The sequence below is a fragment of the Bradyrhizobium sp. NAS96.2 genome, assembly GCF_001908235.1.
Taxonomy (GTDB): Bacteria; Pseudomonadota; Alphaproteobacteria; order Rhizobiales; family Xanthobacteraceae; genus Bradyrhizobium.
This window is the reverse complement of sequence record NZ_LGHK01000068.1, coordinates 1-49,844: the sequence shown is the minus strand read 5'-3', so window position 1 is coordinate 49,844 and position 49,844 is coordinate 1. Positions and strand designations below refer to the sequence as shown.

Below are 49,844 nucleotides of genomic sequence, written 5' to 3'. Positions count from 1 at the left end.
GCTGGGAAAGGACAGATCGCGCGACACCAGCGCGATCTCGGCCTCGGCCACCACGCAGCGCGCCCGCGCGATCGCCTCGCGCGGACCGAAAGCGCGGCCCCGCGCGCCGCAGCAGCTCCTTGGCGCGAGTGAAATCGCCGAGCCGGGCCATCGCGATGCCGCGCAGCGCCAGCGCCGGCGCATCGTCGCGCAGGGCCACCCGTTTCAGTGCGCCGAGGGGATCACCCACCGCGAGCGCGCGCGCCGCAGCCGTAATCAGCGAGTCCATTCGAATCCCGACACACTTGTCACTCTCGCCCTCCGAGGCCTGGTCCTAACCTAGCACATGACGACATGGATCATCTCCAGCGAGATCGAATGATGACCGGACTAGAAACACATGAAGATTGGTTGAAGGGCCGGTTTGGCGGCCGTGGTGCCATGGTCGCGCGCTGGCTGTCGCTGGCGGCGGCGCCGACCTTCGCTGTGATGGCGCTCGTTGCCGCGCTGGCGCCCGCCGACATGATGTGCGGCGCCATGCAGGGACCGCTGTCATTGCAGGGGATGGTCCCGATGTACGCGCTGATGAGCGCATTTCACCTGGCGCCGTGGTTGCGCCTGTTCCGATGACCGGCTCATCCCTCCGGCAGGGTAAAGACCGCGCAGGGCCTTGCGATGCCGCGCAGCTCATGGGTGCCGAGTGCGACCAGCGGTGTCTCGGTCTCGGCGGCGACAGCGCCCGAGACCAGCACGGTCTGTTCCAATGGCTTGCACAGGCCTTCCAGTCGGCTGACCAGGTTGACCGCGGCGCCGATCGCGGTGAAGTCGAGGCGATCGGCGGCGCCGATATTGCCCCAATGCACCTCGCCGAGATGCAGCGCCGCGCCGAACGCCAGCGGCGGCAAACCGCGGCTGCGCCGCTCGGCATCGAGATGCGCCATGCCGACGCGCGCCGCCGACACCGCGCGCAAGGCCGCCTCGCATGCGCTGCGCGCGCTCGTCGTGACCGGAAAGATCGCGAGCAGTCCGTCGCCGATGAACTTCAGCACCTCGCCGCCGAACGCGTGGATCGCACCGGCGATGCGGTCGAACCAGGCATCGAGTGCTGCGATCACCTCGGCGGGCGGATGGCTTTCGGAGAGCGCGGTGAAGCCGCGCAGATCGGCAAACAGCAGCGCCGCCCGGATGGTTTCGCCGGTATTCCGCCGCAATGGCGCTGCCAGGACACGCGCCGCGCTGCGCCGGCCGAGATAGGCCTCCAGCGCCGCGGTCAATGTCGCGCGCGCGGCAAGCGCGGCGAGCGGCGCGGCCATGAAGCGCGCCGCTTCGCGCAATCGATCCGCGTCGGCAGCTGTGAAGGTGCGTATCCCGATCCAGCCAAGGGTCGGGCCGTCAGGCCGCGTTCCGATCGTGTCCTCGTGGATCGCGCCGGGCGCGAGGCCATTGAGCCAGCGCCGGCCGGCATCGCCGGATCCGACCATGTCAGGCATTGCAAAGGGTTGCTCCGGCGCGAAGCCCAGCGCTTCGATGACCTCGCCATTCTCGGCGCGCCACAGCCAGGTGCGCCTTGCGATCAGCGGATGCGGAACTTCCAGCGTCAGGGCGCCACCGGCAAGCGGCAGGCCATCTGTGATAAGGTGGCTTCCGAGGTCCGCCAGCAACCGGTTGGCGCCCGCGGTCTCAGCCGCGGCGTCGACCAGCCAGCTCAGTGTCGAGGACAATTGCATCACCCCATCATGGGGTTGATGCGCCACCCTTGTCACGAATTATCCCTGAACACCCACCGGCAATGGAGAATGGATCGATGACTGAAGCCTTCATCGTTCAACGCGAGATCCAGATCGCAGCCCCGCCCGCCACCGTGTTTGCATTCCTGACCGATCCACAGAAAATCGTGAGCTGGATGGGGCTCGAGGCCGAAACCGAGCTGCATCCCGGCGGGCTCTATCTGCTCAAGGGCCTCGGTGACGATCGCGGCCGCGCCGCGCGCGGTGCGTTCCGCGAGGTCGTGCCAGTGCATCGCCTTGCCTACAGCTTCGGTTGGGAAGGCGGCGCGGAAGTGCCACCGGGGTCGAGCCTGATCGAGATCGACCTGATCGACAAGGACAGCGGTACGCTGCTGCGCATGACCCACAGCGGCCTGCCGAATGCCGAGCAGTGCGCCAGCCATGCCAGGGGGTGGGCGCACTATATGGACCGGCTCTCGCTCGCGGCTGCCGGCCGGGATCCCGGGCCGGACCACGGTCCGGCCAACCGCAAGTGACATCGCGTCAGGTCGGCCATTTCGAGCCGAGGATGATCGAGCAGAAGTTCATCCTGGTGTAGTTCGTGTCCTTCAGCGCCAGCACGTCGGCCTTGACGTTGCCGAAGGTGGTCAGCGGCTTCCTGATGGTGCCGCTGGCGAAGTGATCGATGATGTTCTCCTTGAAGTTCGCCTCGCGCGGATGGTGCGCGCAGACATGGTCGCGGTGCTCGTGCGAGAAATCGTCATAGGCGATGCCGAGCACGTCCATCTCGACGCCGGCGGTGACCAGCGCGATGGTCGGACGCATATGCTCGGGGACGCCGGGCGTGGTGTGTAGCGCGATCGCAGTCCAGACGTCCTCGATGTCGCGCTCCGGCACGCCGTAGCCTTTGAGGAAGTCGCGCGCGGCGTTGGCGCCGTCGACCTCGAAGCGCAAATCGGGGCTCGCATGTTGAGCGGTGAGGCCCATGTCGTGGAACATGGCGCCGATATAGAGCAGCTCGGCATCGAATTGCAGCTTGCGGCGGTTGCCGGTCAGCGCGCCCCAGAAGAACACGCGGCGGCTGTGGTTGTAGAGCAGATCGTCCTCGGTATCGCGCACCAGCTGGGTCGCGGCGCGGGCCATGGCGCTGTCGGGTACGCGGATGCCGGCGATGATCTCGGTCATTTCAAGATGCTCCTCGATATGGCAAGACGATGCCGTGGCGTGCGAACACGCGCGGTCGGCGCTCGTCTCTGCGATGTGTTCGGATCGCCTGGTGGCGTGATCCTTAGGCCCCTTGTCGCCCGGTTTGGCTTGATCTCGCAACGATCACGCGCCGCCGGATCGGGCCAACGAGACATCGTTTCGCGCCAGCGGGGCGGGGAGAAGGTATGGCGGTTCAGAAGGTCGCGATCGCGATTCACGAAGGGGTTCAGGCGCTCGACGTCGCAGGCCCGGTCGACGTGTTCGCGGAGACCAACGGCTTTGTCGCTGATGGCGATGGTTATGAGACCGTGCTGGTCGGCGCCAGCCGCGAACCGCTGCGCGCATCGAGCGGCATGAAGATCGCGGCCGACCTCAGCTTCGACGAAGCAACGGAGAGGTTCGACATTCTGCTCGTCGCCGGCGGGCCCGAATTGCCCGACGCCGCGCCTGATCCCGATCTCACGCGGTGGCTGCGCGGGGCGCCCGAGCGCGCAGAACTCTACGGTTCGATCTGCACCGGCGCGTTTGCGCTCGGCCATGCCGGGCTGCTCGACGGTCATAAGGTGACGACGCATTGGCAGAACGCGCAGCTTCTGGCGGCGCGCTTTCCGGCCGCCGAGGTGATCTTCGACCGGATCTACATTCGGGACGGCAGACTGATGACCTCCGCCGGCGTGACCGCGGGCATCGATCTCGGGCTCGCGCTGGTCGTCGAGCGTCATGGGCCGCAGGTCGCGGTCGCGGTGGCCAAGCGGCTGGTCGTGGTGGCGCAGCGCCAGGGCGGGCAGTCGCAGTTCAGCCCCTATCTCACCGCGCCGGTCGACGAGGATTCGCCGATTGCGCGCGCACAGGCGCATGTCATGCAGCATGTCGGCGAGCGCCACACGCTGCAATCGCTGGCCGATGCGATCGGCATGAGCGTGCGCAATTTCGGCCGCGCCTTTGCCCAGGAGACCGGCATCACGCCGCACGAATTCGTCGAGCGGGCGCGGGTCGACGCCGCACGCCGGCTGCTCGAGGGCTCAGACCGCCCGCTGAAGGCGGTTGCCTTCGACTGCGGCTTCGGTTCGGCGGACCGGATGCGCATCGTGTTCACCGAGCGGCTCGGCGTGTCGCCCGCGCAGTACCGGTCGAGTTTTCGCAAATTGTGACGCCGTTCATGAAGCAGACGCCTGATCGGGGATAGGATCAACCTGCCCGAATTGTACTAAAAAATCATGCAACTTTTCCGCGAGGCTGCCATGGACGCGCTCACGCTCTTCATCATTCGTCATGCCGAGAAGCCGGGCGAGTCCTGGCCTGGACCCGGCTTCACCGCGGACGGTGTGTCCGATACCGAGTCGCTGGTGCTGCGCGGCTGGCAGCGCGCCGGCGCGTGGACGGCGTTGTTCGGCACCGATCTCACCGGCGGCGACTATGCCAAGCCTGATGCGATCTATGCCGCGACACCAGGAACCGAGCCCAATCAGCCGCCGTCGAGCCGTCCCGCCGAGACGATCTCGGCGCTGTCCGTGCGTCGCGGCCTGACGCCGAACGAAGGGTTCGGCAAGGGTGACGAGCCGGCGCTGATGAAAGAGGTGCTGGCGTCGAAGGGCGTCGTGCTCTTGTGCTGGGAGCACAAGGCGATCATCTCCGACATCCTGCCGCTGATCCCGGTCAGCAAGGGCACGCCGCCCACCAAATGGGAGGGCAGCCGGTTCGACGTCGTGCTGCGCTTCGAGCGCGCCAAGGGCGACGACAAGTTCGCCTTCAAGGAGCTGTTTCCAAAATTGTTGTCGGGCGATTCCGACAAGCCGCTGGGCGGCTGAGCCGCGCTGCAACTGTGCCGATCAATCCAGCCCGAGCGCCTTGCGCGATTTGCGCGTCAGCTTCGCGGCGATCAGCGCATGGGCCTGATCGAGATAGGCCTTGAGCTCCGCGTCGGGCAGGGCGTCGTTGTCAACCAGCTGCACCCATGTGGCGCGCGCCAGATAGGGTGCGGGCCGCGCCAGACCCTGCTCAATCAAGAGCTGATAGGCCATGTTCGAGGTCTTGAACATGAAGCCGCCGGTGCTCTCGATGTAGCCGCCGGCCAGCGCGAACATCTTGCCGCCGACCTTGAACACCGACGTGCCCTCCCATTGCACCACCTTGATGGCGGCGGGCAGGCGCAGGCAATGGGCTTCGAAGGATTTGGGGCGCATGAGTCGGAGGGGCCGGGAGGCTCAAAGCCATAATCCAGCCGCGTGACGGTCGACAAGCCCGGTGAGGCCGGCGATCCCCGGCTCGTTCCGGTCCCCGCTGAGTCCTCACGACCTCACGAAAACGTGGGTTGTCGTCATTCCATCTGTAGATATATCGTAAGATATGTTTTTAGTAAGGAACAAGAGAATGAGACGATCGATGTTCCGCGACCTGGACCATGAGGGTTTTGGATTTGGCTTCTTCGCGGGCCGGCACGGCAGGGGCGGCCATCGCTTCGGACGCGGCGGCCATGGCTTCTTCGGACGGGGTGGCGGGGGCGACTTTCCGGGATCGCGGCGGCTCTCGTCGCAGGATCTGCAACTCGTGATCCTGGCGCTGCTCGGCGAGCAGCCGGCGCACGGCTACGAACTGATCAAGAAGATCGAGGAGCGGTCGGACGGCTTCTACAGCCCGAGCCCGGGCGTGATCTATCCGGCGCTGACTTTCCTCGAGGAGATCGGCCATGCCAGCGTCACCCAGGACGCCGCGCGCAAGCTGTACAGCATCACCGAGCAGGGCAAGGCGTATCTCGCCGAGAACCGCGCCACCGCGGATACTATTCTCGAGGCGCTGTCGCGGATCGGCCGCCGCATGGAGGAGGTGCGTGAAGCCTTCGCCGGTGTCAGCGATCTCGATGGCGGAGCGTCCGACGATTTGCATCGCGCCCGTCACGCGCTGAAGAGCGCGCTGCGCCAGAAGCGCGGCTGCGATACCGCCGAGGCCCGGCGTATCGCAAAGATCCTGGACCGCGCTGCCGCTGAAATCCTGCAGCAATGACCCAACCGCAAGCAAGGAGTAACGCTGCCGCTTAGAGGCGGCACCGAGCTCTGCCTGAAGGTGGCGCGAGGATCTGTTCCGCACGCAGGCAGGAAATCCCGTTGGCGTGATTGTGAGCGGACACGGCCTCACAGCCTGCTGGATTTTGCCGGCGCTTCTTGCTCTGCTCCGAAAAAATCAGGAGCGAAGCGCCGCATGTCCGATGTCCCGCCTCATCATCCACTCGATCGCCCGATCTGGAGCGCGCTGACCACAAGACAGCGCGACCTTGCCGAAGTCAGTACCGACGCGCGGCGCTTTCCGGTCGCGATCGCACCCTTCGCGGACATGGCCGACATGTCGCCAGAGAGCTTTGCTGCGCTCGGCGCGCTGCTGTCGGGACCTGACATCGCGGTGCTGTTCACGCCCGATCCGGTCATCGTGCCGCCGGAGTTCAAGATGCTGCTGGCCGAGACCGGCGAGCAGATGATCGGCACGCCGGCGGACTTTTCTCTGCCCGGCGTCGAGATCGTCAGGCTCGGCGTAGCCGACGTTCCCGCGATGATGACATTGACAGCGCTGACGAAGCCCGGACCGTTTAGCGCGCGGACGCATGAGCTCGGCAACTTTTTCGGCATTCGCGCTGGCGGCGAACTGATCGCGATGACCGGGGAACGGATGAAGCCGGGGAACTATACCGAGATGACCGCTGTGTGTGTGCATCCGGATCACCGCGGTCGCGGCTATGCGCAGGCGCTGCTGTCGGCGGTCGGCCGCCAGATCGCGGCGCGTGGCGAAATTCCGTTCCTGCACGTCTTCACCAGCAACGTCTCGGCGATCGCGCTGTACCGGCGTCAGGGCATGGAGATCCGCCGCCGTCTGCACATCACGGTGTTGCAGAAGCAGGGTGAGGGCGGATAAGCGGATGGTTCAGGTGAGCCTGTTGCTCGCCTGATGCACCGTGCGCTTGTCGCAGCTCGGATCGATCGCGACGGCAGTGGTTGCGATCCGGCCGTGTGCGACGACGTTGTTGCTGATCTCGATATTCCTGGCGCGGCCGACGAAGATCGCGCTGTCCGGCTTGATGTGGAACAGTTCGCCAGCCCCGAACGCATTACCGCGTAAAAATGTCTGGCCGATCACATTGCCGGCGATCTTGGCGCCGTCGGCATTGCTGACGAAGATCGCATAGATGTAAGAATCGTCGATGTGATTGCCTTCGATGATGACGCGCCGGTTCTGGAAATTGTCCTGGAATCCCTTGGCCCCTTCCGGCGGCACCATGCCGACATAGATCGCGCCGAGCGTGCCGCTGCCGCTGGTCAGCTCATTGGCGCCGTTGACGCAGTGGCTGAAGCGGTTGTTGCGGAACACGAGGTTGTCCGCAAACCCGGACTCGGACCAGAAGCCGATGTCGCTGCCCGCCTGCAGCGCGACGCCGGTCGAGAACGTGAACTGGCAATTCTCGACGACGGCGTTCGGCGCCTTCATCAGTACGCGGCCGCAGGCGTGGAAACTGCAGCGCAGCACGGTGGCGCCGGATCCGATATGCGTCAGCGAGGTGACGGCATCGCCGACCTTGAGCGGCAGGTCCTGCTGCAGAACCACGTCGTAGATCAAATCCGGCTGGGTGGTCGGGCTCCGGTTCTTCCACAGCTGGGCGATCTTCGCCTTCAGCTCCGGCGCGTGACGCTTGGTCAATTGCGCGACCTTGCCGCGTCCGAGCGAGCGAAACGTCGCGTGGTCGCAGCTCTCGATGTCGTCGCCGGCCGCAAGCCCGATGTCCCATTTCGGGCTGAGCAGGAACCGGCGCGGCGCGGGCTTCGCCACGACGTAGTAATAGAAGCCGTGCACGTTGACGGCATCGTCGGAGGTGTTGGCGAAGCTGCAATCCTCCATGGTTGGACCGTGTGCGACCGCGGTGAAGTGCGAGCCGTCGGAATTGGTCGAGATCAGGCGGTCGGCCGTTGCGCCCTTCGGCCGAGGTCCCGGAACGACCGAGACCTTTTGCAGCATCATCGAGCCTTCGCCGCCGTTCTCGATGATGCCCATCCCCGGCGAGGCGAGAAGCTTGAGGTCGATCAGGCTGGTGGCGAAGCTGGAGTCGATGGCGATGGCATGCGCGCCGCTATTTGCGATGGTGACGACGTCACCGGCCGCAATCGGCAGCTGGCTCGGAAAGCGATCGTTCGCGCTCCACCGCAGATGCACCTTGATCAGCCCATCGCTGATGCGCGTGGCATGGGCCGGCGACAGGAAATCTCTGGCGCCGGTCTTCAGCGCCCGGTTGTGACGGTCCATCACCTTGAAGAAACCGTCGGTGAAGGTGGCCAGCAGCGCGGCATCATCGGGATAGCCAGGGTCGACCTTGACCGTGATATCGACCGCCTGTTTGTCGAAGGCGGTGATCGTACCTTGCGTGAAGGGCAGCGGGTCGTAGTCGATGGTGAGATCGCGGACGGTGAGGCGGTTGCAGCCGGAGATCGTCAACGTCCCGCTGCGCGTGGTGTTGATCAGCTGTGCGCCATTGCCGTTGAGCTCGAAGCCGTGGAATTGCCGGAACGCCAGCGGCCGCTTGATCCGGTAGCTGGCGTTCTTCTCCAAATTGAGGACGATGTGAACCGGCCCCGCCTTGCTGGCGTCAGCCGCTGCCTTGGCAGCGGCGGCCAGCGCCTTGGCAAAGGCCGCGTCGGCGTCGCCGCCGGAAGTGGCGGAGAAGGTCGCCATGTCAAAGCTGGCCGCGCCGGGGACCGACGCCGCCGGTTCGGCGCGGCTTTCGGTGTCGAGCAACGGGCTCGCCACAAAAAGCGAGGCAAGCGTCAGCGCCCGCCGGCGGCTGATCGACATGGAGCGCGTCTCCTTGCGAGACCGGGATCGGTCGCGCGCATCGTCGGTTCGCGAAGATGAATTGGAGCCAAACGGCGTGGAGCTGGCGCAGCCGCTCGCGACATCGTGAATGACGTTGCCGCCGGTCGTGCGCTGTGCTGGCGGTGCGGTCGTCCATCGCACCAAAATGCATTGAGCCCGGGCGCGCTTGGCGCGTCCGGGCTCGTTGTTGTTGATACAGGCGTCAGTGCATCGTCTGTTCCGACGCTGCGATCCAGGCGATGACGGCCTCGGAGAAGCCGTCGACCCGCGTCCACGGGCCGTGTCCGACGCCGTGCTGGTAGGACGCCACGTTGACCATGTAGCCGCGCCCCTTGGGAGCCGGCACCTGGTCGTGGCTCTGCTCGTCGGTGAAGACGATCAGGCGATCGGCCTTGCGGTCGATCTCCGTCACCGCCTTGCCGAGATACGTCCCGCCATGCGGCTGCGAGCCGATGATCGCATCGCGCAGTGCGAAGCCGCGGCGCGGCGGCAGCTTCACGACCTCATTGCTGAACGTGAAGATCTCCACCTCGTCGCAGACTTCGCGGGCGAGGATCGCAAGCCCGCAGGCCGCTTCCGCCCGCGTCATCTCGGACTGGGCCGAGAGCGGCGAGAACATCGATCCCGACACGTCGATCAGGAGCCGCGTGCGGCCATCGAGCCGCGCGTAGTCCTTGACCGACTTCAGCATCGCTGCCTCGAGCTCCGGCTCGAAGTCCGGCGCATAGCGCGCCGCCGTGATGAAGCGGTAGGGCAGGATGCGGTCGGTTCGCATCGCGTCGATCGCCTCCGCGATGGTCCGGCGCGGCACCTCCGCCTTCTGCATCAGGCGCAGGTTGCGGAGCAGCGCCAGCCCGCCGAGCCGGTTCTCGGCGATCAGCCGCTCGAAGGTCTCACGCTTGTCCTTGCCGGACGACAGCGAAACCTCCCAGGTGTCGGGCGAGGCCAGCTCGCCGTCGACGAGCTGCTTCCACACCTTCTCCTGTGCGGCATCCTTCGGCTTGGCGTGGACAAGGAACAGCACGTCCTTGATCCGCACCGCGCCATCGCGATCGTACTTCGCGAGCTGGTAGGCGTCGAACTTGGTCAGCGCCCGCGCCAGGCCCTTCTTGACCTGCGCCGAGACGGGCTGACGCTTGCGCTGCTGCTGAGGGCCGAGCGCATCCGCCCAGTAGATCGCAAGCAACTCGGTCATCTCGTCGGGCCGCTGGATCACGCGGGCGAGCGTATCGGCGACGAGGGCGCGATGGGTCGGATGCCGCGCCATCTCGCGGACCACGAGCAGCGGCGCGTGCCGCAGCTTCATGGTCTCGCGCGCAGCGATGGCGAGTTCGGCCGTCCGCTCGGGCGCGACCAGCGGCACCAGCGCCTTGATGCGATCCGCGATCGCAACCCCGTCCTCGTAGAACTGGCTCTCCCACAGGAGGCAGTTCAGCAGCGCGCGCCGCAGCTCCATCTCGGGCGTAAAGCGCTTGCCGCGCGCACCCTCACGGGTGAAGGCGCGCATGATCTTGTTGATCGTGGCCATGATGGCCTCCTTTCTGGGTGAGTATGGATTGGAGTGTGGTGCCGGGGAACAGGCGAGCCTGGACCGCCCATCGAAGGGCTTTACGTGCTCTAAACTGAGCTACGAACTTTCGTTCGGGAGGATTCGAACCTCCGACAGCGAAGTATCAGCGCCCTTCACCACCGGCATTGACGAACCACGACCCGGGAACCGGCGATTGCTGAGACCCCGGTCGGCAGTACCGGCCGGGAAGTGCTCTACCGTTGAGCTACCGGCGAAAACGAGGCCGGGCGGGAGTCGAACCCGCGTCTCTTGCGAGTAAGGCGATGTAACAGCGATCTTCACCACGGGACGTGGAAGGGGTCGGCGGGGAACAGGTGATGCTGTCTTGCCCTTGCGGACATCGTGGTTCAGACGAAGTAACAGACATCTTCACCACCGCCGCGCCGATGCTTGCGCATCGGCGAATTGGTCCGCTGGGGAACGGGCGATATCGGCTTGAGCAGTGACGCAACACGGCATCCATCCTTGCGGAGAGAAACCGTGCCGGGCCGCGCGCGGATCCCCTCGCGAGGGCCGCATCCCGGTGCGTGCGCCAAAGGCGGGGATCGAACCCGCTTTCACCAGACGAAGTATCCGACATCTTCACCACCAGCGGCGGTCGGACCGCAGCGATGCGGCCGACCGTTTCGTGAATAGTTGATGGCGGCGCTGTCGACGCGCCGCCCGTTGCGAACCCCTCGGAGTTCGCTCTGCCATCGGTATCCGGCTCATCGCCTCGTTCCCTCCGGCAGGCCCCGCGCGCTTGGGCACGCGCGTGTCCGCGCGAGCCCCGGGATCCGGGTCTCCCGTTCCGGCTTGCGCCGGGTAGTTCAGATGAGCCGTGCTGCGGACAACAAAAAACCCTCCGGAGCAGCTGGCTCGGGAGGGTCCACATTGATTGCGGACTGTCGACCTCGCGCTATGCGAGGTCGCTCCCATGAGCCGGGCACAGGCTATCGATCGGCCGGAGGCCGTTCGACAGTTGGCGGAATCTTTCAAATCCGTAGTGCATCATCTGGCTCATGTTTGATCGCGAGCGATGGTGCTCGCGAAGGTTGCGGGAGATACGCCTCGTCGATGTCGATGTCAACAACGGAAATCTAGCGACAGAAAAATTCAGCGTCGCTTGTGCGTCTTCGCTTTGCTCGCAGGCTTGCTGCCGCGCGCAGCGATCCGCGTCAGCGCATCTGCAAACGCGTGTGCAGCGGGGCCGAGCGGCTCGTCGAGCCGGTGCGCGAGATAGGCCTCCATCGCAAGCGCGGCGTTGCGACCAAGTGCGCCGGTCTCGATCCGCACCAAACGGCGTTCGTTCAAGTCGCGCGCCACTTGCCACAGCGGCAGCCGGCCCCAGCCGAGCCCGGCCAGGATCATGGCGTGCTTGGTGTCCTGATTGCTGACCCGGCAAATCTGCGGCGAGAGCACGCCGAAGTTGCGGCCTTCCGACAGCGGCGTCGGGTCCGACAGCACGATCTGCAGATGATCGGCGAGGTCGGCGACGCTCTTGCGGCCACGGCGCGCGAGCGGATGGCTTGCGGAGGCGACGGCGATGATCTGCACGGAGCAGATCGCGTCGAGCGCGAGGCGGGGATCGCGAAAGTCCTCGCCGACGGTGACGGCGAGCGCGCTGCGCCGCTCGGTCAGGGCCGCGATCGGACCTCCCATCGGTTCGACCGCGAGCCGCACGCTGACGGACGGATAGGCCGCGCGCATCTCCGTCAGCGCCGCGCCGACGGCGGCGATCGGGAACAGCGTGTCGACGACGAGTGCGAGTTCCGACTCCACCCCGTCGCCAAGGCCGTGGGCCCGCGCCCGCATCGCATCGACGCGGAGCAGGAGGTCGCGCGCATTGCCGAGCAGCGCCTTGCCTTCGGCGGTCAGCGCCGGGCGATGGCTGGAGCGGTCGAACAGCGCGAGGCCGAGTTCGGCCTCGAGATTGGCGATGGCATGGCTGACCGCGGATTGCACCCGCGCCAGCCTGGTCGCGGCGGCGCGAAAGCTGCCGCTGTCGGCGATGGCGACAAAGACGCGGATCTGATCGAGCGTAAGGTTATCGAGCATGATCTAAGAAATCGATCAAATGGATGCAAAACTTATCACTCCTGTCGATGGCCCGGAAGCGCTATTTGTGGTGGCTTAAGCTTGGGGTGGAGTGCACGCATGACGATCGAGACGGCCGTGGCGCAGCAGAGCGAGGCCAAGCGATGGGCGACGGTCGCCATCGTGATGGGCTGCGGGATCGGCGCCGCATTGCAGGTCGGCAAGGTGCCGATCGCCGCGGCGATGCTGCAGCAAAATCTCGGCATCGACCTCGCTGCGGTCGGAACGGTCGCCGGCATCTTCGCGGTGCTCGGGCTGGTCGGCAGCGTGCCGGCCGGCGTCGTGATTGCCGCGGTCGGTGCCCGCAGGGTGTTGCTGTGCGGCCTTGCGGCCATCACGCTCGGCGCGGTGTCGGGCGCACTCGCGCCGTCACTCGCGGTGTTGCTGGCATCGCGGCTGCTGGAAGGGCTCGGCTTCCTGCTAGTGATGGTGGCAGCGCCCGCATTGCTGGATCGTGTCGTCGATGTCAGCGCGCGCAACGTCACCATGGCGGTGTGGAGCTGCGTGATGCCGTTCGGCATCGCGTTGGCGCTGGTGGCCGGCCCGATGTTCGATGGCTGGCGCGCGATCTGGTGGGCCAGCGCCGGCTTTGCCGCCGTGCTGTTCGTCCTCGCCGGCGTCACCGTACCCGGGGTGGCATCGCGGGCCGGCCCGGCGCGTAGCGGGCTGATGCAGGAAGCCGCCGCGCTGGCGCAGCGGCGCACTCCGGCGCTTCTGATGGTGCTGTTTGCGCTCTACAGCCTGATGTTCTTTGCGCTGTTCAGCTTCCTGCCGATCCTGCTCACCGCGCGGCTCGGAGTCTCCAGCCAGAGCGCCGGCGGGCTCAGTGCGTTGGCGGCGGCGGTCAACGTGGTCGGCAATCTCGCTGCGGGCAATCTGCTGGCGCGCGGTGTCAACCGCAATGTGTTGATTGCAGTGGCGGCATTGGTCATGGGCGCGTCCGCTTTCGGAATCTTCCTGACGGTGCTCGGCGGGTGGGGTGCATTCTGGCTGTGCCTGCTGTTCTCGGCTGTCGGCGGCCTGATCCCGGCGACATTGCTTGCAACCGCGCCCGCGGCGGCGCGTTCGGCGGCGATGGTGCCGGTCATGATGGGGCTGTTGATGACGGGCAGCAATTTCGGCCAGGTGACCGGACCGATCGCGGTCGGCGCCGTCGTCTCGGCCTGGGGTTGGGGCGCGGCCAGCGTCATGGTGGCTGCGGCGGCGATCCTTGCCGGTCTTGCGGCATGGCTGCTCGCGCGCGGCGATCACAACGCCGTAAGCGAGGCCAGGGACCCGGCTTGACGGCGCGGACGCAGAGGGCGAAGGAGTGATCAGTCTCTCACGCCAACGACAACAGGAAAGTTTCATGACACGCGTGCGCTGTATCACCGAAATGGGCATGGGCGTCGACGTTCACGGCCGCGACGCCACCAAGGCCGCCAAGCGGGCGGTGTCGGATGCGATCCGTCATTCCAGCCTCGGCTTCTTCCGCATGCTCGGCAAGACCGCGAACGACATGTTTGTCGACGTCACGATCGCCGTGCCGAATCCGGAAGCGGTCGATACCGAAGCCGTCGCCAAGGAGCTGCCCTATGGCACCAAGACCGTGAAGGCGATCGCGGGCGGGCTCGAGATCCCGTCCGATCTCGGCAACGACCCGATCCTGATCGCGAACGCCGCCGTCATCGTTAGCTTCGACGACGGGAAATGAAAGAGGAGGGGGCGGCGACCGGTATGCGTGCGTTAATCGCCGCCTTTGAAATAGTCCGGCTTGCCGGTGGTCCAGGTCTCGCCCCAATGCTGGCCGCCGCCGTCGACGGTCAGCGTCTCGCCGGTGATGAACTTGCCGGAGGGCGCGGCGAGATAGACGGCGGCTTCCGCGATGTCCCAGGGCGTGCCCGGGCGCATCATCGGGTTGGAGCGCGGATAGGCGGCGCGCGCCGCCTCGCTGTAGACGTTCCAGCCCTCGGTCTCGATCGCGCCGGGCGCGATGCAGTTGATGCGGATGTTCAGCGGCGCCCATTCGACCGCGAGCGCGCGCGACAGGCCGATCACGCCGGAGCGGGCCGCGATCGTGTGCGCGATGCCGTAGAGGCCGTGCGTCGTGACCACGACGACATTGACGATGCTGCCCTGATGTTTGCGGTCGCGCCAGCGTTGTGCCGCGGCCTGCATCATGTACCAGGTGCCGTTGAGGTTGGTGTTGATGACCGCGTTCCAGCCCTTGATCGAGAAATCGATCGCGGCCTGCGGGAACTGGCCGCCGGCGCTGTTGACGAGATGGTCGACGCGGCCATGCGCAGCCCACAATGCATCGAACATCGCATTGACCGCGTCGGCATCCTTGATGTCGGCGACGTGCGTGGATGCCTTGACGCCGCGATGGCCGAGTTGATCGACCAGCGCATCGAGCTTGTCGGCATTGCGTCCCACGACGACGACATGCGCGCCGAGCCGGGCGAACAGCCAGGCGATGGCGCGGCCGATGCCGCCGGCGCCGCCGGACACCACGACCACCTGACCGGCCAGCGCGTCGGCCGCGAACACGGTCGGATGTGTCGCGAGTTCGTCGTCGGAAAGGCCGAGCGTTGCGCTTGTCTGTTGATCGTGCTGTTGATCGTCCATGGCCGGTTGCAGACCTTGCGGCTTTCAATGAGCTCCGTACATTAGCCGTCCAACAACAACCATGCAAAGAATGCCGACATGACCGACCTCACAGCCTTTCCGATCACGAAGCGCTGGCCCGCCCAGCATCCGGATCGCCTGCAACTCTATTCGCTGCCGACGCCGAACGGCGTGAAGGTCTCGATCATGCTCGAGGAGATCGGGCTGCCCTACGAGGTCCATCTCGTCGACTTCAACAAGGACGATCAGAAGACGCCGGAGTTCCTGTCGCTGAACCCGAACGGCAAGATCCCGGCGATCCTCGATCCCAACGGTCCCGGCGGCAAGCCGCTGCCGCTGTTCGAGTCCGGCGCCATCCTGCAATATCTGGCCGAGAAGACCGGCAAGCTATTGCCGGCGGATGCCGCGCGCCGCTACCAGGCGATCCAGTGGGTGCATTTCCAGATGGGCGGCATCGGGCCGATGTTCGGCCAGGTCGGCTTCTTCCACAAATTCGCCGGCAAGGATTATGAGGACAAGCGGCCCTTGCAGCGCTATGTCGCGGAGTCCGCGCGCCTGCTCGGCGTGATGGAGACGCATCTCGCCGGACGGCAATGGTTCATGGACGATGAATACACCGTCGCCGACATCTCGATGCTCGGCTGGGTGCGCAATCTGATCGGCTTCTATGGCGCGCGCGAGCTCGTCGAATTTGATCAATTCAAGAACGTCGCCGCCTGGCTCGAGCGCGGTCTCAAGCGGCCGGCCGTCGAACGCGGGCTGAATATTCCGAAGCGTCCCTGAGCAGGCTACTTCAGCAACTCATAGACGACGGGATTGTCGGCACAGGCGGCAAAGCCGCATTCGAGCAGGGTGGAGATCACGTTCAGCGCCGTCAGCCCGATCACCAGCCACACCGCTCCTTGCGCGAACTTGCCGGGCGCGGTGACTTGCGCTGTGCGGTGATCGAACTGGCGGTCGAACAGCAGCATGGCCGCGAGCAGGACGATCGCCGCGATGAATCCGATCAGCGCCCACGTATAATAATGATAGCCGAGCAGCGCCGAGCCGTAGCCGGCATCGCCGGGCAGGATGTGCAGCAGCACCTGCCGGGTCGAGACCGAGGCGCCGAGGACAGCCGTCAGCAGCGACAAGGCATAATGGCTCGGCCGAGGTCCGAAGCGGATGTTCAGGATCGGTCCGATCGCCAGCAGGGCGAAAAGGATGCGCTGCAACAAACACAGCGGGCAGGGCAGCTCGTGCAGCAGCAGCTGCGCGGCAAAAGCTGCGGCCAGCAGCAGCGCAAGGCCATAAAGCGCGAGTGCATTCAGGGTCACGGCCCGGGTGTCGGTCATCGCTGGCCTCAGAACGACAGAGTGAGGCGGTCGGTGGCGTGGTGCAGCAAGGTCGCGACGCAGGCGACCAGGATCACCGCGAACAAGCCGATCGCCAGGGGACGCGGACCACGCCAGGCCACCAGCATGGCGATGGTGATGGCGAGAAACAGTGCGGTGAATTCCATCCTCAGCCTCCGGGTGCGAGCCGGCCGCAGTCTATGACAGATTCGTGTGTGCCCGCGGCGACGCGAATGGGCATTGTCGCTTGCGCGCGGCTCCGCCAAGATGGCATCACCGATTGAGTTCACTTCCAGCCCGGGGCACCTCATGACCACAGACGCGATCAAGCCCGCCGTCCATCACAAGCACCAGCCCTGGTACAAGATCCTCTACATTCAGGTGTTGATCGCGATTGTCGCGGGCGTCTTGATCGGACATTTCTATCCCGGCCTCGGCAAGCAGTTGAAGCCGCTCGGCGACGGCTTCATCGCGCTGATCAAGATGATGATCGCGCCGGTGATCTTCTGCACCGTGGTGCACGGCATCTCCTCGATGGGCGACCTCAAGCGCGTCGGCCGGGTCGGGCTGAAGGCGCTGATCTATTTCGAGGCGGTGTCGACGGTCGCGCTCGCGGTTGGCCTCTTGATCGGTGAGCTGCTGCAGCCCGGCCGCGGCTTCAACATCGATCCCGCGTCGATCGATCCGAAATCGGTCTCCACTTACGTCACCCAGGCGAAGGAGCAGGGCATCGTCGCCCATCTGATGGCGATCATCCCCGACTCGTTCTTCGGCGCGCTCGCGCGCGGCGACCTCTTGCAGGTGCTATTGATCTCGATCCTGTCGGGGTTTGCCATCGCCTTGATGGGCAAGCCCGGCGAGCCGATCGCCGAGGCGATCGACAAGGCATCGAAGATGTTCTTCGGCATCATCCGCATGATCGTCCGTGTCGCGCCGCTCGGCGCGTTCGGCGCGATGGCCTTCACGGTCGGTGCCTACGGCCTCGGCTCGCTGGTGAACCTGGCGGCGCTGATCGCCACCTTCTACCTGACCAGCATCCTGTTCGTGCTGATCGTGCTGGGCGCGATCGCGCGGCTGGCGGGCTTTTCCATCATCCGCTTCATCGCCTACATCAAGGACGAGCTCCTGATCGTGCTCGGCACCTCGTCGTCGGAGACGGTGCTGCCGCAGATGATCCAGAAGATGGAGCATCTCGGCGCCTCGCGCTCGGTGGTCGGCCTCGTGGTGCCGACCGGCTACAGCTTCAATCTCGACGGCACCAACATCTACATGACGCTGGCGACGCTGTTCCTGGCGCAGGCCACCAACACGCATCTGACGATCTGGCAGGAGCTCGGCATTCTCGGCATCGCCATGATCACCTCGAAGGGCGCCTCCGGCGTCACCGGCGCCGGCTTCATCACGCTCGCCGCGACGCTGTCGATCGTGCCCGATATTCCGATCCAGTCGATCGCGATCCTGGTCGGCATCGACAAGTTCATGAGCGAGTGCCGCGCGCTGACCAACTTGATCGGCAACGGCGTCGCCTGCGTCGTGATCAGCCTCTCCGAAGGCGAGCTCGACAAGGACGCGCTGCACGAGACCATGGCGCATCCGCTCGAGCTCGGCGAGGCGCTGGAGCCGGGCGGGACCGGGTAGGGTAGGATGACGTCGTGGGGCCGTCGCAGGGGGCGCTGCCAAAATATCGAAAACAACCCCATGCAAAGGAGCCGGCGGCGGCCAGTGTTCGGCCAGGCAACTTGACATGTCGGGCAATTCAGGGGTATTTTCTAATATTCAGAAATTGCGCCGATGTTCCTTCGCCCCGCCGCGCCCACATCGCGGGCGGGAGAGGGAACGCGCCTTATCCCGATTTTCGGGAAGCCAAGGTCGAAGTTGAGGGTAGACCGGACCTGACTGCCAATGGCGAGAACCGGCGCTTTTGACGCGGAATCGGCATGGCACGGCCGCATCCGCCTGTTAGCTTCCACTCGCGGTCAGTCAATCGGAATCATCACGGATCGCCGCATTTGCCCGACAGCCTGAGAAAGGTGTCCCTTTCCGTGCATGTCCTCAATGAGAATAATTTCGCCGACGCCAATGATGCGTGTCTCACCGTCGCTCGCTGTTATCTGATTGGGTGCATCAAGATTGATGACGTATTGCCGTCGCGTAGCAGGGTGCCAGTCGAAGAACCAATCGGCCGGGGTTGTCCGAAAATAAATCCCAGTAGCGGGTAGCCGTCCCGAAGTTGAGCCGTCCGGGCCATGTTCTGTCATCTCTAAGTCGATGTCTCGGAAGTGCGATTCTCCATCTTCGTCAGCATAGAGGTTATGGATACGCATGGCCGTGCTCCTTGTGACGTGCGAGGTTGCGAAACTTTCCGCCACAGAGCGTCGGTGGGCAAGGGCCGCTTCTGGGCCCCTAGCGGAAGGTCTCGGCACGTCAACTCTTTGGCCTTGAGCGGACGTGGCCGAGTCCGGCCGCGATAGCCTGTTTTGCCTCGACTCGGACGTCAGCACCTATGCAATCCCAATCATCGGCTGATAGAGTTCCGCTCCTTGCTCCTTTCGAGAGAGACGCGCATGGCACGGCTTCTTCTATCGATTGCTGCATTGTTAGTGGGATTGTCCGACGCAGCGTTCGGGCAGACATCCGCCGAGATCGCGCCTGGTGGAAAGCTGCGGGTTGGCATGATTGCCATTACGGTGCTCGGAGGCGTGGCCGAACCCGTCGCGAGGTTCGTCGGACAGAAGCTGGGCGCGGCTGTTGAACCGGTGATGTATCCGAACCCGGAATCTTACCTACAAAGTTTCGGCAAGAGTGAATGGGACATCGCCATCGGGCCACGCGTCCTTGCCCCGGCTGACAAGGCGGATTCAACGGCGAACCTTTGGGCCATAAGTCTCGTCTACGTGGCCGCGCCCGGAATAGAGTTTCCCGACATCGCCTCCGTGGACAAGGCAGGTGTGAAGATTGGCACTATCCTCGGTGCTCCCTCCGACCGTGTGCTGACGCGGGAGATCAAGGCCGCCGAGATCGTCCGTATCCCGTTGAGCCCGACCATTGCGGCTGACGCGGCCGACTTCCTGCGCTCCGGCAAAGCAAACGTCTTTGGCGCGGACTCCGGCGTCGGCTATCCTGCCGCCGAGTTGCTGACCGGTGCCAAGATCGTGCCGGGCGCCTTTGGGACGGTTCTCGTGGCGGCTGCGCTGCCGAAAGGCCGCTCTCCCGCTGCGCAGGCTCTACTCGCGACACTGGTCGACGAAGCAAGACAGACCGGCGTAGTGCAGAAAGCCATCGACGCGAAGAACCTCAAGGGCGTGAACGTCGTCACAAAATAGCAGGACACGAACGAAGGCCCGGTCAAGGCCGCCGGTCACCAAATCGCAGGTTGTGAAAGCAAGTCGCAGGTTGCCAAAGATAGTCTGCGTCCGCGCAGGTTCAACCGTTTTGGGAGATTTCCGTGCGAATGAATGCGTTCTGCAAACTACTTGGTGCAGCGTCAGCGTGTCTGTTCGTCTCATCAGCCGCCTTGGCCGAGGAACAAGAATTCGCTGGCAATTACCAACTAATCAGCGCCACGCGAAAAATTCTCGATACCGGACAGATCGAGGACACCTTTGGCAAGAAGCCAAAGGGGTTGGCCATGTATGGGAAGGATGGTCATTTCGTCATTCTTATCACCTATGACGGCCGGCCCAAGCCTGAATCGATTGATAAGATGACTGATCAGCAACGCGCCGATCTTCATCGGATGATGACGGCCTACGGCGGTACTTACACCTACGACGGTAGCAAGGTTGTGCATCATCTCGATCTCGCGTGGAACGAAGTTTGGGCCGGTACGACGAACATCCGAGACGTACAACGCGATGGAGATCGGATTATCTACGTCGCCCGCCCGGCACCCTTTGCAAGCGACGGCAAGATCAGCGTCGTGACTTTGGTTTGGGAAAAAATGAAATAGCCGCACCGAGTGTTTGAATAGCCAAGCTATTGCTGCGATGCATGAGTCCGCGTCTGGCCCATCGCGACATTTTGCGCTGGCGCACAATTCCGGCCGCTATAGGGTCAAAGCGGACATTGCCTTCGCAACACATCGCTAGGTTTGGGTACACGGTCTTCCGATGCGCCAGCACGGACGTTTGAGGCGGTGACGAGTTCTCCAACCGGCGAGGGTTCGATCGTGCCGATGCCTGACAACCGGCCCTCAATCTAATCCAGGTCCTCAAGCATCAAATTGCCATCGACCCTAGCGGGCCCGTGGATCATAGTTCGAGCCTGTCGACGAGTTTGGTGAAGAAATGCTCCTGGATATAGGTCTTCGCGGTGGGGCCCTCGCTTTGCTGGTGCTGCTCGCGCTCGACGCCCTGCTGCAGTTGCGCAACAGTCGGCTCGGCCGCATAACTCTTGTTTTCGACCTGTGCGGAATTGCGTTTCTCATTGAGACGGCTCCGCAATTTCGCGACAGCCAGGCAGTGTGGATCCTCTTCCTGCGGCTGGCGAGCAACATGGCGGCGGCTGTCTTCGTTCTCTGGAGCGAGGAGGTATTCGACGACACGGCGAGGCCACCATGGATTGGCTGGACCGCGGTGGGTGTGATGGCCTTGCTTGCCGTCTGGTCCGTGGTCACGGACTCCTCATGGGCCTGGCTCGCGACCCATGTCTCCGCTGTGATGCTTGTGGTGATCGCGATCGGTCGCGTTCTGCTGGGCCGGGCCAACGACCTGGTCGAGATGCGCCGCCGGGATCGGGTCGTGTTCGCATGGGGTTTGGGTCTCGCGATCGTGGGCTGCACGCTGATTGGGTCAAGCAATCTCGCGATGACACCCGCGCTTCCCGGTGTGCTGGGCATCGCGCTTGCTGCCGCCTTGTTCCGCTTGCACAGGGCAAGCCCGGTCTCCGCGGTCGCCGCAGCGCCACCGGCATCGGAACCGGCCCCATCAATATCTGAAATGACCGAGGCGGAAGCGGCCCTCTATCGGCGTTTGCAGACAGTGATGGAGGTGGAGCGGGCCTACCGTGACGGCAGCATGACCATCGGCAGCCTGGCCAAGCGGCTCGACGCGCCGGAATACCGCGTGCGCCAGCTCATCAATCAGCGGCTCGGCTACGGCAACTTCGCCCGCTTCGTCAACTCCTACCGGCTGGCGGAAGCGCGCTCGGCCCTGGCCGATGCCGGCCAGGCGCGTGTCCCGATCCTGACGATTGCACTGGATGCCGGCTTCGAGTCGATCGGCCCGTTCAATCGGGCGTTCAAGGCGGTGACCGGGGAAACGCCGAGCACATTCCGCAAACGGACCCTGGCCGGGCGGGTGTGACGCACCGATTGTCGCAAACGGCCAAGCTTTGCGGGTTTCGGCGACCCAAAGTGCGAGTTTCGGCGCGACCGGCTCGGACTTGGCCACCATGTTCGGCGTCCAGCATTGGAGACGCACATGGTACCGCCCGTTCGACCGACCACCCACAGACTCCTCTATATCGACAACCTGCGCTGGTCGGCGATCAGCATGGTGGTGGTCATGCATGCCGCCGTCACCTACTCGCCGTTTGGAAGCTGGTACTATCGCGAACATCCACCGTTGGGCCTGGGCAGCCGGGTGGCCTTTGCGGCCTATCAGGCGCTTCAGCACGCAGTCTCGATGGGGCTGCTGTTCGGCATCGCCGGATACTTTGCCGCCGGCATGGTCGCTCGCCGCGGCGTCGTCGGCTTCTTGAAGGAACGGCTGTATCGGCTCGGCGTACCCCTGCTTCTTTATATCGGGCTTATCGGACCGCTGACAGAGTACTACGTGGCGGGATCATGGTGGTCGCAGCCGCGCCGGAGTTTCACTGAGGACTGGTTGCACCACGTCTCCAACGGCCAGCTTCTTGACGGCTCCGGCCCGCTCTGGTTCTGCCTTGTGCTGTTGCTGTTTTCCGGCTGCTTTGCGCTGCTTTGCAGATTCCGGCCGATCGGCCAGCCCTCCGCCCGGCCGGTACCGAGCCTCGCCGCCGTGCTCGGCTTTGTCCTGGCGATGAGCGTCGTGACGTTCGCGGTGGGGCTGCTGGTGCCGGAAGGCCGCACCATCCTCAACATCGCCATTCACGACGCGCCGCAGTACCCCTTCATGTTCGCCGCTGGGGTTGCGGCGTGGCGGGGCGATTGGCTGCGACAGATTTCGAGCGGCGCAGGACGGCGCTGGCTGGTCTGCGGACTGGTGGGGAGCATCGCGCTGTGGGCCGCGATCGTCGTCTTCGGGGGAGCCCTCGAAGGTCGGTTGGCCGACTATGGCGGCGGTTGGCATTGGCAGGCGGCAGGCATGGACTTTTGGCGGTCGGCGACGTGCGCCTCGCTCAGCCTGGGCTTGGTGGTGCTGTATCGTGATCTGTTCGACTGGCAGGGGCCGGTGACGGGGTTCCTCAGCCGGAATGCCTTCGGCGTTTACGTTCTGCACGCCCCTGTGCTCATCGCGGTGACCCGCGTCATGCACGATTGGTCCGTTGCCCCGCAATGGAAGTTCCTGTTGGCAAGCCTGGTCGGCGTGGTCGCCAGCTTTCTGGTGGTCGGATTGCTGGCTCGGCGCGTTCCGGGGCTGCGCGCAGTGCTGTAACGTTGGAGCGCCCGGCCTATAAGCTGCCCATGGCCGCGCTTGGCATGAGGCGCGTTCGGTCTGCGTGGGGGGCGCCCGGCGGCTCGGCCGTTCAGCTCATAGCGGAGCATTCGTTGTGTGGTATTAAGGCATGATCCGGGTCATCATAAATGCCCCCGATGGCTCGCCGATGGATATTGCCGATCCCTAGTGAAGGCGAAGGGCCGGGATGCGCGTAACCGATCTAATGAAGAGAGGGGTGGTGTTCGTCGGCCATGCTGGTCTTGACGGCAAATTTATTGCCGACGGGACTGGCTTCGTCGTGCTCATGGAGGCGCATGGTTTTGCGTTTCCCTATATCGTGACCGCGAAGCATGTGATTGACCAAGCTGCTGGGTACGATGAAGCACGCCGAAGAGAAATTCTGATCAGATTTAACAGGAAGGGAGGCGGTGTCGATTATCGAAAGACAGCCTTTGTCTCTTGGCATACGCATCCCGATCACGTTGAGACCGGTAGGAAGCAGAAATATATCGACGTCGCGGCATTCCCGCTTGTGAATTACGACACTTGGGAAGACCCAAAGATCGACGCCTATGATTTCATTATCATTCTAGAAGCTGACGTATGCACCGATGATATCATCAAGCAATACGCGATAGGTCATGGAGACGAAGTTGTAATCCCTGGTCTCTTTCATTCGTACTTGGGAGAGCAACGAAACATTCCAATCCTTCGGACAGGCAATATCGCGGCAATGCGTGATGAACCTTTCCCGAGTGATCGCGGACCGATGGACGGCTACCTCGTAGAAATGCGGTCCGTTGGAGGGATCAGCGGTTCGCCAGTCCTTACTCACATGGCCATCCGGCCTGAAAAGATCGACGCTGGGAGCGATATCGCGGCCCTGCTCGAAAAGTCGAAGAAGACCCACTTCCTCTTAGGGCTGATTCACGGGCACTACACAATCAATTCTAGAGATGATTGGGTCTTCAAGACAGAACAGGAAGTCGGCGACATCAACGCCGGTATCGCCCTTGTCGTCCCGGCATCGAAAATCATGGAGACAATTTGCCAGCCATCCGCTTTCGTAAGGGCGCAGGAACTGGCAAGGCAAGCTCAAGAACATGATGACGCGATCTCTCGCATGTTGAAGCGCGTCAACGGCGCGCTGAAAGAGTGACCGACAAAGGAAGCCCGCTGCGGAGCGGGCTCTGTCGATCTGCAAAAATTTGCTCAAGATTAGGGCCAGCAGCGGGGGCGTGGATGAGCGAGACTCCGCTATCGATCAGAATTTGCCGCGCGAGGCGCTATCGTATAGTTCCATAGCGGACACACCTCATCTGTAGACAAAGCAAGCGCGGCCAATTGTGCTTTCGTAACTTTCCTGCCTTTTCTGTAGATGGCCTGGTCCAGTCGCGCCTCAACTGTGAGCCCCGCTTGCGTGGTAGTCCCTCTGATGAACGCGAGCATTGCGTCCAAGCTGCGCAATGGTTGGCCTGCCCAGTTCATGCTGATGTGACTGAACAACCGGTATTCTATTGGATTCCACCTGGAACACCCCGTTGGATAGTGACTTATGGTGACGGTCAAACCCATGACGTCGCATAGCCTATCCTGAAGATCCTTTTTCCAGCTGCGGTGGTTGTAACCGTTGCCTCCGCCTCCATCCGCAAGGATCAGAACGCGATTGGCCTGGCCGTATGCAAGCTGGCCATAGTTCTGCCACCACTGCTCTAAGCAGCTGACAGCAAACTCCGATGTGTTCCCAGAAATTCCGACCGTAACGTAGCCGGCATTCTTGGCTAGGTCGTAAATGCCGAACGGGACGGCGACGCATTTCGCATAGCCCGCAAAATGAGCATCAACCTGGATCGGCTCGCGGCGCCAATTTTTTCCTTCGCGTCGATAATTTCCGATCAGCTCCTTTTTCTTGGTATCAATGCTGATGACCGGCAATCCCTCACGAAGGAATTTTTCCTTCAGCTCGGCGATATATTTAAACTGCTGGTCACGATCTGGGTGTGCTGCTCCAACCCGTTGCTTCTGAGCAACCTGTAGTGAGTACCCCATCTTGCGCAACAAGCGCGCAACGGTATGGGTGCATGCCTTATGGCCTTGCTCGTCGAGACGTTTGCTTAGATTGCGGAGGCTGCTGCGTACCCACTTCTGGCGCCCCATTGGATCTCCTGCAGCTTCTTCGCAGAGCATACTTTGAAGAGCGGCCTCGATACCTGGATCCTTGATTTCGATAGGCTTTCTTCTTGTTAGTTTCAGCCTGTAACCCAGCCTACGCATCAAGACAGAGATGGTTTTGGGTTCAACGTAAACGCCGCGATCCTCAAGTCGCCTGCGCAGCATTCCAAGGCTGGTCCGCACGCATTTTTTGCGACCAGTCGGATTGCGGACAGCTTCCTCTCTCAATAGCACTTCGAGCTCAGAAGCTACTTTGAGGTCTTTTGTACCGCTTTCGCGAGGTCGCCTGGGCTGAAGGTGCGAGACTGGAAGAAGGCTGCCGGCCGACATGCCTTCGGTCTGCTCAAGTATGCGGGCTCGACGCGAGATGGTTTGCGACGCGAGGCCGGTGATACCTGCCAACACCGATACGCCACCGCGACCGATGACCTCAGCTTCTGTAGCCGCCCATAGAGACCATTGTTGTCGATTCAAATAGGGACTGAGAAGCTGCCACCGTCTTACAACTTCTGCCTTGTTTTTCATGATCGATACTCCGCCGCGGCCCGCCAATCCTTGTAAGTGGTCCCTCAATGAAGACTTGCCCCAGATGTTCTCTCAAACAAGAGGGCACGTCCGCTTCGGGGTCAAACTCGACAAATCTCAAGGTGAGCATGATGCGTCCGCTTTCGGGCACATCGCGACCGCTCCCGTCGGCACGGGCTCATTGATGCTCACTGCCGAGCCGTGATTCAAATCTTGAATCGAAGGGGCCGGATCATGCGCTGCGGAATCTCCGACGAGGGATGACCCCCCCATCAGGCCGATGCTGCCAGGCAGGCCGCGCGGCGTACCACCGGGTGAATGATCGTCGCGCCCTCAGAGCGGCATCAATCCGGGACGCCGGCCGCCTTGAGGGTTTCGCGATAGGTCGCGGACATCGCTTCCACCGGGAACGGAATCCGCGACAGGAAGCCGGAGATCGTGAACGCCGGATCGACCTTGAGCAACTCGCGCGCGATCTGGGTCGCGCGCTCGTTCTCGCCGGTCTTGACCAGCGCCACGATCAGCACGCGCAGCGCCACCGCGAAGCGGCGGTTCTGTGCCAGTGCCTTGTCGGCCCACATCACCGCCTCAGTAAAGTTCTGGTCGAGCACCGCGCAGATCGCCAGTGCCGCGGAGGCGAACCAGCCGCGTGGGTCGCGCGGGTTGAGCCGCTGCGCGCGCTCGATCATGGCACGGCCCGCTTTCTGGTTGCCGCGCATCGCCTCGACCCAGCCGCCGAGCACCAGCGCCATCGCCGAGTTCGGGTTGATCGCAAGCGAACGCTCGAACAATTCGCGCGCCGGTTCGATCTCGTCGGCCATGTTCCAGATCGCGAACGCCGCCATCCACAGCACCTGCGGATCACCGGGCGTGAGCTCCACCGCGCGCCAGGCCTGCGCGACCGCACGCTCCAGGTAGGAGTCATCAGGTTTCAGCCAGCCCTGGACATGGCGCATCGCGTGGCAATAGGCCGATGCAGCAAGCGCCGGCGCGTAATTCGGATCGAGCGTCAACGCCTGGTCGAGGCAGTCGAGCGCGGCTTCCATGCTCTCGGGCGTGAACTCGTAGCGCAGACTGTAGGCGCGCAGCAGCAGATCGTAGGCGTCGAGCTTGTCGGGCGGCGCTGCGCGCACCCGCTCGGCCTCTGCGACCAGCATCGTCGGCTCGATCGCGCCGACCACATTCTCGGTGATGCGGTCCTGCAGGTCGAACACGTCGGTCGCTGCGCCGTCGAACCGGTCGGCCCACAGATGCGCGCCGTTGGTCGCGTCGATCAGCTGTCCGGTGATGCGCAGGCGGTCGCCGCCGCGGCGGACGCTGCCCTCGAGCACATAGCCGACGCCGAGCTCGCGCCCGACCTGGCGGATATCGACCGCCTTGCCCTTGTAGGTGAAGGCGGAGTTGCGCGCGATTACGGTGAGGCGGCTGCAACGTGCCAGCGCGGTGGTGATGTCCTCGGCGATCCCGTCGGCGAAGTAGTCCTGCTCGGGATCGCCGCTCATATTGGTGAAGGGCAGCACCGCGATCGACGGGCCCTCGCTCGGCCGCGGCGGGGTGGCGTTATCGGCAACCGGACGAGCGGGTACGGTGTCCTCCCTGACATCGCCGACGAAGCGGAGGCCTTTGCGGGGCAGGGTGCGGATCAGCAGCTGCTGCTCGCCATTGTCGCCGATCGCGGTCCGCGCGGCGTTGACCCGGCTGCTCAGCGTCGCCTCCGAGACGATCCGGCCGTGCCAGACGGCGGCCAGCACCTCGTCGCGGCTGACGACGCGGTCGCGGGCGCGGATCAGGAATTCGAGGAGGTCGAAGACCTGCGGCTCGACGGCCACCAGGGCGTCGCCGCGGCGCAGCTCCCGGCGCTCGGAGTCGAGGGTCAAGTCGTTGAAATGGTAGGTCAAATCGAAGAGTCCGGCGGCCGGCGGCTGAGTCCGCGGCGGAACCTAGCACAGGCGGGGCGGAGCCAAAATCACGACGGTCTGAAGGACAAATCCACGCCCTCTCAAAGCGGACGGGGTCGGTCTCTGCAATATTGATTTCGACACCAGAGTTAAGGAGATCGCCATGTCCCAATCGATCAATCAGCACCGCCGCCGCTTCCTCGGCATCGCCGGCGGGATCCTCGCCGCTTCCAGGCTCGGCTTCATTGGATCGGCTCACGCTCAATCCAAGGCGGCGCTGCCCGTGGTCAAGGCTGGTGGCCACACCACGATCGGTCCGGTCAAGCAGATCAATGCCGGCGTGCTCGATACCGGATATGTCGAAATGGGACCGGCCTCGGGTCCCGCCGTCATCCTGCTGCACGGCTGGCCCTATGACATCCACAGCTATGCCGACGTCGCGCCGGCGCTGGCGGAGGCCGGTTATCGTGTGATCGTGCCGCATCTGCGCGGCTACGGCACCACGCGTTTCCTTTCCAGCGACACCAAGCGCAGCGGCCAGCCGGTTGCGGTCGCCGCCGATATCATTGCCTTGATGGATGCGCTGAAGATCGAGAAGGCCGTGCTCGGCGGCTATGATTGGGGCGCGCGCACCGCCAACATCATGGCGGTGCTCTGGCCGGAGCGCTGCAAGGCGATGGTGTCGGTCAGCGGCTACCTGATCGGCAGCCAGGCGGCCGGCAAGGTGCCGCTGCCGCCGAAGGCCGAACTGCAATGGTGGTACCAGTTCTATTTCGCGACCGAGCGCGGCCGCGAGGGCTATGCCAAGAATCGGCACGACTTCAACAAGCTGATCTGGCAGCTCGCCTCGCCGCAGTGGAAGTTCGACGACGCCACCTACGGCCGCAGCGCGGCCGCGTTCGAGAACCCCGACCATGTCGATATCGTGATCCACAATTACCGCTGGCGGCTCGGTCTCGCCGAAGGCGAGGCGAAGTACGACGCGTTCGAGAAGACGCTGGCGCAGGCGCCCGTGATTGCGATCCCGACCATCACGATGGAGGGCGACGCCAATGGCGCGCCGCATCCGGAGCCGGCGGCCTATGCCAAGAAGTTTTCCGGGCATTATGAGCATCGCCAGCTGACCGGCGGCATCGGCCATAATCTGCCGCAGGAAGCGCCGCAGGCGTTCGTCCAGGCCATCATCGACGTCAGCAAGGTCTAGCGCGTTTTCGAGCGAAGTGGATACCGGTTCGCGTGAAGAAAACGCGTCAAAGAAGAATCGAGAGCGGACTACCGATCATGAATCAAGTTTTGAAATGGGCAGCTGCCGCGATTGCGGCAGCCTGCATCAGCGCCTCATTGCCGTTTGCCGTCGGGCGTGCCGATGACAATGCACTGGCATCGCCGATCTTCGGCGTGACAATTCCGGGCGGCTATCGCGACTGGAAGCTGATCGCGGTCGGCGAGGAGACCGGGCTCGACGAACTGCGCAGCGTGCTCGGCAACGCGACCGCCGTGAAAGCCTATCAAGACGGCGCCGCGCGCTTCCCCGACGGCACCGTGCTGGTCAAGCTCGCCTGGAAGCGCAAGCCGGTTGCAGGCCTCAACGGCGCCTTCATCACGGGACCGGCGACCACGGTCCAGGTCATGGTCAAGGACAGCGCCAAATATGCCGCGACCGGCGGCTGGGGCTTTGGCCGCTTCATCGACGGCAAGCCGGTCGATGCCGCCCAGCACGAGACGTGTTTCGCCTGCCACGAGGCCCACGCCAGCGATCACGATTTCGTCTTCACGCACTACGCGCGCTGAACGCCGGCAATATCGGTGTGGAGACCTGATAGCTCCGATCTGGCGCTGTGATGGCAGCAGGGCTAGTTTCCCCGCTGCAATCGCATGCGGGGAACGGCTTTGACCATCACCATCTACGGCATCAAGAACTGCGACACCATGAAGAAGGCGCGCAGCTGGCTCGACGATCACGGCGTCGCCTACGACTTCCACGACTACAAGACCGCCGGGATCGCCAAGGACAAGCTCAAGCAGTGGAGCGAGGAGGTCGGCTGGGAGACGCTGCTCAACCGCGCCGGCACCACCTTCAAGAAGCTGCCCGATGCCGACAAGGAAGGCTTGAACGAGCGCAAGGCGCTGGCGCTGATGGCCGAGCAGCCGTCGATGATCAAGCGCCCGGTGCTCGATCTCGGACCGAAGCGCGTCGTCGGCTTCAAGCCGGACATCTATGCCAAGGAAGTGCCGGCCAAGGCGCGCAAGAAGGGCTGACGCGTTCGGCGCGAGCTAGGGCGTACTCATAAGCGCCAGCGGTCCGATGTCCGCTGCGCAGAATAAGCTGATATCGCGATCCCCGTTGAAATCGGTCGAAAATGACCCATAGCGGCTGCTTGATTTAAAGACCAGTTGGTCTATATTTCTTTGATGAGCAACCGAACCTCTGTGCCGTTGCCCCGCGGTCGCCCGCGGAGTTTCGATGAGGACGCTGCCGTCGAACGGGCGATGGGCGTGTTCTGGTCGCGCGGCTATCATGCCACGGCGCTGCCAGACCTTCTTCGTGCGACGAAGCTCTCGCGTGGCAGCCTTTACGCTGCTTTCGGCGACAAGCATTCGCTCTTCCTGCGCGCGCTCGATCGTTACATCGATGACGCCGTGACACGGTTGAATATCGAGCTTGACCCTCGCAAGGACCCGGTAGATGGCCTGCGGGCCTACCTTGCTGGATATGTTCACCGCACGAGCGGTGCTCATGGTCGACGCGGATGTCTGGTGATCGCAACAGCCATGGAACTGGCCGGGCGTGACGCTGACGTTAATCGTCGCATCGCGAGCTTCTTCAAAGTCATGGAGGCGCGGGTGGCGGATGCGCTTTCCCGTGCGAAGGCAGCGGGCAAGTTAGCCGATGGTGTCGACCCTGCAAATGCTGCCCGCATTCTCGTCTGTTTCGTTGAGGGGCTGCGAGTCATCAGCAAAACGGCGTCCACGGGAGCCATAACGCACGCCGCCGCCGACGCTCTGCTCGATCGTTTCATCAGGTAACCAAGTCCAGGGCCGGTTCTCACAATCGGCTCGCCGATATCTGGACCGATCGGTCGTTAAAGGAGAATACGATGTCTGCGATCCAGATGGTTTGCGCGGTGGCCGTTCCCTTGCTCTGGGGTTATCAGTTCGTGATCATCAAAATGGGCATTACGGAGTTTCCGCCGTTCTTTTTCCTGGCGCTGCGTTTCTTGGCCACTGCGCTTCTGCTTATTCCATTGGTCAAAAAGCCCACGCGTGAACAGTTGCGTCCTATCGCAGCTATCTCGTTTTTTCTCGGTGGGTTGAACTTCGGGCTCTTCTACGTGGGTCTTGGGCTCGGCTCGGGAAGCATGACGGCTGTTGCATATTTACTCTCCACGCCCTTCACGGTCCTGTTGGCCTGGCCGTTGCTGGCGGAGAGGCCGTCTCTCACCACTCTCTTCGGGGTGGTGCTTGCATTCGCCGGCGTCTTTGTGTTGAGAGCTGAGCCCGGCCTGTCGGCAAACGGGTTGCCACTGCTGCTGGTGGTCGGAGCTGCTTTCGCATTCGCGGTATCCAACGTCCTGACGAAACGCTACGGTCCTTTTGACCCCTTGATGTTGATGGGGTGGTCGTCGCTGTTCACGGTGCCGCAGGTAATGTTGATGTCGTTGCTCCTTGAATATGGACAACTGGCGAGCCTCGTTGCTGCGGATGAACGTGGCTGGCTGGCACTCGCCTACACAATTTTCATCGGAGGAATTGTCGGATTTGGCCTTTGGTTCTGGCTGATCGCTCGCTGCTCTATGGGGCGCGTCGCCCCCTTCGGTCTGCTCCTGCCGGTGTTCGCCTTGATGTCGAGCGCACTGTTCCTTGGCGAGCCGATGACTCCGAAGTTGATTGTTGGTGCGCTGCTGGCGATCTCCGGTGTTGCCTTGACACAGTTTAGACCGACCGCTCGAACGGTTTGAACGCGAAGGTTGCGTCGTGGTGAATTTCCGCTCCTGGGCCCAAAGCCGACATGCGGCGGTCACCCGGCGATGTCCGGCTTTAGGGGGTAGAGCCGACATGGCAGATATATAAGTGCGCGCCCTAGATCAGCTCGACCGGATCCTGGCTCGCCGGGTGATCGGCCGGGACGAACCTGCGATCGATCACCGCGCGGACGGTGACAGCCGGGACGGCCCTGGCCTTCACGCCCATCAGATTATGCAGCCGGAAGCCGCCCTCGATGCTGATCGCCTTGTAGGAGCCGACGATGTGCTCGACGGCATCGCCGCGTCCGAACGGCAGCAGCAGCCGCTCATAGGACACGTCCTTGCCGTCGGCGTCGGTGACCTCCGCGACCGTGTAGGTCGGACGCTTGCGCACGAGGCAGGCGCGATACGACAGGATGACGCCGGCGTAGCGCTCCGGGCCGATCGCTTCATCGAGGTAACGGTTGGTGCGCAGCCGCGGGTCGACATGCTCGTTGCCGTAAGCCGTGGTCAGCCGCGCGCCTTCCTGCGTGATCAGGAAGCGCGCATCTTCGCCGCTGCCTTCGACGTCAAAGCCCATCATGTCGGCGCGCTCGTCGGCGCTGCCTTCGGTGTGGAAATCGCACAGCAGAGGAAGCGCGCCAGGCGTGCGCAGCGCGCGCAGCCAGGCGTTCAGCAGCACCCGCTGCGTGATCGATTTGACCACCGATGGATCGGCACTCTGGAACGGCATCGGCTAGCCGAAGTGCGGGATGGTTTGGCCGCGGGCATAAAGCCGCAGCCACGTGTTCAGGACATCACGGCGCCGGATCGATTTGACGACCGAGGAATTGGCGTTTTCGAAATGCAAGGCTCTAGCCGTTCATCATGCAATGGTCGGGAGTTTCGGCGAGAGGCGGAAATATTCTATGAAAGGGAATGTCCGGAGCAAAACAGCCTTAATGGCGACTTTCCGAGGCGCAAAGCGCGTTCAAATACCATTCGACTAAGGATCAACCGGAACCGGTCGTTCCGATACTGCACCGCACAGCTTTCCACCTTGCGTAACCGCCGCAGATGACGGCATATTCCGGCCCGGAGGCGACAGGCCCCCGGACGGTTTCCAAGACGTACGGACAACCTGTCGAACATGAAAAAAGCTGGCCACGCGGGCGAGGGGCTTCGCGGCGATGGCGTATGGGGGAATCTATTTGGCCGATGAGTTCATCCTCGAAACCAGCGGATTGACCAAGGAATTCGCGGGTTTCTTCGCCGTTCGCGACGTCGCGCTCAAGGTGCGTCGCGGCAGTATCCATGCGTTGATCGGCCCGAACGGCGCCGGCAAGACCACCTGTTTCAATCTGCTGACCAAATTCCTGAAGCCGACCGGCGGGCAGATTCGCTACAAGGGCCAGGACATCACCGCGATGCCGCCGGCCGACGTGGCGCGGCTCGGGCTGGTCCGCTCGTTCCAGATTTCGGCGGTATTTCCGCATCTGACCGCGCTCGAGAACGTTCGCGTCGCGTTGCAGCGCCAGCACGGTTCGTCATTCGATTTCTGGCGTTCGAAAAGCGTGCTCGACCGCTTCAATCCGCGCGCCCATGAACTTCTCAACGACGTCGGCTTGAGCGAATTCGCCAACACGCCGGCGGTCGAGATGCCCTACGGCCGCAAGCGCGCACTTGAAATTGCAACGACGCTCGCGCTCGACCCCGAAATGATGCTGCTCGACGAACCGATGGCCGGCATGGGCCACGAGGACATCGACAAGATCGCGGCCCTGATCAAGCGAATCTCGGCCAAATACACCATCCTGATGGTCGAACATAACCTCTCGGTGGTGGCCAACCTCTCCGACATCATCACCGTGCTGACGCGCGGGCAGGTGCTGGCGGAGGGCAATTACGCCGACCTCTCCAAGGACGAGCGCGTGAAGGAAGCCTATCTGGGAGCGGGTCATGGCTGAGGCAAAACTGGCGGAGAGGCCCGTGGCTGCGGCCGGCGCCGAGGTGTTGACGGTCAACGATCTGCAGGCCTGGTACGGCGAATCGCACATCCTTCACGGCATCAATTTCAACGTGAAGGCCGGCGAGGTGGTGACGCTGCTCGGCCGCAACGGCGCCGGCAAGACCACGACGCTGAAGTCGATCATGGGCGTGATCGGCAAGCGCTCCGGCTCGATCCGTTTCGACAACAAGGAGATCATCCGCGCCACCTCTGACCGCATCGCGCGGCTCGGCATCGCATTCTGTCCCGAGGAGCGCGGCATCTTCTCCAGTCTCGACGTGCGCGAGAACCTGATGCTGCCGCCGGTGGTGCGTCCGGGCGGCCTGCCGCTCGACCAGATCTTCACGCTGTTTCCGAACCTGAAGGAACGTCTCACCAGCCAGGGCACCAAGCTCTCGGGCGGCGAGCAGCAGATGCTGGCGATTGCGCGTATCCTGCGCACCGGCGCGCGCTTCTTGATGCTGGACGAGCCGACCGAAGGCCTGGCGCCGGTCATCATTCAGCAGATCGGGCACACCATTGCGCGCCTGAAGTCGCAGGGCTTCACGATCCTGTTGGTCGAGCAGAATTTCCGTTTCGCCTCGACCGTTGCCGACCGCTACTACATCGTCGAGCACGGCAAGGTGATCGACGGTTTCGCCAATTCGGAGCTGTCGGCCAACATGGACAAGCTTCATACCTATCTCGGCGTCTGATTTCGCCCGAGCCAGAAAATTTAAGAACTGAGGGAATACCCATGAAGAACACGATTTCTGCGCTTCTGCTCGGCACCGCGATCGCGCTCAGCGTCGCGAGCATTGCCTCCGCCGACGACAAGGTCGTCAAGATCGGCGTGTTGTCGGATCAGTCCGGCCTCTACGCGGACCTCGCCGGTCCCGGCTCGACGCTGGCGGCCCAGATGGCGATCGAGGATTCCGGCCTCAAGGCCAAGGGCTGGACCATCGACCTGATTTCCGGCGATCACCAGAACAAGCCCGATATCGGCACCACCATCGCCCGCCAGTGGTTCGACGTCGACAAGGTCGACACCGTCGTCGACGTGCCGAATTCCGGCGTCGCGCTCGCGGTCAACAACGTCGTCAAGGAGAAGAACGGCGTCTACATCAATTCGGGCGCCGCGACCTCGGACCTCACCAACGCGCAGTGCTCGCCGAACACCGTGCACTGGACCTACGACACCTACATGCTCGCGCACGCCACCGGCCAGGCGCTGGTGAAGGCGGGCGGAGACACCTGGTTCTTCCTGACCGCGGACTACGCGTTCGGCGCGGCGCTGGAGCGTGATACCACCGCGGTTGTCACCGCCAATGGCGGCAAGGTGGTCGGCGGCGTCAAGCATCCGCTCAACACCGCCGACTTCTCCTCGTTCCTGCTGCAGGCGCAGGCCTCCAAGGCCAAGATCATTGGGCTCGCCAATGCCGGCGGCGACACCACCAACTCGATCAAGCAGGCGGCCGAGTTCGGCATCGTGAAGGGCGGCCAGAAGCTCGCCGCGCTGCTGCTGTTCCTCACCGACGTCAAGGCGATCGGCCTCGAGACCGCGCAGGGCCTCAACTTCACCGAGACCTTCTACTGGGACCTCAACGACAACACCCGGGCGTTCTCGAAGCGGTTCTCGGCGCGGATGAAGAACAGCGCGCCCCCGACCATGGTGCAGGCCGGCGTCTATGCGGGGCTGATGCATTACTTCAAGGCGCTGGAAGCGCTCGGCGGCAATCCGCATGACGGCGCCAAGGTGGTCGCGAAGATGAAGACGATCCCGACCGACGATCCGCTGTTCGGCAAGGGCGAGATCGAGGCCAACGGCCGCGTCACCCACGACGCCTATCTGTTCGAGGTGAAGAAGCCCTCGGAGTCCAAGGGACCGTGGGACTTCTACAAGCTGGTCGGCACCGTGCCGGGCAGCCAGGCCTTCACGCCGCTCGACAAGAGCACCTGCGCGCTTCTGAAGAAGTGACGATCATGCCCGCCGGCCGCGCGCGTGGCCGGCGGGCTTCATCTATCTAGCGAAAGCTCATTCGATGCAGGCTCTCTACGCACAGCTTCTGGTGGGACTGATCAACGGCTCGTTCTACGCGCTGCTCAGTCTGGGGCTCGCCGTCATCTTCGGCATGCTCAACATCATCAATTTCGCGCATGGCGCGCTCTACATGATGGGCGCCTTCGTGGCGTATTTCCTGCTCAATCTGGGCGGCATCAACTACTGGTGGGCGCTGATCATCGCGCCCGTCGTGGTCGGCATCTTCGGCATGATCCTCGAACGGACCATGCTGCAATGGCTGGCCGGGCTCGACCATCTCTACGGACTGCTGCTGACCTTCGGCATCGCGCTGATCGTCCAGGGCGTGTTTCAAAACTATTTCGGCTCGTCCGGCCTGCCTTACTCGATCCCGGATCAGCTCAAGGGCGGCGTCAACCTCGGTTTCATGTTCTTACCCGTCTATCGCGGCTGGGTCGTGGTGTTCTCGCTGGTGGTGTGCCTTGCCACCTGGTTCCTGATCGAGAAGACGCAGCTCGGCGCTTACTTGCGCGCCGCCACCGAGAATCCGACGCTGGTACGCGCCTTCGGCATCAACGTGCCGCGGATGATCACGCTGACCTACGGGCTCGGCGTCGGCCTTGCCGCGCTCGCCGGCGTGCTGTCGGCGCCGATCAACCAGGTCCGCCCGCTGATGGGCGCCGATCTCATCATCGTGGTGTTCGCGGTGGTCGTGATCGGCGGCATGGGCTCGATCATGGGCTCGATCATCACCGGCTTCGCGCTCGGCGTGATCGAGGGACTGACCAAGTATTTTTATCCCGAAGCCTCCAACACCGTGGTGTTTGTCCTGATGGTGGTGGTGTTGCTGGTGAAGCCAACGGGACTGACGGGACGGGCGGCCTGATATGTCAGCATTGACCGACGATACACTTCCGATGACGCCGCGCGCGATGCGCGACGAGATGATCGTATTCGCCGTGATGGCGGCGCTGCTGGCGATCGTGCCGTTCACGGGAATCTATCCCTTCTTCGTGATGCAGGCGCTGTGCTTTGCGCTGCTTGCCTGCGCCTTCAACCTCCTGATCGGCTATGGCGGGCTGCTGTCGTTCGGCCACGCGATGTTCCTCGGCACCGCCGGCTACGTCTCGGCGCATGCGCTGAAGGTGTGGGGGCTGCCGCCGGAGCTCGGCATCGTGGTCGGCACCGCGGCGGCGGCCTTGCTCGGCCTCGCAACCGGCTACATCTCGATCAAACGGCAGGGCATCTACTTCTCGATGATCACGCTGGCGCTGTCGCAGCTGCTCTACTTCCTCTATCTGCAGGCGCCGTTCACCCACGGCGAGGACGGCATCCAGGGCATCCCGCAGGGCCATCTGCTCGGGATCTTCGACCTGTCGAAGCCGATGGTGCTGTATTACGTGGTGCTGGTCGGCTTCCTCGCCGGCTTCCTCTTGATCTACCGCACCATCAACTCGCCGTTCGGCGAGGTGCTGAAGTCGATCCGCGAGAACGAGCCGCGCGCGATCTCGCTCGGCTACAAGACCGACCAGTACAAGCTGCTCGCCTTCATCCTGTCGGGCACGCTGGCGGGCTTTGCCGGCTCGCTGAAGGTGTTCGTGGCGCAGAACGCCTCGCTCACCGACGTGCATTGGTCGATGTCCGGCGAAATCGTGCTGATGACGCTGGTCGGCGGCCTCGGCACCATCTTCGGCCCGGTGGTCGGCGCATTCGTGATCATCGCCATGCAGCAATATCTCGCCGGTTTCGGCCAGTGGGTGACGGTGATCCAGGGCGTGATCTTCGTGTCCTGCGTGCTGCTGTTCCGGCGCGGCCTGGTGGGTGAGCTGGCTCACCTGCTGCGGCGGTCGCTGTAGGGCAGGGCCCTTTTCGGCCGACATAGCGGTGGACGATCGCCCGTTCGGGCGGTCGTTCCGGGTATTTTCCCCGCCAGATGCTCTATGACAGTTCTGTGACAGTCGCTAAAAGGGCTGTCCCGGAATGATGGAACTGAGACATGCTGCGCTGGTTTCGCGCCTTTCTGCCCAAGGAAGAGCGATTTTTCGACCTGTTCGCCCGCCACGCCCAGACCTCCGTGCAGTGCGCGAAGGCTTTGCAGGACATGCTGAGGGGCGGCGAGGAGACCCCGGTCTTCTGCCAGCGCGTCAATCAGTTCGAGAACGACGCCGATAGCGTCACCCGTGAGGTCCTGACCGCGGTTCGCCGCACCTTCATCACTCCGTTCGACCGCGGCGACATCAAGAACCTGATCACGTCGATGGACGATGCGGTCGACCAGATGCAGGCGACCGCGAAGGCGGTGATGCTGTTCGAGGTGCGCGAATTCGAGCCGCCGATGCGCGAGATGGGCGCCCTGATCGTCGAATGCGCCAATCTGGTCGGCCGCGCGCTGCCTCTGCTGCAGGTGATCGGCCAGAACGTCTCGATGCTGACGCAGATCACCGAGGAGTTGACCAAGCTCGAGGGCCGGGTCGACGATCTCCAGGACATCGGGCTCAAGGAGCTGTTCCTGAAGCATCGCGATGCCAACACGATGGACTTCATCGTCGGCGCGGAGATCTACGATCACCTTGAGAAGGTGGCCGACCGTTTCGACGACGTCGCCAACGAGATCAATTCGATCGTGATCGAGCAAGTGTAAAGCGGGGCGAATACGTGGACGCCACGCTGGGTCTTCCGGTCCTGACCATCCTGATCGCGGTCGCGCTGCTGTTCGACTTCCTGAACGGCCTGCACGACGCCGCGAACTCGATCGCGACCATCGTCTCGACCCGCGTGCTGCGGCCGCAATACGCGGTGTTCTGGGCGGCCTTTTTCAACTTCGTCGCCTTCGCGGTGTTCGGCCTGCATGTCGCCAACACGATCGGCACCGGGATCATCGATCCTTCCGTGGTGGACGCGACCGTGATCTTCGCCGCGCTGGTCGGCGCGATCGTCTGGAACGTGATCACCTGGGCGCTGGGCATTCCGTCATCGAGCTCGCACGCGCTGATCGGCGGCCTGGTCGGCGCCGGCATGGCGAAGGCGGGCATTTCGGCGGCGGTGTGGAGCGGGCTCACCAAGACCTTGCTCGCCATCGTGCTGTCGCCGCTGGTCGGCTTCCTCTTGGCGCTGGTGCTGGTCGCGATCGTGTCCTGGCTCTCGGTGCGCTCGACGCCGTTCGCGGTCGATCGCGCCTTCCGCATCCTGCAATTCGCCTCGGCCTCGCTCTATTCGCTCGGTCACGGCGGCAACGACGCGCAGAAGACCATGGGCATCATCGGCGTGCTGCTCTACTCGCAGGGCCATCTCGGCGACACCTTCGAGATCCCGTTCTGGGTCGTGCTGGCCTGCCAGAGCGCGATGGCGCTGGGCACGCTGATGGGGGGCTGGCGGATCGTCCGCACCATGGGGCTGCGGATCACCAAGCTGACGCCGATGCAGGGCTTCTGCGCCGAGACCGGCGGCGCCGTGACGCTGTTCTTGGCGACCTATCTCGGGGTTCCCGTGTCGACCACCCATACCATCACCGGCGCCATCGTCGGCGTCGGTGCCGCGCGGCGGCTCTCCGCCGTGCGCTGGAATGTGGCTAGCTCGATCGTCTATGCCTGGGTGATCACGATCCCGGCGTCGGCTGCGGTCGCCGCCGCGACCTATTGGGTCGTGCAGGTCTTGAAGTGATTAGCCGACGAGCTTGAGCCCGACGATGCCGGACACGATCAGCCCGATGCTGGCAAGCCGCGTCGCGGTCGCGGGTTCGCCGAGCAGGATGATGCCGAGCGCCGCGGTGCCGACCGCGCCGATCCCGGTCCAGACCGCGTAGGCGGTTCCAATCGGCAGTGTCTTGAGCGCGATGCCGAGCAGGATGATGCTGCCGGCCATCGCGGCGAGCGTCAGCACCGACGGCACCAGCCGCGAGAAGCCCTCGGTGTATTTCAGCCCGATCGCCCAGCCGATCTCGAGCAGGCCAGCGGTGAACAGAATGGCCCAAGCCATCACGAACCCTCCAGATATGGCAGGGTCGTCCCCGCAGGTGGTATGGTGAGAAGAAGGTCGTCCCTCGCGTCCCCATATGGGGGTGGTGCGACCACGCCGCATTGCGACAAAACGCCCTTGATTGCGCCCGTTTTCCCTGCCAAATGCCCCGCCATGTCCGACATCTCAGTTTCAGCCGAATCGCCGTCCCGCTCGCCGCTTTCCGAGGAAGTGGCGCGCCGGCGCACCTTTGCGATCATCTCGCACCCGGACGCCGGCAAGACCACGCTGACGGAAAAGCTGCTGCTGTTCGGCGGCGCCATCAACCTCGCGGGCCAGGTCAAGGCCAAGGGCGAACGGCGCAACACGCGCTCGGACTGGATGAAGATCGAGCGCGAGCGCGGCATCTCGGTCGTCACCTCGGTGATGACCTTCGAGTTCAACGAGCTCGTGTTCAACCTTCTGGACACGCCGGGCCACGAGGACTTTTCGGAAGACACCTATCGCACGCTGACCGCGGTCGACTCCGCCGTCATGGTGATCGACGCCGCCAAGGGCATCGAGGCCCGCACGCGAAAACTGTTCGAGGTGTGCCGGCTGCGCGACATCCCGATCATCACCTTCATCAACAAGATGGACCGCGAGAGCCGCGACACCTTCGAGCTCCTCGATGAGATCGAGAAGACGCTGGCGCTCGACACCACGCCGATGACCTGGCCGGTCGGCCGCGGCCGCGACTTCCTAGGCACCTATGACGTCGTCAATGGCGGCGTGCGGCTGCTCGAGGGCGGCGGCGCCAAGACCGGCGCCACCGAGCAGATCGACATCGCCGATCTCGGCAAGCGCAACCCCAATCTCGACGTCGCCGAGGTCAAGGATGAGCTCGCGCTGGCCTCGGAAGCCTGCAAGCCGTTCGAGCTCGCGGCGTTCCGCGAGGGCCATCTGACGCCGGTCTATTTCGGCAGCGCGCTACGCAATTTCGGCGTCGGCGACCTGCTGGAGGGTCTCGGCAAGTTCGCGCCGGCGCCGCGCGCGCAGGATTCCGATCTGCGCAAGGTCGAGGCGGCCGAACCGCGCATGAGCGCGTTCGTGTTCAAGATCCAGGCCAACATGGATCCCAACCACCGCGACCGCATCGCCTTCGCCCGGCTGTGCTCGGGCAAGCTCAGCCGCGGCATGAAGGCCAAGCTGGTGCGCACCGGCAAGAACATGAGCCTGTCGAGCCCGCAATTCTTCTTCGCCCAGGATCGCTCGGTGGCGGACGAGGCGTTCGCCGGCGACGTCGTCGGCATTCCCAATCACGGCACTTTGCGGATCGGCGACACCCTGACCGAGGGCGAGGATCTGACTTTCGTCGGTGTGCCGAGCTTTGCGCCTGAAATCGTCCGCCGCGTTCGCCTCACCGATGCGATGAAGGCCAAGAAGCTGAAGGAAGCCTTGCAGCAGATGTCGGAGGAGGGCGTCGTACAGGTGTTCCGCCCGCGCGACGGCGCACCGGCGCTGGTCGGCGTGGTCGGCCCGCTGCAGCTCGACGTGCTGAAGGCGCGGCTCGACGCGGAATACTCGCTGCCGGTCGAGTTCGAGATCTCCGAGTTCTCGCTGGCGCGCTGGATCTCGTCCGATGACCGCAAGAAGCTCGACGCCTTCGTCGCAGCCAACAATTCCGGCATCGCCGACGACGTCGACGGCGATCCGGTGTTCATGGCCAAGAACGAGTTCTATCTCGGCTACACCCGCGAGCGCGCCGAGGGTATCACCTTCTCCAACGTCAAGGACGTGAAGAAGAAGGCGTAGTGCCGCTTGCTCCGGTGTCGTCCCCCGGCTTGACCGGGGGACCCAGTACGCCGCGGCCTCTCCGTGACTCACAACCGCCTCTGGAATACTGGATCGCCCGGTCAAGCCGGGCGATGACAGTTGTGGTTGGCGCGAGCGCGACGACGAGAAGAAGCGGTGTAGTGCCGCATCCTCGGTGTCGTCCCCCGGCTTGACCGGGGGACCCAGTACGCCGCGGCCTATCGGTAAATCACGGCTGTCTCTGGAATACTGGATCGCCGGTCGAGTCGGGCGATGACAGCGAGGTTGTAGCGAGAAAAGCGCGAGGACGTGAACCGGCCCCGCTTGCTCCGGTCCGGCCGCGGTACCATTTTCCCCGGAAGCGTATTCCGGGTCCAACCGCATGCTCCGACGCGTTGCCATCTGCCTCGCTTTTGCCGTGCTGGCCCTTGCTTTTGCGGGCACGGCTGGCGCGCGGCAGCGGCACCAGACGAATCCGGTGCCGTTCGCTCACACGCCCTGCAGCGTGCTCGACAACGGGCCTTGCATCCCTTCCTACTGCAGCGTGCTCAATCACGGGCCGTGCCTGCCCGAGATGGATTATCCGTACGGCGAAAATCTCCAGCTCACGATCCTGACCGTGCCGCCGCAAGACCAGGCCGAGAAGTACCGCAAGCCGGATCATGATCTCGATACCATCGGCGATCTCTTCGCCGCGCTGCGTTCCTGCTGGGCGCCGCCGCCGCCCGATGACGCACGGGAGGGCATGCAGATGTCGGTGCGATTCAGCTTCAAACGATCAGGCGAGATGATCGGTGCCCCGCGCCTGACGTTTTCGACGCGCGGAATCCCGGCGGACACCCGCACCACCTACCTCAACGCGATCAACGCTTCGCTCGATGCCTGCCTGCCGCTGAAATTCACCGGCGGGCTGGGCGGCGCGCTCGCCGGCCGCCCGATCATGATCCGCTATGTCGACAACCGCGAGCTGGCCAAGCCGGCCGGTAATCCATGATCCGTCACCTGGCGTGACGGATTGCGTCCCGCCCGGCGAAGATGTTACGCGAAGGCATTAATCAATCAGGGGAGGAACATCGTGGGACTGCTCGTCATGATCCTGGGTCTCATGCTGTTCCTCGGCATCCACGTGCTGACCAGCCTGCGCGACCTGCGCGGTAGCATCGTCAATGCGATGGGCGAGGGCGCCTACAAGGGCGTCTATTCGCTGGTGTCGTTCGCAGGGCTCGGTCTGATCATCTGGGGCTTCGGCCACTACCGCGCGACCGGATGGATCGACGTCTGGACGCCGCCGACCGCATTCAAGCACATCACGGTGGCCTTGATGCTGCCCGCCGTCATCCTGGTCGTCGCCTCCTATATCCGCGGCCGCATCTACACCACGCTGAAGCATCCGATGTTGGCGGGCGTGAAGCTGTGGGCGTTCGCGCATCTGCTCGCCAATGGCGACCTCGGCTCAATCATCCTGTTCGGCTCGTTCCTGGCTTGGGCGGTCTATGACCGCATCTCGCTGAAGCGCCGCAGTGATGCCGGCGCGCCGCCGATCCCGGTGGGCGGCCCGACCAACGACCTGATCGCAATCGCGGTCGGTGTCATCGTCTATCTGGCGCTTGCGTTTGCGTTCCACCCGGTCGTGATCGGCGTGCCTGTCATGGGAGCCTGACTATGTCTGTTCAATCCGCCATCAAGCGCAAGACCGCGCCCGATCTGCGCGCCCGCAAGAACGGCGAGCCGATCGTGATGCTGACCTCGTATCACGCGCACACCGCCGCGCTGGTCGACCGTCACTGCGACGCCATCCTGGTCGGCGATTCCCTCGGCAACGTGATGCACGGGTTCGAGACCACGGTGCCGGTTACGCTCGACATGATGATCCTGCAGGGCCGCGCTGTGATGCGCGGCTCGCAGGCCGCGCTCGTCGTGGTCGACATGCCGTTCGGCTCCTATGAAGGCTCGAAGGAGCAGGCGTTCCAGTCCGCGGTGCGGATCATGAAGGAAACGCTGTGCGGCGCGGTCAAGCTCGAGGGCGGCGCGCGGATGGCGGAGACGGTCGCGTTCCTGTCGGAGCGCGGCATTCCGGTGATGGGCCATATCGGCCTGACGCCGCAGTCGATCAACACGCTCGGCTCGTTCCGTGCGCAGGGCCGCGAGGAGGAGAACTGGGCGCCGATCGAGAACGACGCCAGGGCGATCGCGGAAGCGGGCGCGTTCTCGATCGTGGTCGAGGCCGTCGCCGAGCCCTTGGCGCGCAAGATCACGCAGTCGATCGCCGTGCCGACGATCGGCATCGGCGCAAGTGCGGCTTGCGACGGCCAGGTGCTGGTGCTGGAAGACATGCTCGGCCTGTCGCCGCGCGCGCCGAAATTCGTCCGCCGTTATGGCAATCTCGGCCCCGCGATCGAGGAAGCCGTCGCGGGCTATGCGCGCGACGTGAAGAGCCGCGCCTTCCCGGGGCCGGAGCATGTCTACGGAATGAAGAAGAGCTGACGAGGCTGATATGGACTGGTCGCAACACGCGCTGCCGCCGATGCGGCTCGAGCCCAGGTTCGGTGACCGCGTCGTGCCGGCTTTCGCTGAGCGGCCAGCCAGCCTGTGGGCGATGATCGCGGACGCAGTTGTGCAGAATGGCGACGGCGAGGCGCTGATCTGCGGCGCGACGCGCCTCTCCTGGCGCGAGGTCGCCGAGCAATCGGCGAAGGTCGCGGCAGGCTTCGCCAGGCTTGGCCTTGCGCCGGGCGACCGCGTCGCGATCCTGCTCGGCAACCGCACCGAATTCGTGCTGACGATGTTCGCCGCCGCCCATGCCGGGCTGGTGACCGTGCTGCTCTCGACGCGTCAGCAGAAGCCCGAGATCGCCTATGTGCTGAACGATTGCGGCGCCAAGTGTCTGGTTCACGAGGCCGCGCTTGCCGACCGCATCCCCGCCGCCGCGGATATTCCCGGCCTCGCGCATCGCGTCGCAGTCAGCGACGACAGCGCCTCGCAATTCGCTCGTCTGCGCGACAATGCTCCGGCCCAGGCGCCGGCGGAGGTGAGGGAAGAGGACACCGCGATGATCCTCTACACCTCGGGCACGACGGGCAAGCCAAAGGGCGCGATGCTCGCCCATTGCAACATCATCCATTCCTCGATGGTGTTCGCATCCTGTCTCAAGCTGACGAAAGCCGATCGCTCGATCGCCGCGGTGCCGCTCGCGCATGTCACCGGCGCGGTCGCCAACGTCACCACCATCGCCCGCTGCGCCGGCGCGCTGATCATCATGCCGGAGTTCAAGGCGTCGGAGTATCTGAAGGTCGCGGCGCGCGAGCGCGTCAGCTACACGGTGATGGTGCCGGCGATGTACAATCTCTGCCTGATGCAGCCGGATTTCGACAGCTACGATCTGTCGAGCTGGCGCATCGGCGGTTTCGGCGGCGCGCCGATGCCGGTTGCGACCATCGAAAAGCTCGACGCCAAGATCCCTGGACTGAAGCTCGCCAATTGCTACGGCGCGACCGAGACCACGTCGCCCTCGACCTTGATGCCGGGCGAACTCACGGCAGCCCATATCGACAGCGTCGGCCTGCCGTGTCCCGGCGCCGAGATCGTCGTGATGGGCGCCGACGGCCGCGAGGTGCCGCGCGACGAGATCGGCGAACTCTGGATCCGCAGCGCCTCCGTCATCAAGGGTTACTGGAACAATCCGAAGGCAACCGCCGAGAGCTTCACCGCCGGGTTCTGGCATTCCGGCGATCTCGGCTCGATCGATGCCGACAACTTCGTCCGCGTGTTCGATCGCCAGAAGGACATGATCAACCGCGGCGGCCTGAAGATCTATTCTGCCGAGGTCGAGTCGGTGTTGGCGGGCCATCCGGCCGTGGTCGAGAGCGCGATCATCGCAAAACCGTGCCCGGTGCTCGGCGAACGCGTGCACGCCGTGATCGTGACCCGCACCGACGTCAATGCGGATAGCCTGCGCGCCTGGTGCGCCGAGCGGCTGTCGGACTACAAGGTGCCGGAGACGATGGCGCTGACATCAGACCCGCTGCCGCGCAACGCCAATGGCAAAGTGATCAAGCGCCAGCTCAGGGAGGGCCTGACTGCGGCAGGGGCGTGAACCGGGGCCAACGTAGGTCCGCTTGCTCGGTGTACCTCTCCCGCTTGCGGGGGAGGTCGCATCGCAGATGCGATGCGGGTGGGGGCTCTCTCCCCACGGAGGCTCTCTCACTGATCCGACTCGCGGAGACACCCCCCACCCCAACCGTCCCCCGCAAGCGGGAGAGGGAGCCCACGCAGTCCCGCCGTGGCCACGACAAACTTCGCCGGTTAACACTTTGATCCGCCTCGCTTTGCCTTGCCTCCGCCACACCGTTAGGGTAACGCCGCCGCGGTGTGGGGATCGGGTAGGGGCCAGGCTCCACCGAGATTCGCGGTCCCGAGGGGATGGGATAGCTTTAAGTGTCTGAATTATTTGACGAAGTAGACGAGGAAGTCCGTCGCGATCAGCTCAAGAAGCTGTGGGACAAGTACTCGATCTTTATCATCGCGCTGGCGGTCCTGGTGGTCGCCGGCGTCGGTGGCTGGCGCGGCTACCAATATCTCGAGGCCAAGAAGGCCGCCGAGGCCGGTGCGGCGTTCGACCGCGCCGTCGAGCTGTCGGACCAGAGCAAGCACGCCGAGGCCGAGGCCGCCTTTGCCGATTTGATCACCAAGGCGCCGTCCGGGTACCGCAATCTGGCGCGGCTGCGCATGGCCGCCGAGGTTGCGACCCGCGATCAGCCGGCCGCCGCGAAGCTCTACGACGAGATCGCAGCCGACCGCAGCGTCGGCGGTCCCGAGCAGGACCTGGCGCGGATCCGCGCCGCGCAGATCGTGATGGACACCACGACCTATCCGAACATGCTGCAACGGCTCGAGGCGATGGCAACGTCGAAGGATTCGACCTTCCGCCATTCCGCGCGCGAGTTGCTGGCGCTGTCGGCGTGGCACGCCAACGATGCCACCGCCGCGCGCAAGTGGCTCGACCAGATTGCCAATGACGGCGAGACGCCGCCGAGCATGCGCTCGCGCGCCGAAGCGCTGCAGGCCCTGTTGCCGCCGGTCGCGAAAAGCTGATCCGGCGCGAAACCCGAGTTTGAGTGAGAGATCGACCATGCGCCGCTCGCAACGCCTGATCGCAGCCGCAGTTCTGACCGCGCTTTGCAGCGCGCTGGCAGGCTGCGGCGGTGGCGGCATGGCCAATTTCGACCCCAGCGATTTGCTCGACTTCCTCGACACCAAGAAGAAGCTGGCCGGCGACCGCAAGCCGGTCTTCCCCGAAGGCGTGCCCGGCCTCGAGCAGGGCGTGCCGAAGGAGTTGTACAAGGGCTCGCAGCAGGAGCAGCTCGACCAGCAGAACGCCGCAGCGGCCGCCGCCGCCCAGCCGGCTCCGCCGCCGGAGCCGCCGAAGGGCGCCAAGAAGCATAGCAAGCGCACCGCGCCGGCCGCAGATCAGGCGGCCGCCCCCGACGCCGCAACCGAGGAGGGCGCGCCGCCGCGGTGCCGCCGGATCCGAAGCCGAAGAAGATCGTTCGCCGCCGCACCACGGCGCCGCCGGCCGACGACCAGCAGGCGCAGCCTGCGGCACCGGCCCAGCAGCAGACCCAGACCACGCAACAATCCGGCGGCGCGTTCCCCGCGCCGCTACCGAGCGGCGGATTTAGCCGCTAGGGCATGATCCGGAAAAGTGCGAAGCGGTTTTCCGAAAAGATCATGCTAAAACAAGAATCTAGAGCGCGATGACGGTTCAACCCAATCTCGTCGCGCGCTAGGCTCCTGCTTCAATTCATTGACGCGCGCCGCGCCGCGGCGCCGGGATCATCCATGTCTTTTACCATCGCCATTATCGGCCGGCCCAATGTCGGAAAGTCGACGCTGTTCAACCGCCTGGTCGGCCAGAAGCTCGCGCTGGTCGATGACGAGCCCGGCGTCACGCGCGACCGCCGCGAGGGGCAGGCCAAGCTCTACGATCTCGACTTCACCATCATCGACACCGCGGGGCTCGACGAGGGCGCCAAGGGCTCGCTGACGGCGCGGATGCAGGAGCAGACCGAAACCGCGATCGAGCTCGCCGACGCCCTGATGTTCATGATCGACGCCCGCGTCGGCCTGACGCCGACCGACCGCGCCTTCGCCGACTTCGCCCGCAAGGCCAACAAGCCGGTGGTGCTGATCGCCAACAAGGCCGAGGGCAAGCATGGCGAGATCGGCGCGATGGAATCCTACGCGCTCGGGCTCGGCGATCCCGTGCAGATCTCGGCCGAGCATGGCGAGGGCATGGGCGATCTGCACGAGGCGCTGAGCGCGCTGGTGCCCGAGGTGCCAGAGGAAGACGACGAGATCGAGGACGACGAGGACATCTCGGAGGAGGAGGCCGCGCAGCGCCCGATCCGCGTTGCCATCGTCGGCCGGCCCAATGCCGGCAAGTCGACGCTGATCAATCATCTGCTCGGCGAGGAGCGGCTGCTGACCAGCCCCGAGGCCGGCACCACGCGCGATTCCATCGCGGTCGAGATCACCTGGCAGGGCCGCGAGTTCCGGGTGTTCGACACCGCCGGCCTGCGCCGCCGCTCGCGGATCGAGGAGAAGCTGGAAAAGCTCTCGGTCGCCGACGCGCTGCGCGCGGTGCGCTTCGCCGAGGTCGTCGTGATGATGATGGACGCGCAGAACAAGTTCGAGGAGCAGGACCTGCGCATCGCCGACCTGATCGAGCGCGAGGGCCGCGCCATCGTGCTCGCGGTCAACAAATGGGACCTCGTCGAGCGCAAGCCCAACCAGATCTCGCAATTGCGCACCGACGCCGACCACTGGCTGCCGCAGGTCAAGGGCGCGCCGATCGTCGCCGTCTCCGGGCTGATGGGCGAGGGCATCGACCGCCTGATGATTGCGATCCAGGAGGCCTACGCGGTCTGGAACCGGCGCCTGCCGACCTCGGCGCTCAATCGCTGGTTCGAGCAGGCGATCCAGGCCAACCCGCCGCCGGCGGTCTCGGGGCGCCGGCTGAAGCTGAACTACATCACGCAGGTGAAGGCGCGCCCGCCGAGCTTCGTGCTGTTCTGCTCGCGTGCCGATGCGATCCCGCGATCCTATCTGCGCTACCTCATCAACTCGCTGCGCGAGACCTTCGATCTGCCGGGCACGCCCATTCGTATTACGCTAAGAGAAAAGGCCAATCCGTTCGCGCACAAGCGCAAGCGGCCGTCGTGACTGAAGAGGCGGGGACTAACGCTACCGCGCCATCGGCGCGCAGCGGCGCGGTGGTCTTCATCTTCATCACGCTGCTGCTCGACATGCTCGCGCTCGGGATCATCATCCCGATCCTGCCCAAGCTGATCGAAGGCTTCGTCAACAACGACACCGCCAATGCGGCGCGCATCTTCGGCGTGTTCGGCTCGATCTGGGCATTGATGCAGTTTGTCTGCTCGCCGATATCAGGCGCGTTGTCCGATCGCTTCGGCCGCCGGCCGGTGGTGCTGCTGTCGAATTTCGGCCTCGCCGCCGACTATGTGCTGATGGCGCTGGCGCCGAACCTGAACTGGCTGTTCATCGGGCGGGCGATCTCGGGCATCACCTCGTCGAGCATCTCGACCGTGTTCGCTTACATCGCCGACGTCACCGCGCCGGAGCAGCGCGCCGCGATGTTCGGCAAGATCGGCGTCGCGTTCGGGGCGGGCTTCATCATGGGGCCGGCGCTCGGCGGCCTGCTCGGCGAGATCGATCCGCGGCTGCCGTTCTGGGCGGCGGCGGGGCTGAGCTTCGTCAACGGACTCTATGGCCTGTTGATCCTCCCGGAATCGCTGCCGGTGGAGCGGCGCGCGCCGTTCAAATGGAAGAGCGCCAATCCGATCGGCGCGCTGCGTTTCCTGCTTTCGAACCGGACGCTGGCCGGCCTGTCGCTGGCGACGTTCTTCGGCCAGCTCGCGCATGTCGTGCTGCCGTCGGTGTTCGTGCTCTACGCCACCTATCGCTACGGCTGGGACACCGGCACTGTCGGCGCCACGCTGGCGCTGGTCGGCCTCTGCGGCATGGTCGTGCAGGGCGCGGCGATCGGCCCGATCGTGCAGCGTCTCGGCGAGCGCAACGCGCTGTTCCTCGGCCTCGTCTGCGGCGCATTGGGCTTCGTGATCTTCGGCGCGGCGCCGACTGGCCAGCTGTTCTGGATCGGCATTCCCGTGATGGCGCTGTGGGGCATCTCGGGCGCCGCGACCCAGGCGCTGACGACGCAACTCGTCGCTGCCGACCAGCAGGGCCAGTTGCAGGGCGCGACCTCGAGCGTGCAGAGCATGTCGGAATTGATCGGCCCGTTCCTGTTCACGCTGACATTCGCCTATTTCATCGGCGACAACGCGCCGCTCAAGATGCCCGGCGCGCCGTTCTATCTGGCTGGCGCGCTGCTGCTGCTCGCACTCGCGATCGCCGCGCGGGCGATGGCGGCGAAGACGACGGCTTCGTAACTGCGCGGGCTGAGCCGGGCGTATTCACAGATCCAGGGGTCGCAACGTCTGCCGTTCTAAAGCGGGATGAAGTTAGCTTGAATCGATTTGGGATTCCCAAATCAGGTCGTTTTTGATTCACCATGCTGGCTGGGCGGAGGCCAGCATGGATGGGCAAG

At 64.2% G+C, this 49,844-nt stretch carries 49 protein-coding genes and 2 pseudogenes; 36 read left to right on the top strand and 15 right to left on the bottom strand.

What is annotated here, in order from left to right:
• Window positions 1–268: pseudogene (locus AC628_RS15960) on the bottom strand (helix-turn-helix domain-containing protein); the annotation flags it as partial.
• A gap of 152 nt (window positions 269–420) precedes the next feature.
• Here AC628_RS15960 and AC628_RS15955 point away from each other — a divergent pair.
• Complete coding sequence (locus AC628_RS15955) at window positions 421–609, top strand: hypothetical protein (protein WP_074127736.1); 189 nt, start codon at window positions 421–423, stop codon at window positions 607–609.
• A 5-nt stretch (window positions 610–614) separates the two neighbouring features.
• Here the strand turns inward: AC628_RS15955 and AC628_RS15950 are convergent, their stop codons facing one another.
• Window positions 615–1,706, bottom strand: a complete 1,092-nt coding sequence (locus AC628_RS15950) for an adenylate/guanylate cyclase domain-containing protein (RefSeq protein ID WP_074127735.1) — start codon at window positions 1,704–1,706, stop codon at window positions 615–617.
• A 77-nt stretch (window positions 1,707–1,783) separates the two neighbouring features.
• Here AC628_RS15950 and AC628_RS15945 point away from each other — a divergent pair, with 77 nt between their 5' ends.
• A complete protein-coding gene (locus AC628_RS15945; RefSeq protein ID WP_074127739.1) occupies window positions 1,784–2,242 on the top strand; it encodes an SRPBCC family protein in 459 nt (152 codons plus the stop codon).
• Between the two features lie 7 nt (window positions 2,243–2,249).
• On the opposite strand, the gene AC628_RS15940 is transcribed toward AC628_RS15945, so the two are convergent.
• A complete protein-coding gene (locus AC628_RS15940) occupies window positions 2,250–2,891 on the bottom strand; it encodes an HD domain-containing protein (RefSeq protein ID WP_074127734.1) in 642 nt (213 codons plus the stop codon).
• A 206-nt stretch (window positions 2,892–3,097) separates the two neighbouring features.
• Between AC628_RS15940 and AC628_RS15935 the strand changes: the two genes are divergently transcribed.
• The gene (locus AC628_RS15935; protein WP_074127733.1) at window positions 3,098–4,063 is read left to right on the top strand and encodes a GlxA family transcriptional regulator; all 966 of its coding nucleotides are present in this window, start codon (window positions 3,098–3,100) and stop codon (window positions 4,061–4,063) included.
• A gap of 90 nt (window positions 4,064–4,153) precedes the next feature.
• Complete coding sequence (locus tag AC628_RS15930) at window positions 4,154–4,720, top strand: histidine phosphatase family protein (RefSeq protein WP_074127738.1); 567 nt, start codon at window positions 4,154–4,156, stop codon at window positions 4,718–4,720.
• Window positions 4,721–4,741: 21 nt separating this feature from the next.
• On the opposite strand, the gene AC628_RS15925 is transcribed toward AC628_RS15930, so the two are convergent.
• Window positions 4,742–5,095: an MmcQ/YjbR family DNA-binding protein gene (locus AC628_RS15925; RefSeq protein WP_074127732.1), complete on the bottom strand. Its 354-nt coding sequence runs from the start codon at window positions 5,093–5,095 to the stop codon at window positions 4,742–4,744.
• 187 nt (window positions 5,096–5,282) lie between these two features.
• On the opposite strand from AC628_RS15925, the gene AC628_RS15920 reads away from it, so the two are divergent.
• Window positions 5,283–5,912 carry a PadR family transcriptional regulator gene (locus AC628_RS15920; RefSeq protein WP_245321190.1) on the top strand — a complete coding sequence of 210 codons (630 nt, stop codon included), beginning with the start codon at window positions 5,283–5,285 and terminating at the stop codon, window positions 5,910–5,912.
• Between the two features lie 195 nt (window positions 5,913–6,107).
• Window positions 6,108–6,812, top strand: coding sequence for a GNAT family N-acetyltransferase (locus AC628_RS15915; RefSeq protein ID WP_074127730.1), 705 nt, complete (start codon window positions 6,108–6,110; stop codon window positions 6,810–6,812).
• 9 nt (window positions 6,813–6,821) lie between these two features.
• Here the strand turns inward: AC628_RS15915 and AC628_RS15910 are convergent, their stop codons facing one another.
• The 3 genes from AC628_RS15910 to AC628_RS15900 all read right to left on the bottom strand — a co-directional run bounded on the left by AC628_RS15910 (window position 6,822) and on the right by AC628_RS15900 (window position 12,366).
• Window positions 6,822–8,738: a right-handed parallel beta-helix repeat-containing protein gene (locus AC628_RS15910; protein WP_143201629.1), complete on the bottom strand. Its 1,917-nt coding sequence runs from the start codon at window positions 8,736–8,738 to the stop codon at window positions 6,822–6,824.
• Window positions 8,739–8,961: 223 nt separating this feature from the next.
• Window positions 8,962–10,287 carry a TROVE domain-containing protein gene (locus tag AC628_RS15905; RefSeq protein ID WP_074127728.1) on the bottom strand — a complete coding sequence of 442 codons (1,326 nt, stop codon included), beginning with the start codon at window positions 10,285–10,287 and terminating at the stop codon, window positions 8,962–8,964.
• Window positions 10,288–11,424: 1,137 nt separating this feature from the next.
• Window positions 11,425–12,366: a LysR family transcriptional regulator gene (locus AC628_RS15900; protein WP_074127727.1), complete on the bottom strand. Its 942-nt coding sequence runs from the start codon at window positions 12,364–12,366 to the stop codon at window positions 11,425–11,427.
• A gap of 99 nt (window positions 12,367–12,465) precedes the next feature.
• Between AC628_RS15900 and AC628_RS15895 the strand changes: the two genes are divergently transcribed.
• Window positions 12,466–13,689, top strand: coding sequence for an MFS transporter (locus tag AC628_RS15895; RefSeq protein WP_074127726.1), 1,224 nt, complete (start codon window positions 12,466–12,468; stop codon window positions 13,687–13,689).
• A 64-nt stretch (window positions 13,690–13,753) separates the two neighbouring features.
• Window positions 13,754–14,098, top strand: coding sequence for a Lin0512 family protein (locus AC628_RS15890; protein ID WP_050627504.1), 345 nt, complete (start codon window positions 13,754–13,756; stop codon window positions 14,096–14,098).
• 32 nt (window positions 14,099–14,130) lie between these two features.
• On the opposite strand, the gene AC628_RS15885 is transcribed toward AC628_RS15890, so the two are convergent.
• Window positions 14,131–15,012 (bottom strand): SDR family oxidoreductase, encoded by an 882-nt coding sequence (locus AC628_RS15885; RefSeq protein WP_074127725.1) that lies wholly within the window; start codon window positions 15,010–15,012, stop codon window positions 14,131–14,133.
• A gap of 78 nt (window positions 15,013–15,090) precedes the next feature.
• On the opposite strand from AC628_RS15885, the gene AC628_RS15880 reads away from it, so the two are divergent.
• Entirely contained in the window at window positions 15,091–15,795 is a 705-nt protein-coding gene (locus AC628_RS15880; RefSeq protein WP_074127724.1) for a glutathione S-transferase family protein, read from the top strand.
• Window positions 15,796–15,800: 5 nt separating this feature from the next.
• On the opposite strand, the gene AC628_RS15875 is transcribed toward AC628_RS15880, so the two are convergent.
• A complete protein-coding gene (locus tag AC628_RS15875) occupies window positions 15,801–16,346 on the bottom strand; it encodes a disulfide bond formation protein B (RefSeq protein WP_074127723.1) in 546 nt (181 codons plus the stop codon).
• Between the two features lie 8 nt (window positions 16,347–16,354).
• The gene (locus tag AC628_RS44015; protein WP_021080068.1) at window positions 16,355–16,513 is read right to left on the bottom strand and encodes a DUF5993 family protein; all 159 of its coding nucleotides are present in this window, start codon (window positions 16,511–16,513) and stop codon (window positions 16,355–16,357) included.
• 142 nt (window positions 16,514–16,655) lie between these two features.
• Between AC628_RS44015 and AC628_RS15870 the strand changes: the two genes are divergently transcribed.
• Entirely contained in the window at window positions 16,656–17,984 is a 1,329-nt protein-coding gene (locus AC628_RS15870; protein ID WP_074127722.1) for a dicarboxylate/amino acid:cation symporter, read from the top strand.
• Window positions 17,985–18,322: 338 nt separating this feature from the next.
• On the opposite strand, the gene AC628_RS15865 is transcribed toward AC628_RS15870, so the two are convergent.
• Window positions 18,323–18,670 (bottom strand): cupin domain-containing protein, encoded by a 348-nt coding sequence (locus AC628_RS15865; RefSeq protein ID WP_074127721.1) that lies wholly within the window; start codon window positions 18,668–18,670, stop codon window positions 18,323–18,325.
• A gap of 240 nt (window positions 18,671–18,910) precedes the next feature.
• Here AC628_RS15865 and AC628_RS15860 point away from each other — a divergent pair, with 240 nt between their 5' ends.
• The 5 genes from AC628_RS15860 (at window position 18,911) to AC628_RS15835 (ending at window position 24,083) form a co-directional block, all read left to right on the top strand.
• Window positions 18,911–19,669 (top strand): type 2 periplasmic-binding domain-containing protein, encoded by a 759-nt coding sequence (locus AC628_RS15860; protein ID WP_143201628.1) that lies wholly within the window; start codon window positions 18,911–18,913, stop codon window positions 19,667–19,669.
• Window positions 19,670–19,797: 128 nt separating this feature from the next.
• Entirely contained in the window at window positions 19,798–20,295 is a 498-nt protein-coding gene (locus AC628_RS15855; RefSeq protein ID WP_074127719.1) for a lipocalin-like domain-containing protein, read from the top strand.
• 382 nt (window positions 20,296–20,677) lie between these two features.
• The gene (locus AC628_RS15845) at window positions 20,678–21,649 is read left to right on the top strand and encodes an AraC family transcriptional regulator (protein ID WP_245321191.1); all 972 of its coding nucleotides are present in this window, start codon (window positions 20,678–20,680) and stop codon (window positions 21,647–21,649) included.
• Window positions 21,650–21,766: 117 nt separating this feature from the next.
• The gene (locus tag AC628_RS15840; RefSeq protein WP_074127716.1) at window positions 21,767–22,921 is read left to right on the top strand and encodes an acyltransferase family protein; all 1,155 of its coding nucleotides are present in this window, start codon (window positions 21,767–21,769) and stop codon (window positions 22,919–22,921) included.
• A 208-nt stretch (window positions 22,922–23,129) separates the two neighbouring features.
• Window positions 23,130–24,083 (top strand): hypothetical protein, encoded by a 954-nt coding sequence (locus AC628_RS15835; protein WP_074127715.1) that lies wholly within the window; start codon window positions 23,130–23,132, stop codon window positions 24,081–24,083.
• A gap of 98 nt (window positions 24,084–24,181) precedes the next feature.
• Here AC628_RS15835 and AC628_RS42120 read toward each other — a convergent pair whose 3' ends face one another.
• Both AC628_RS42120 and AC628_RS15825 read right to left on the bottom strand, forming a co-directional pair.
• A complete protein-coding gene (locus AC628_RS42120) occupies window positions 24,182–25,621 on the bottom strand; it encodes an ISAzo13 family transposase (RefSeq protein WP_083632936.1) in 1,440 nt (479 codons plus the stop codon).
• Between the two features lie 344 nt (window positions 25,622–25,965).
• Complete coding sequence (locus AC628_RS15825) at window positions 25,966–27,519, bottom strand: winged helix-turn-helix domain-containing protein (protein WP_074127714.1); 1,554 nt, start codon at window positions 27,517–27,519, stop codon at window positions 25,966–25,968.
• Between the two features lie 163 nt (window positions 27,520–27,682).
• On the opposite strand from AC628_RS15825, the gene AC628_RS15820 reads away from it, so the two are divergent.
• The 5 genes from AC628_RS15820 to AC628_RS15800 all read left to right on the top strand — a co-directional run bounded on the left by AC628_RS15820 (window position 27,683) and on the right by AC628_RS15800 (window position 31,478).
• On the top strand, window positions 27,683–28,723 hold the full coding sequence (locus AC628_RS15820; RefSeq protein ID WP_074127713.1) for an alpha/beta fold hydrolase: 1,041 nt from the start codon (window positions 27,683–27,685) through the stop codon (window positions 28,721–28,723).
• Window positions 28,724–28,800: 77 nt separating this feature from the next.
• Complete coding sequence (locus tag AC628_RS15815; protein WP_074127712.1) at window positions 28,801–29,310, top strand: cytochrome P460 family protein; 510 nt, start codon at window positions 28,801–28,803, stop codon at window positions 29,308–29,310.
• Window positions 29,311–29,409: 99 nt separating this feature from the next.
• Window positions 29,410–29,778, top strand: a complete 369-nt coding sequence (locus AC628_RS15810) for an ArsC family reductase (protein WP_143201626.1) — start codon at window positions 29,410–29,412, stop codon at window positions 29,776–29,778.
• A gap of 231 nt (window positions 29,779–30,009) precedes the next feature.
• The gene (locus AC628_RS15805; RefSeq protein WP_502689738.1) at window positions 30,010–30,546 is read left to right on the top strand and encodes a TetR/AcrR family transcriptional regulator; all 537 of its coding nucleotides are present in this window, start codon (window positions 30,010–30,012) and stop codon (window positions 30,544–30,546) included.
• A gap of 71 nt (window positions 30,547–30,617) precedes the next feature.
• Window positions 30,618–31,478 carry a DMT family transporter gene (locus tag AC628_RS15800; protein ID WP_074127709.1) on the top strand — a complete coding sequence of 287 codons (861 nt, stop codon included), beginning with the start codon at window positions 30,618–30,620 and terminating at the stop codon, window positions 31,476–31,478.
• 121 nt (window positions 31,479–31,599) lie between these two features.
• Here AC628_RS15800 and AC628_RS15795 read toward each other — a convergent pair whose 3' ends face one another.
• Window positions 31,600–32,217: a hypothetical protein gene (locus AC628_RS15795; RefSeq protein ID WP_074127708.1), complete on the bottom strand. Its 618-nt coding sequence runs from the start codon at window positions 32,215–32,217 to the stop codon at window positions 31,600–31,602.
• A gap of 457 nt (window positions 32,218–32,674) precedes the next feature.
• Between AC628_RS15795 and AC628_RS15790 the strand changes: the two genes are divergently transcribed.
• From AC628_RS15790 to AC628_RS15760, 7 genes are all read left to right on the top strand, one after another.
• The gene (locus tag AC628_RS15790) at window positions 32,675–33,430 is read left to right on the top strand and encodes an ABC transporter ATP-binding protein (protein WP_050419084.1); all 756 of its coding nucleotides are present in this window, start codon (window positions 32,675–32,677) and stop codon (window positions 33,428–33,430) included.
• Window positions 33,423–34,166 (top strand): ABC transporter ATP-binding protein, encoded by a 744-nt coding sequence (locus AC628_RS15785; RefSeq protein WP_074127707.1) that lies wholly within the window; start codon window positions 33,423–33,425, stop codon window positions 34,164–34,166. Before AC628_RS15790 ends, AC628_RS15785 begins: the two co-directional genes overlap by 8 nt.
• Window positions 34,167–34,207: 41 nt before the next feature.
• Complete coding sequence (locus tag AC628_RS15780) at window positions 34,208–35,428, top strand: ABC transporter substrate-binding protein (protein ID WP_074127706.1); 1,221 nt, start codon at window positions 34,208–34,210, stop codon at window positions 35,426–35,428.
• A 64-nt stretch (window positions 35,429–35,492) separates the two neighbouring features.
• Window positions 35,493–36,356 carry a branched-chain amino acid ABC transporter permease gene (locus AC628_RS15775; protein ID WP_074127705.1) on the top strand — a complete coding sequence of 288 codons (864 nt, stop codon included), beginning with the start codon at window positions 35,493–35,495 and terminating at the stop codon, window positions 36,354–36,356.
• A 1-nt stretch (window position 36,357) separates the two neighbouring features.
• Window positions 36,358–37,326 carry a branched-chain amino acid ABC transporter permease gene (locus AC628_RS15770; RefSeq protein WP_074127704.1) on the top strand — a complete coding sequence of 323 codons (969 nt, stop codon included), beginning with the start codon at window positions 36,358–36,360 and terminating at the stop codon, window positions 37,324–37,326.
• 140 nt (window positions 37,327–37,466) lie between these two features.
• Entirely contained in the window at window positions 37,467–38,111 is a 645-nt protein-coding gene (locus tag AC628_RS15765; protein WP_074127703.1) for a DUF47 domain-containing protein, read from the top strand.
• Window positions 38,112–38,125: 14 nt separating this feature from the next.
• A complete protein-coding gene (locus AC628_RS15760; protein WP_074127702.1) occupies window positions 38,126–39,130 on the top strand; it encodes an inorganic phosphate transporter in 1,005 nt (334 codons plus the stop codon).
• Here the strand turns inward: AC628_RS15760 and sugE are convergent, their stop codons facing one another.
• A complete protein-coding gene (gene sugE, locus AC628_RS15755; protein ID WP_074127701.1) occupies window positions 39,131–39,445 on the bottom strand; it encodes a quaternary ammonium compound efflux SMR transporter SugE in 315 nt (104 codons plus the stop codon). It abuts the gene before it with no gap.
• 153 nt (window positions 39,446–39,598) lie between these two features.
• Between sugE and AC628_RS15750 the strand changes: the two genes are divergently transcribed.
• The 9 genes and pseudogenes from AC628_RS15750 to AC628_RS15710 all read left to right on the top strand — a co-directional run bounded on the left by AC628_RS15750 (window position 39,599) and on the right by AC628_RS15710 (window position 49,686).
• Complete coding sequence (locus tag AC628_RS15750) at window positions 39,599–41,218, top strand: peptide chain release factor 3 (protein WP_074127700.1); 1,620 nt, start codon at window positions 39,599–39,601, stop codon at window positions 41,216–41,218.
• 382 nt (window positions 41,219–41,600) lie between these two features.
• Window positions 41,601–42,212 carry a UCP034077 family protein gene (locus AC628_RS15745; RefSeq protein ID WP_074127699.1) on the top strand — a complete coding sequence of 204 codons (612 nt, stop codon included), beginning with the start codon at window positions 41,601–41,603 and terminating at the stop codon, window positions 42,210–42,212.
• 81 nt (window positions 42,213–42,293) lie between these two features.
• On the top strand, window positions 42,294–42,878 hold the full coding sequence (locus AC628_RS15740; RefSeq protein ID WP_074127698.1) for an NnrU family protein: 585 nt from the start codon (window positions 42,294–42,296) through the stop codon (window positions 42,876–42,878).
• A gap of 2 nt (window positions 42,879–42,880) precedes the next feature.
• Window positions 42,881–43,702, top strand: coding sequence for a 3-methyl-2-oxobutanoate hydroxymethyltransferase (panB, locus tag AC628_RS15735; RefSeq protein WP_074127697.1), 822 nt, complete (start codon window positions 42,881–42,883; stop codon window positions 43,700–43,702).
• Window positions 43,703–43,712: 10 nt separating this feature from the next.
• On the top strand, window positions 43,713–45,311 hold the full coding sequence (locus AC628_RS15730; RefSeq protein WP_074127696.1) for a class I adenylate-forming enzyme family protein: 1,599 nt from the start codon (window positions 43,713–43,715) through the stop codon (window positions 45,309–45,311).
• A 341-nt stretch (window positions 45,312–45,652) separates the two neighbouring features.
• Complete coding sequence (locus tag AC628_RS15725) at window positions 45,653–46,309, top strand: tetratricopeptide repeat protein (protein WP_074127695.1); 657 nt, start codon at window positions 45,653–45,655, stop codon at window positions 46,307–46,309.
• A 37-nt stretch (window positions 46,310–46,346) separates the two neighbouring features.
• A pseudogene (locus AC628_RS15720) lies at window positions 46,347–46,903 on the top strand (hypothetical protein).
• Between the two features lie 153 nt (window positions 46,904–47,056).
• Window positions 47,057–48,439, top strand: coding sequence for a ribosome biogenesis GTPase Der (gene der / locus AC628_RS15715; RefSeq protein ID WP_074127694.1), 1,383 nt, complete (start codon window positions 47,057–47,059; stop codon window positions 48,437–48,439).
• A complete protein-coding gene (locus AC628_RS15710) occupies window positions 48,436–49,686 on the top strand; it encodes a TCR/Tet family MFS transporter (protein ID WP_074127693.1) in 1,251 nt (416 codons plus the stop codon). The genes der and AC628_RS15710 overlap by 4 nt, the downstream gene beginning before the upstream one ends.
• The last annotated feature ends 158 nt before the right edge of the window (window positions 49,687–49,844 follow it).

Bases quoted from the DNA above. Each gene is read 5' to 3' on its own strand.
- AC628_RS15955 (WP_074127736.1), top strand. From the start codon at position 421: ATGGTCGCGCGCTGGCTGTCGCTGGCGGCGGCGCCGACCTTCGCTGTG.
- AC628_RS15950 (WP_074127735.1), bottom strand. From the start codon at position 1,706: ATGCAATTGTCCTCGACACTGAGCTGGCTGGTCGACGCCGCGGCTGAG.
- AC628_RS15945 (WP_074127739.1), top strand. From the start codon at position 1,784: ATGACTGAAGCCTTCATCGTTCAACGCGAGATCCAGATCGCAGCCCCG.
- AC628_RS15940 (WP_074127734.1), bottom strand. From the start codon at position 2,891: ATGACCGAGATCATCGCCGGCATCCGCGTACCCGACAGCGCCATGGCC.
- AC628_RS15935 (WP_074127733.1), top strand. From the start codon at position 3,098: ATGGCGGTTCAGAAGGTCGCGATCGCGATTCACGAAGGGGTTCAGGCG.
- AC628_RS15930 (WP_074127738.1), top strand. From the start codon at position 4,154: ATGGACGCGCTCACGCTCTTCATCATTCGTCATGCCGAGAAGCCGGGC.
- AC628_RS15925 (WP_074127732.1), bottom strand. From the start codon at position 5,095: ATGCGCCCCAAATCCTTCGAAGCCCATTGCCTGCGCCTGCCCGCCGCC.
- AC628_RS15920 (WP_245321190.1), top strand. From the start codon at position 5,283: ATGAGACGATCGATGTTCCGCGACCTGGACCATGAGGGTTTTGGATTT.
- AC628_RS15915 (WP_074127730.1), top strand. From the start codon at position 6,108: ATGTCCGATGTCCCGCCTCATCATCCACTCGATCGCCCGATCTGGAGC.
- AC628_RS15910 (WP_143201629.1), bottom strand. From the start codon at position 8,738: ATGTCGATCAGCCGCCGGCGGGCGCTGACGCTTGCCTCGCTTTTTGTG.
- AC628_RS15905 (WP_074127728.1), bottom strand. From the start codon at position 10,287: ATGGCCACGATCAACAAGATCATGCGCGCCTTCACCCGTGAGGGTGCG.
- AC628_RS15900 (WP_074127727.1), bottom strand. From the start codon at position 12,366: ATGCTCGATAACCTTACGCTCGATCAGATCCGCGTCTTTGTCGCCATC.
- AC628_RS15895 (WP_074127726.1), top strand. From the start codon at position 12,466: ATGACGATCGAGACGGCCGTGGCGCAGCAGAGCGAGGCCAAGCGATGG.
- AC628_RS15890 (WP_050627504.1), top strand. From the start codon at position 13,754: ATGACACGCGTGCGCTGTATCACCGAAATGGGCATGGGCGTCGACGTT.
- AC628_RS15885 (WP_074127725.1), bottom strand. From the start codon at position 15,012: ATGGACGATCAACAGCACGATCAACAGACAAGCGCAACGCTCGGCCTT.
- AC628_RS15880 (WP_074127724.1), top strand. From the start codon at position 15,091: ATGACCGACCTCACAGCCTTTCCGATCACGAAGCGCTGGCCCGCCCAG.
- AC628_RS15875 (WP_074127723.1), bottom strand. From the start codon at position 16,346: ATGACCGACACCCGGGCCGTGACCCTGAATGCACTCGCGCTTTATGGC.
- AC628_RS44015 (WP_021080068.1), bottom strand. From the start codon at position 16,513: ATGGAATTCACCGCACTGTTTCTCGCCATCACCATCGCCATGCTGGTG.
- AC628_RS15870 (WP_074127722.1), top strand. From the start codon at position 16,656: ATGACCACAGACGCGATCAAGCCCGCCGTCCATCACAAGCACCAGCCC.
- AC628_RS15865 (WP_074127721.1), bottom strand. From the start codon at position 18,670: ATGCGTATCCATAACCTCTATGCTGACGAAGATGGAGAATCGCACTTC.
- AC628_RS15860 (WP_143201628.1), top strand. From the start codon at position 18,911: ATGGCACGGCTTCTTCTATCGATTGCTGCATTGTTAGTGGGATTGTCC.
- AC628_RS15855 (WP_074127719.1), top strand. From the start codon at position 19,798: ATGAATGCGTTCTGCAAACTACTTGGTGCAGCGTCAGCGTGTCTGTTC.
- AC628_RS15840 (WP_074127716.1), top strand. From the start codon at position 21,767: ATGGTACCGCCCGTTCGACCGACCACCCACAGACTCCTCTATATCGAC.
- AC628_RS15835 (WP_074127715.1), top strand. From the start codon at position 23,130: ATGCGCGTAACCGATCTAATGAAGAGAGGGGTGGTGTTCGTCGGCCAT.
- AC628_RS42120 (WP_083632936.1), bottom strand. From the start codon at position 25,621: ATGAAAAACAAGGCAGAAGTTGTAAGACGGTGGCAGCTTCTCAGTCCC.
- AC628_RS15820 (WP_074127713.1), top strand. From the start codon at position 27,683: ATGTCCCAATCGATCAATCAGCACCGCCGCCGCTTCCTCGGCATCGCC.
- AC628_RS15815 (WP_074127712.1), top strand. From the start codon at position 28,801: ATGAATCAAGTTTTGAAATGGGCAGCTGCCGCGATTGCGGCAGCCTGC.
- AC628_RS15805 (WP_502689738.1), top strand. From the start codon at position 30,010: ATGGGCGTGTTCTGGTCGCGCGGCTATCATGCCACGGCGCTGCCAGAC.
- AC628_RS15800 (WP_074127709.1), top strand. From the start codon at position 30,618: ATGTCTGCGATCCAGATGGTTTGCGCGGTGGCCGTTCCCTTGCTCTGG.
- AC628_RS15795 (WP_074127708.1), bottom strand. From the start codon at position 32,217: ATGCCGTTCCAGAGTGCCGATCCATCGGTGGTCAAATCGATCACGCAG.
- AC628_RS15785 (WP_074127707.1), top strand. From the start codon at position 33,423: ATGGCTGAGGCAAAACTGGCGGAGAGGCCCGTGGCTGCGGCCGGCGCC.
- AC628_RS15780 (WP_074127706.1), top strand. From the start codon at position 34,208: ATGAAGAACACGATTTCTGCGCTTCTGCTCGGCACCGCGATCGCGCTC.
- AC628_RS15775 (WP_074127705.1), top strand. From the start codon at position 35,493: ATGCAGGCTCTCTACGCACAGCTTCTGGTGGGACTGATCAACGGCTCG.
- AC628_RS15770 (WP_074127704.1), top strand. From the start codon at position 36,358: ATGTCAGCATTGACCGACGATACACTTCCGATGACGCCGCGCGCGATG.
- AC628_RS15765 (WP_074127703.1), top strand. From the start codon at position 37,467: ATGCTGCGCTGGTTTCGCGCCTTTCTGCCCAAGGAAGAGCGATTTTTC.
- sugE (WP_074127701.1), bottom strand. From the start codon at position 39,445: ATGGCTTGGGCCATTCTGTTCACCGCTGGCCTGCTCGAGATCGGCTGG.
- AC628_RS15750 (WP_074127700.1), top strand. From the start codon at position 39,599: ATGTCCGACATCTCAGTTTCAGCCGAATCGCCGTCCCGCTCGCCGCTT.
- AC628_RS15745 (WP_074127699.1), top strand. From the start codon at position 41,601: ATGCTCCGACGCGTTGCCATCTGCCTCGCTTTTGCCGTGCTGGCCCTT.
- panB (WP_074127697.1), top strand. From the start codon at position 42,881: ATGTCTGTTCAATCCGCCATCAAGCGCAAGACCGCGCCCGATCTGCGC.
- AC628_RS15730 (WP_074127696.1), top strand. From the start codon at position 43,713: ATGGACTGGTCGCAACACGCGCTGCCGCCGATGCGGCTCGAGCCCAGG.
- der (WP_074127694.1), top strand. From the start codon at position 47,057: ATGTCTTTTACCATCGCCATTATCGGCCGGCCCAATGTCGGAAAGTCG.